The following is a 57671-nucleotide window of genomic DNA, read 5'->3' on the forward strand; positions in this document are numbered from 1 at the left end:
CTCAAATAAACTTCGAGTAATTTCTACCATTCAATCAATGATAATATATCGATCAATCAATCAGTAAAAATCCACACAAGTTGTTCTTCTATTCTCTTAATGATCTTCTCGATGATTCGTCATCATCAAGCTAGGTCGGCTATGTTACTCTAATCTAAATTAAAGTCAACAGGCAATTTCGATATTTTTAAAACTTATCAACCAACCCAAGAATCTAACAAATTTAGTCAAACCTTTGTTTATCAACAAGTTTTTATCTGCTTCACCGCCGATGAGTGGGCATTCTACAGCATTTCAGAATGGATGCAACCCTGTTTTTTATTATTTTCTTTTGCATGTTTCTTTTTTCTACAAAACTGATGTTTTCGGCGTTTTTATCATCTATTTATGTATAAAAAGCAGGCTCATGGCCTGCTTTTTATTATTTTTATTTGGATTTAGTCAATGAAAGTCACTCGTGCAATGGCTTTTTTACCCGATTGAATGATTAAAGTGACATTCTCTTTTACAGAGTAGCTCATATCAACCACATTCCAATCGACTTTAACGGCACCACGGCCAACTGCATCTTTCGCAGCCGCAGCATTCGGGTTTAAGCCAGCCACACGAAGAATAGTTGCAATGAACAATTCACCGCCAAACTCAGCACGGGAAATGGTCACTTCAGGTGTATCTTCTGGCACTTCGCCATCTGTGACACGGTTGCCTGCACTCTTGTGTGCATTTTCTGCCGCCTCCTCATCATGGAAACGCTCCACCAGCTCAAGTGCCAAAATACGCTTAATCTCCTGTGGATTGCGCCCTGCCGCCATTTCATCGAGCAGGCCTTGAATTTCGTCCAGCGACTTAAAGCTGAGTAAGTCAAAGTAACGTTCAATCAGGCTATCTGGCATTGACAGGATTTTTTGGTACATCGCGCCTGGGGTATCAAACACACCAATATAGTTGCCTAAAGACTTAGACATTTTATTGACACCATCCAAACCTTCAAGAATCGGTACGGTAATGCACACCTGTGATTCCTGACCGTAGCGGCCCTGTAAAGTACGTCCCATCAGCAGGTTAAAAGTCTGGTCTGTACCACCCAGCTCTACATCCGCCTCAAGCGCAATCGAATCATAGCCCTGAACCAATGGGTAGAGAAACTCATGGATCGCAATCGGTTGGTGGTTGCTATAGCGCTTGGTAAAGTCATCACGCTCCATCATACGTGAAACAGTTTGCTGGCTTGCCAATTGAATCAGGTCCGCAGCTGATTTCTGGTTGAACCATTCTGAGTTAAAGACAACCTTGGTTTTATTAGGATCAAGAATTTTAAATACCTGTTCCTGATAGGTTTTGGCATTGGCTTCAACCTGTTCACGCGATAACGGCGGGCGCGTTGCACTCTTACCTGTTGGGTCGCCGATCATTGCGGTGTAGTCACCAATCAGGAAATAAACCTCATGTCCCAGATCCTGGAACGTTTTGAGTTTATTAATCAGGACCGTATGTCCCAAATGTAGGTCAGGAGCCGTTGGGTCAAAACCTGCTTTCACACGGAGTGGACGATTCTCTTTCAGTTTTTTCAATAAATCTTCATCAGAGATAATCTCGTGCGTGCCTCGTTGAATGAGAGCAAGCTGTTCTTCGGCTGGCAAGAAATTTGACATCACAAAACCTAAACACATCAGTTATTCAATTTGTGCGATATACTAACATTTTTTCAGCGTGTTGCAGGGAGAAGTTGCGGTGAACGCAATCTATATTGGTGTAATGACAGGCACAAGCATGGATGGTGTGGATATTGTCGCAGCTTCATTTGGGCCGCTCACGTTACACGCCACGCTGACTGTGCCTTTTGAACCAGAGCTACGTGATGAGCTGATGGCACTGACCTTGCCTGATGACAATGAAATTGACCGCATGGGCAAGGCGGATGTGGCTCTGGCGCAAATGATTGGTCAGGGTATCAATGAACTGATTGAAAAGAATAATTTAGACCGCACTCAAATTAAGGCTATCGGTTCACATGGGCAAACCATTCGCCACCGCCCTGAACATGGCTTTACCCTGCAAATTGGCGATCCCAACATCATCACTGAGATCACGCAACTTCCTGTCGTTTCTGATTTCCGTCGTCGTGATATGGCGGCAGGTGGACAGGGTGCGCCTTTGGTTCCCGCATTTCATCAGGCACTGTTTCAGCATAACAGTATCCATCGGGTGATTTTGAATCTGGGTGGCATTGCCAATGTCAGTATGTTGCCTGCCAATAACCTAAACGGCGTCTATGGTTTTGATACAGGTCCAGCCAATATCCTGATGGATGCATGGTGTCATCGTCATACGGGGCATCCATACGATGAAAATGGTGACTGGGCGGCCTATGGCAATCCCATTCGTTCTTTATTGGATCGTTTACAGAATCATGAATTTTTTGCCAAAGAGCCACCGAAAAGCACAGGTCGTGAAGATTTTAACCTCGAATGGCTGGATGAGCAGCTCAGCGATTGGCGCAATGATCTGGAATATGACGAACTGGAAGATACACCTGAGAATGTGCAGGCCACACTGATGAAACTGACAACACGGGCCATTAAGAAAGCGATTTACCGCAGCAAGGAGCTGATGCCTACAGGTGAAATCTATGTCTGCGGTGGCGGAGCCTACAACTCTCATTTACTGGAACAGCTACGCTGGCGTTTACGCAAGCATAATTGGTCTGTACAAACCACTGATGCTTTAGGATTGGCACCAACCTGGGTGGAGGCAACCGCTTTTGCATGGTTGGCCATGCGCTTTGTTCAGCAGCTCAGTGGCAATTTACCCGCTGTTACAGGCGCGTCAGGTGATCGTATCCTGGGAACCATCACTGCTGTTTAAGGCTAAAGCAATAAAAAAGCTTCTCGAATTGAGAAGCTTTTTTATATTTATATTCTATTAAATCGAGAAAGATGAACCACAGCCACAGGTCGTGGTGGCATTCGGGTTTTGGACCACAAAACGAGAACCTTCCAATCCTTCAAGATAGTCAACCACTGAACCAACCAAGTATTGATAGCTCAGGGAATCAACCAACATTTTTACATCACCATTGCTGAATTCAGCATCATCTTCATTGACACTTTCAGCAAAATTAAAGCCATAGGAGAATCCAGAACACCCTCCACCTGTGACATAAACACGCAACATGAGATCGTTATTCCCCTCACTCTCGCGTAACTGGCGAACTTTTTTGGCAGCATTATCTGACAATTCAAGAGCTTGGGCGTTCATGACGATGTTCCTCAGACTTCAATATGTCTTTAAAAAAATAAAAGACCCGATATTTAGTATAGCATACTCAATATCGGGTCTGTATTTGAAGTTTAAAGTAAATCTATTCATTTAATGTATTGATTTATATTTATTTAAATTATTTTTAATATAAATATACCGTCAAATATACCGACATATAAAAAAAACCAAACGATCATTTTTTAATCACACGATAAATTGTCGCAATACCTACCCCGACAGCTTTGGCAATTTCGTCTTTCGTCATATCACCTTTACTCAATAATTGTTTGATACGCTCATGTTTTGCTGTATTCGCTTTCTTTCCAGTCGGTACATATCCAGAACGTGCCAAGCCTTGCTTGATTCGCTCCTTACGTTTGTCATTGTCCAGTTTTGCCATTGTTGCCAGTAGATCAATGAGCATGGCATTAATGACGTTTAGAATCTCTCCAGTCATTCCGCCATTTGTTGAATGCGTTGTTGGTAGATCAGCCACAACTAAACGTAAACCCTTAGCCTTAATTTGTTGTTTCAATACGTCAAAGTCATCTTGTGATAGTCGGCTCAATCTATCCACGCTCTCTACAAGCAAGATGTCATCCTTGTTGGCTTCATTGAGTAATCGGCTTAATTCTGGACGCTCTAACTTCGTACCTGAATAGTTTTCAATATAAGTACTATGTCGCTCTCCATAGCTCTGACTAAACTGGAGTAGATCAGCTAGTGCCCTTTCTGCATCTTGATCTTTGGTACTTGCTCTCACATAAATACGAATTGTCATATTATCAGTCCTTATCATATAGCTATCATTTAATAAGGCTTATGATAAATCTATCATTTAACTAAGTAAATAAGTTAAATGATAGAGTGAGAAATATAATTATCAATTTATCTTTTGGGTATAGTCTAATGATAGGGTTTCAATGAGTTGAACCGCCATCACTTGCCTATGCCCTAAACAATCATTGATCAAAGTTTTGCGCCGTTTGGGCTTTGGCAAAAGTAAGTTTTCTCTTTCGTTTTTTTGTACTCACCTGACCACCTGACCACCTGACCACCTGACCACCTGACCACCTGACCACCTGACCACCTGACCACCTGACCAAAAGGATAGGTGCGCCGTGCCACTGGTCAAGGGGATATGGGGTGTAAAGTCTGAACGCCCATACATGAAAGGACCGTCTCCCCATGAAATTTTTACGTGGTCATAAGTCCATATAGGGGTATACCCTTTTAATTCATATAGTTAAGTTAAACTTATGAGTTTTTAAAATCATTCATTTTTTAGGGGTTACGTGGTGTTACAGGGGTTACAGCTTTGTATTTAAAAGCTTTTTATAGTTTTATCTAAAATACACATAGGCTAAATAATAGTATTTAATATATTATATATTTATAAATTTTATTATATATCAATAAGTTATATTTATTCTATTCTTTATTACTACTCTATTTACTTACAGTATTCATTATATGTATTTTTTTAGGTGTTACAGGTGTTACAGGTGTTACAACATTGAATATAAATAAGTTTTAGCGTAACACTTTTAGATTTTTAGCGTGTTACAAGGGTTACTTATCAGGCTTTTGAATAGGAATAAATCGTTTTAGCCGATGCTGTAGCTAGGCTGGGGGGTGCAAAAATTATTCAGGATTGCCCTAAACGGACACCACCCACTACTCTCATTTATAAAAAAATTCCTGATTCTAGTAAAAGTAAATAAATAATGATCTGAATTTTAATAGTTTTTATCTTTTCAACCTATTTTAGAGTCTATATCTATGGATACAGTGCCAGTATGTGCAGATACGGCGGAAAAGATAACCCCTCCGCCTACGGCTTTAACACGGCGTTTTTATGGTTGTAGTTTGTCCAGATTGTAGTGGCTAAATGGCTGTATCGCTGAATGGTCATAGTTTGGAAATAGATAGAACTTGAAACGGCTATCATAATTAAACATACCTTGACCGATCATATTGTCTAAATAGCTTTGTGCCTGATATTGCTGAATACCAAGTTTGCCCATCAGGTCGCCCATGTAATCCTTTGGCGTAACTAAAGCATTTTGGATACTGCCATTAATCTTTCTTAAATTTTGCCGTTTGTGATCAAGGCGATCAAAGAACACTTGTACAAGTTGATGCTCAAAATCTCGAAATTGTGCTTGCCCTTGCTGGTCTTGTTCTGTGGACGGCGTTAAATATGCCAGTATCTGCGGTTTTAGCTGCTGTATCTGGGTAATCAATTGATCAGGAATATGGTAGGCATGGTCGAGTCTCAATTGCTGCCCATCAATCACCTCAATATTTGCTCCATATTGGTAAATGCTATCAATCAGGTCAGATATGGCACATTGCTGTAAATACTGGATGATTTCAGGTTTAAATTGGCGGATTTGTGTAATTAGGGCATCAGGGACATGATCAGCATGATTTAAGCGTAAACCTTGCCCCTCATTTAATTCAAATTTTGCCCCATATTGCTGTGCCGATTCATAAAGCTGCTGTGCAATGTTCATATTTAGGATAATCCATACAAAAACACGGCGGTTTTAGTCCCTGCCGTGTATTGGTTTTGATTAAATATCTACGGTTTTACCTGTGTTTGGTGGCTGTGCGTATGGGTTGGTAGCCTGTTCAATGTCATAGGTAAATACTGATTCATTAAAAACATACATCCTTACAGGCTTATTGGTCTCAATCCCTCGTACTGGTTTGGTACTTTTGCCCTTTTCATGGTCTAGCCACTTGTGTTTTACAAGGGTTTTAGCGACCTTTTTAGGGTCAAAATCACCACAAACAGACTCTTTAAACTGCTGGGAATGGACTAAGAACGCAACCAATTTACCTTGCTGGTTCAGTTGCCGATAACCGACACGGTACAAGGTTTTTGCTCGGATGGTTTGCTCGCTCTCAACACTTTCATTCATTTCAGAATATTCAGTCGGCGTGATTCGCCCTTGTCTCAAGGTATCAAAGCGTGCGTTGCCGTTTGCTTCAAAGAATGAGCGTACACGTTGCAATATTTGCCGATCTTCAAAGTCGCCGACCTGTTCAAAGTTGCTAATCCATAACTGGAATACAGCATAAGCTGCTTCAAACGCTCGCCCCTGTCGCCATCCTGTAATGCCTGCCTGTGTTGCTAATTCGCCTGCTACGGCGATAATGGCAAAGCTATTGGCTACACGCTGAATATGTCCCTCTGGGTAACTGCTACTTAGGTCATGCTGGTATTGCTTTAGCAGTTGTTTTGCCTGTTTGGTGACAGCATCTTTATGACTGGTTAAATATTCAAGCCATGCAATGCCAGCCACGCCATAATATTGATTTGCTCGTTCGGTAATCAATCGTGATTGCTTTGCTCCATCCTGTGCAAAGTCGATCTGATCAAATACACCGTATGGCGAATGATCTACATCAATATCCAGTAAACGGATTTCTTGCCCTAGCTTGGTTCGCTGCCCATGTTGTTCCATGATCTGCTTTAAGCTTTCCTCTCCAGTCGATAAAAACATGATCAGCCATTCATAGGTCGCTTTAGCGGTTAAGCTGCGACTCATTCGGGATTTGCCTACGCCGTTGGCTAATGAATAGGCAAGGTTGCCAAGTTCTTTCGGGTTGGAGATTTCGCCGATCTCATCCAGTCCTAAAAAGCCGTCATTGTGCATGTGTGCAGTATGATCTAGGGCGTTGCCTGTGGCTTTCCATGTCCGATAAAAACGGCGTGGTGAACCCCATACGCTATTGGCTACATACAAAGCGGTTGTTTTACCTTTAGATGAACCGCCTTTATAGTGAACCCCTGCCCCTTGTGTCTGCTCTAACAGGGTTAAAAGCTGCCCTGAAAATGCCGTACTAAGTGCAAAAACAAGCTTACTATGGCTCTGTGCCAGTTCAGATACTTCGGTTCTCCATTGCTCCAATGTGCCACTACACTGATAACGGCTGTCTATGCCACTCATGGACTGGTAAACAATCAATTCACCATCTTTGGGCTGTCCGATCACCTTGTTAGGCAATACAAACGCCTGCCCACTCCATCCCACACGATCAACACATAACGCCATTTTTTCGGCTGGGTAGCTCATCAGGTAGCATTGCAGTAAATCACGCCCACGTTTGTCAGGTACGATCTTCAAGCCATTGCTTGCCAATGTTTTACGCAATTCTGCCCCATCGGTTTGAAATAGTTCGGCTGGAACTGCCCATGTATGTAAATGGTTGGCATCATCTCGCCACTGGAGTAGGTTGCCCCATCCACCTGAATCTTTATCCCTTGTTTTGGCTAGGACTAAAATCGGGCTGGAAATGTATTTTTCGTGGTAATTGCCATTTTTATCCACGTCCACAAAAAACAAGCCTTTTTCAGTCACTTCAAAATGTCCGCGTTCCCACTCCATTGATTCAGCCAGTAAACCATTAGGCAAGGTTTTAGTTGGTTCAGGTGGCATGTAAGGGATGCGTTTAAGCTGCTGTAAATCGTCTAGGGTTGGATGCAATCCATTGGTTTGCTGGGCGTTGTGCCAGTCCACAATATCGCCTTTTTCGGGCAATTTAAGTGGGTCTAGGTCAACAAACTGCACCTTACAGCCAATTTGCTGCAATGCCTGTGCTAGTTCGTCACGGCATTTAAACCCAGCTTTGTCATTGTCCGCCCATATCACTACGGTTTTATCCGCTAATGGCTGTAGGTGGGTTGCTGCTACGTTGCCACTTCCGCCGCACGTGGATGCAATAACGCCTAATTGCTGGGCTAAATCTGCCTTTTGCTCGCCCTCAAATAACCATATTTCCGCATCTTTTGGGGCTTGGTCAATCTGTGCCAGTGCATACAACGGCTTTTTACCGTTGGCCACTGGATACAGGGCGTTAAAATCAGGCTCTTTGGTGATAAAACCACGTTGACCTTGTGAAAATATCCGTATCCATTTATCACCTGTATTGTGATTCTTGAGGCGTATTTTCCAGTAAATCGGCGTGTTTTGTTCATCGGCATAGGTGAATAGGTATTCATACTCAAAACCGTTCTGTGCTTCACGCTGTGCCATTTTAAGGGCATGTTGTTCCGCCTTTACCTGAATAGTGCTATGGTCTGTCATGCGTTGTTCTCCCATGCGCCCAAGTCTTTACACGCTTCAATGAATGGCTTGCCTGTAAGCAATTGATGAAAGGCGATCAAGTCACCGCCTTTGGCTTCACAAGACATACATTTAAAGCATCCTTTACGGCTGTGGATGCGTAAACTTGGGGTGCTATCATCATGGAATGGGCATAACATGACACGCCATTCGCCACGCCCTTTAGGGGCATAGCCTCTAGCGGTGAGGTATTCGACCACATCGGGGAGTAAGGCACGGTTTAAGCCGAACTTAGCCCCATCTGTACAATTGTTTTTATATTTCCCTAGCGTAGGGTGCGCTTTCTTCATAGAGCTATACCTCTACCATAAATAGATCAGGGTATAACTGGGAAAGTACGTCCAGCTCTGCTTCTAGGTCACTAAAGAAATTGACGGCCAAGCGTTTAATCACACTGGTTAAGTGATTAAGTAGCTGAAAGTCATGGGATGGATTATGGCGTTTTAGTTCATCCACCTGGTCACATGCCATCACTGCGATATTTTTTAAATCATTGGCATGATCTTGGTAAAATCCATAATCATCATAGACACAGCAAGCCGTTGTTTCTGCGTACTGTGGTTCGGTTTTATCAATGGTGTCTTGCCACTGTTCAAGATCATCCAGCCAATGCTGTAAAGCGTGATGGTTTGTTGAACATAGGCTTGCAAGGTATTTAGGCTTACCAATTAACTCAATACCTGCCATATCCTCCGCCTGCATCTGTACAAGCTGATTCAGGCTTATGATTTCTTTTAAGCGTTGGATGTAGTCGGTATTGCTGTTATACATCTCTGCCAATGCTTTGCTTGCTTGGTTTTGGCTGCTTTGGGTCATCGTCATGTTATACGCCCTCACGCTGTGCCATCGCTACGGCTTTCTGAATATCCAGACATTCCAGTGCTTCTACTGCTCTAACCAAAATATCTTGTACAGCTTCAACCTGTTTACCTGCAAAGCCATCTAGGTCGTTGCGATCAATGCCTTGTAGAATGGCAAAAGCCTGCGCTACAAGCTGTATAGAGACTTCCTTACAATCTTGTGGTGTTGCATCATCTGGAGATACGAAAAAAGCTGCTGTGTTGTTGCTACGGTGAGTCGTCACAGTTGCATGAATTGAATGTGTAGTTTGATTAGGCATGATCAGTGCCTCCTATGGTTTTGAGATTTTGAGATTCACCAATAAAAATATTGGTGAGAGGATTCACTCTCGGTCCATAAGTACCGCCCCACATATTCACCATTGCTGACTTATTTTGTGGTGTCATCCCCTCATAGAGGGATTGCAGCCTTGTTTGCGTAGCTGTAACGCTTGCGCCCTGTAAATGCAAAGATTGAGAGCCTTTGCAGAATTTAGGCACAATAAAACCTGAATGACGTTCAGGGGTGACGCTTATGGATTTTGAGAGAGTTACAGCATATAAAGCTTTGGCTTGCTTTGCAAGGCTTGAATGCAATAATGCACCCAAACCATAGCCAGCTTTTAAGAGGTTCATACTGGTAAACCTCCTGTATTGGTATTAGCTTTTACTACATCTTTTAGGCGTTTAACGGCTCTCAAGTGAAAGGCAATACTGTCTTGCCCCTGAATACGGTGTTTTCTTGCATCTGCACGTAGCGTATAGGTAATTAGGTTAAAGAAATATCCATCTACACCAATACAAGGGCTGTCATAACGTGGGGTTTTATCCATCGTATATCCCAGATGGATATAATCGTTGTAGTCCTGTGCAAACTCTGCATAACTGGAAAGCGTTTCTATAACATCCAATGGCAAGATAATGGCATTTTCCCAGTTATAACGCCCCTGACTATTGCGCCAATCTATTAAAACCTCTGCATCATAAACAGGAATACAATCAATGACCTGAATGGCTATCCTTTTTCCAGACGTAAATATAAATCCATCTTGGATATAGTTTAAATTAGGGTTAAATAAGGCATATTCTTTGTGTGCAAAGGCTGAATGAGATTCATGGGGTAAATCCTTATACGTCACCAGTAAACAAAATGGCGATTTATTGCCTATGTTTAAGATAGCCGTAGCTAGATAGTAATAACCTTTTGCTTTGAATTTATCACCTGTATTTACTGCACTGTATTTAATGGGTTTTGGAGTCTCATTTTTCATCATTCAGCCCTCCAATCCCTGTGATTGCATCCAGTTATTAATATCAGATAAACGCCAAACGGTAATATTTCCGCCTATGCGTATAGGTTGGGGAAAAGCCCCAGTTTTTACCCATTCCCATATTGTTTTCTCAGATACGCCAATCATGCCCTTGCTTGCTGGGCGTGCGCCAATCACTCGCACCTTGCCCTTGTTTGCACCTGTTTTATAGGTGTGTGTCTTTGGTTGGCGTTCGGGAATATTGGCAAGGTCTTTGATGCGTAAATAAGCATCTACGCCACTTGGGTTATATAAATTTGAGGTTGTCATATTTGCACCGTTTCACATTGGGATAAGGTGCATTATTTATTGATTTATAATTATTTTTATAATTTTACTGGTAAATAAATATTTATACTGTAGGTTCATCTTTCTACTAGTAAAAATTAAAGACTACTAGTAGGTTTCATTTCTAAAGATTCTTTTATCCATGCTCTGACTCTATTTAAAGTTAGTAAATTTTTTAAATCACTATTTTTTGAAAAGTATTCTCCGCCATAGTTTGTTAAAAAATGTAATGCAAAACCATCTCTAGATTTTCCTAAGTTGTGTTTTTTTCTATATTCGAGATCATGATATAAATTCAATGCTTTAAATTTTATAGGCTCTAATAAATCATTATCATTTTTGTGACGTATACTCACAATCCTTGATTTTTCATCCGAATGTATTAATTTATTTATCGTTTTACTTTCAATCCCTAATAAAGTTCCATAATTTCTATTAGCTTGACATAAATAATTTAGTCCAGTTTTCCAGTCACCACCATTTAAAGCATATTTTGAAAATGCCAAATTAGTTGCAATTTCAAAATATAAGCGTTCTATACTATTGTTTTTATTTGTGGAATTTTTCCTTAATAACTCTTTCATTAGTGGTTCACGATGTACTTTATCATTTTTAACTCTATTAAGAATCTTATGCACCCATTTAAACATAATCATTGAATCCTCAAAGGTGTAAAAATCCCTTTGATCAATATCTGCATAAAATGAGGCTAATCTTTTACCTAAACCAATCTTCATATTATCAAGGATTATTTTTAGGTTATCTATTGATAAATCTTCTGTGTTTTCCATTCCCAACCCAATCAAACATATAAAAATATCGTCAAGAATCTTTAGCTTACATCTAAGATACTTTTAACCAATAAAAACTGTCTTAAATCTGAGTTATTGGCTGTGAAAAATATCAACTTAATAACTTGGAATATCATTGACTGGTAAAATTAAAGTCAATGGGTAATCATTTGATGATTTAAAACCTAGTGACTTATAGAAATCTGCTGCCTTTTCATCTTTGGCATGAACCACAACAAAAGTAACGCCGATTAACTGGGATGTAATACTAATTTGTCTTAAAGCATGTGCTAACAACTTCTTACCTATGCCCTGCCCCTGTACATACTTACTTACAGCAAAACGTCCAATCACAATGCTTGGTATTGGGTAGCGTGGTAGTTTCTTTGTTAAATGGCTATCAACATATTCAAAGTCTATGGATTGACTGGATAAGCAATAAAAGCCAATTACAGCGTTTTCGCCATCCAGTGCTACATAGGTCTTACTTGTTCCAGTCTTATGATGCTGCAAAGCAAACTGTTTGATAAAACGATTTAAATCAGCCTGCCCACAGTCAAAAGTGGTCTTGTCATGGCTTTTCTGTAAAATCTCAATCTTCATCAAGCAAACTCATCAAGTCTTTCAAAGCTTGGTTCGCTGGGCGTGGATTTTCCAACATCTCTAGCAGCATGTCATGATCCGCACGGCTTAAACGCAAATTTTGATGATCCTGTATGAGTGCCTGTGCTTTTTCATAAGCGAACTGCACCATAAAGGCATTAACTGTTAAGCCAGTGATGCTTGCTGCCTGTTCAATGATGCTTTTCGCTTCGGGTGTGGTGCGTAAATTGATACGCTCGGATGCTGTGCTCATATTATTCACTTGTACACTATGATGATGTACAAAATTATAAGCAATTTTTAACTACAGTGCTATACATTGCAATAACTGATTACTTATTAGCTAAAAATGGAAAATAATAGCTACTTAATTTTTTTGTCATTTTGGTCAATTTAATATTTTAAAAGCCTAATAGGTAGCTTGTTTTAAGATTACGCTTAATTGGCTCGCCTATGCGTTTTTACCGTCTTTTTTATGATTAGGTGTTACGTTTGGCTCAAAAACACTTGTTTTTTATGTTGTTTTTGACCTATTAAATTATTAAAAATCAGCAATGTAACCCATGTAACACGTTAGATTTTCCAGCCAATTTGTTAAAATTCCTTATAATACAAGGCTGTAACCCCGTAACCCCTGTAACACTTAAAAAAAGGCTATATCTGAAAAATAATAAATTTAGTAATTTTAGGAAATAGGTGCAAAAATGGCTAATTGATTTTAATGTCATTTCAGCCAATTCATATAATCCAATTATGCCGATTCTCTGCGTGTAAATTGAATAATATTATCCATCTCATCATCTTGAGGTTTGAATCTGGATACATCCTGATCCAGTCTAAGCGCATCCAAGTAGTCCGCCCACACTTGCATCATCTTTTGGCGTTTCTTGAGAAATTTAGTGCGGTTATACGCCGTACCATTCGGGTCTTTAACCTTGTGAGCTAATTGATGCTCAATAATATCGCTTCGGGTGTCCAGTTCCTCATCAAGTAACGTTCTCGCCGTTGCCCTAAAACCGTGTGCCGTTTGCTTACCTCCAAAACCCATACGCTTTAGCGCCCCTCCCATTGTGCTAGGGGAAAGGCAATAAGCATTGTTTTTAGGACTAGGAAAAACATAAATTGAATTGGTGTTCATTTCCTGAATCTGTTTGAGGATTTCATAAGCCTGACTAGATAAAGGGACTATGTGCGGTTGCTTGGTCTTACTTGCTGTAAATGTCAAATAGCCCTTATCAAAGTCCACATGCTCCCATAACAATCCCCTAACCTCATTAGGGCGCTGAAAAATATAGATTGCAAACTTAATGGCTAGCTCAGTAATTTTATAGTTTCTGTGGTTGTCCTCTGTGTATGACCATATTTTTTTAAGTAGGAATGTTAGCTCTAGCTCGCCTGTTATGGCTGGATTATTGCCTTTCTGTGGTCTCGGTAATGATATGTTTTCTGCTGGGTTATATTGAATGAGCCGTTTTTTTAAAGGAATATTTAAAACCATCTTCATGACTTTCTTCGCCTGTATAGCAACAATAATTGCGCCCCTAGCTACAATTCTATCGGTTACATCTTTTTCTAGTTGCTCTGGAGTCATTAATGTTATTGGCATATCACCAATATAGGGCAATATATCAATATTCAACATTCTAATGTTTTCAGCATCCTTTCGCCCCTCTATTGCTCGCTTATCCAGCCAATCTTGGACATATCGGCTAAATACATTTTCTGCCTGTGCTTTTTTCTTCTCTTTATTGGCATTACGATCTTCGGCTGGATCAATTCCATTCATCAGCATCTTTTTAGCGTCATCACGTTTTATTCGTGCCTCTTCCAAACTAATGACGGGATATGTACCTAATGCAAGCGTATTTCTTTTTTGGGTGACTGGACGGCGGTAATCCATCCGCCAATGCTTTGAGCCATTCGCCGTAATCAATAAATATAAGCCACTACCATCAGCATATTTGTTACTGCCCTCAGTGTCATAGCTCAGATTTTTGACCGCTTTGGCAGTCAGTTTATTTGATAATCTTGTCATGTTGTGTTTGACGGTATATGAATTGATACCGTCAAATATACCGTCAAAAGTTAAGTGATAGCAATGCACTTGCATACAGGCAACCACATTGCAACCACAAAAAATATTTTTATCAATCAACAACTTAGTAACTGCATCACATGATATTACACTGCAAAGCTGCTAAGAAGTTTAAAGTGCGTTTAAAGACTTTTTACAAGATTATTTATAGTTTTCATCTTGTAGCGCACACTCAAAGTTCTTGGCATCCTCACGACAGCGGAATTGCCATAACAATTTCATCATACGCTTGTCATAAATACCTTTTGCAGTCAGGTTGATACGCGCTTCACGCATCAGCTTTTGGTAGCCAGGCTTGTCAGCCGCAGGAACTTCCATCCAGTATTTTTGTGGAATATCCGCTTTCATCTTGCCAAGTATGCCAAAAGCACGTGGTAACTGTCCCTTGACCCATTCTCTTGATTTTTGACCAAAACCAGCAGGGAATTTCTCAGGATGAATAATCAGGTTACCCGTCACCTGCAAGATTGGGTAATTGACAATTGCACCCTTAGTACCCAGACCTTTGTGAAGTTCTAAAGGCTTAAATGCTGCTGCTGGCGCACCAATGATATCAACCTGACCATTGTTGAATTTCGCACCAAAGTTGGTGATGTCAGAACTAACCGCCTGAGCACCCACCTGAGAAGCCATAATTTTTTGTGCTTCATCATAGTCCAGAACAGCGATTTTCTTACCTGCCGCTTTGGCGACAGTATTGATATTACGGTCATTAACCAGCAGATAAGCATCCCCAATCGGAATCACGCCCACAACCTCATATTTGCCATTCACCATGGCCTTGGCAAATGCTGGGCTTGCCAATCCCTGCATCACTTTTACCGCAAGTTTCAGGTCTGTGATCGCACCAATCGCGTCCAATGAGCCTGTAAACTGGTTAAACTGGCGACCACGCATGCCTGTGATACTAACCCCATCACATTTACCTGCCTTGAAATCTTCCGCTATCACCGCTTCATTGGTGCCTACTTTCAACTCAATGTCCGCACCCCAGGTTTTTGCGGCAAGCTGATAGTCTTTCATCAGTGCATAGACATCGCCACTTTTACCGACAATGTCAAATACACAAATGGTCTGTTTTGCCTGAGCGCCCGCAGATACCGCAGCAATACCTGTCGCCAGTAGGAGTGTTTTAAACCATTGCATCTTATTTTTTCCTTTGCATCCATGGTGATTGTTGTTACATAACGTTCAACACTAAAAAGTGCGTTATATCTTTCCAATATCTTCAAATGAACAATAGATTTGAAAATAGCCATCATTGCTTTTGATGGCTTTAATATATTCTTAAATCTTCTCTATTCCATTTGATTTCTTATGTCTCTGTATAATCATAATCTTAGCAGCTAAAGACAATGACTTAAATGACAATGCTTAAAAAAACAAAAAGCCTAGATAAATCTAGGCTTTAAGTGTTTACTTTAGCAATTACTGATTATTCACCAGGTAAAGCACATTCAAAGTTCGCCTTGTCTACTGAACAACGAGCTTTCTTCAATACAGACATCATGCCTGCATCGTAAATACCACGTTTAGTTAAGTCCATACGACCATCACGCAACAATTTTTGATATTTTAATTTGTCTTCAGCACTTAGGTTCATTTTGTATTTTGCTGGAATCTCAGCTTCGTAACGTTTGATCATTGCGAAAGATTTTGGAAGTTGCTTCACAAAATAATCACGAGATTTTTGACCAAAACCAGCTGGGAATTTTTCTGGGCGTAACACAAGATCCGCAGTTACTTGTAATACTGGGAAGTTGAACATCGCACCGTTAGCACCTAAACCTTTGCTCAACTCTAATGGCTTATATGCATAAGCAGGAGCGCCTACCATGTCTACCTGACCATTGTTGAATTTCGCAGCAAAGTTAGAAATATCAGAAAGTACAGCTTGTGCACCTACGCGTTGTACCATAATTTTTTGCGCGTCGTCATGACCCAATACCGCGAATTTTTTACCCGCTGCTTTTTCGATTGAGCTAATGCTCTTATCACGCACGAAAATATAAGCCGCACCTAATGGAGCAATACCACCAATTTCGTATTTATTACCACCAAGATTGGTGGTCATTTTTGCTGCATTACGTGCATCCAGTACATAGGTAATCGCACGTTGAGCCGTTTCATTACTTGGCGCACCGCCTAAAGAGTCAATAGAACCCGCAAACTTGTTGTACGGACGTGCACGCATTGCTGTCATTGCCACAGCATCACATTTACCCGCCTTAAAGTTGTTGTCCGCCACCTGCTCATCAGTAATTGCCTGAAGGTTAACGTCAGCACCCCAGCTTTTTGCAGCCAGTGCCCAGTCCTGCATCATTTTGTATGATTCACCTGACTTTCCTAATAAGTCGAATACACACACATTAACTGCCGCCTGAGTAGAGGCAGATACACCTAAGATTGAAGTTGCTGCAATAGCTAACGCAATTTTTTTCATATTTTCCATCCTTTCACAAACTTTATGTTTGTCTCCTTGTTCGAAGCAAATATTAATCATGTTTCTTGAAAAAAAATAGAGCTAGTACTCTATTTTTATGTCAATATTGTTTATTTTTTGATCTACCTTATCTTATTCACTCATTTTCATGGGTAAATTTGTTATAAGCCGCACAATTTTTTTGTAAATTGATAATTTTTACAGGTCTTATTCACCACTGAGTGAACACTCAAAATTGGTCCTCTCCACCGTACAGCGTGCACGCTTCAGCACGCTCATCATGCTGGCATCGTACACTCCCTGTCTGGTCAAATTCATGCGTCCATCACGCAGTAGTTTCTGATAGCGGATCTTGTCTTCATTGGACAGGGTGATTCTTCTGGCATCCATGCCAGCCTCTAGACGATGTACTGTTGCGAAGTTGCCTGGTAATTTGTTGATGAACCACTGACGTGACTGTGTACCAAAATTTGCAGGGAATTTTCCAGGCTTGATAATTAAGTCGCCCGTAATGTTAACCGCTGGAAAATTGAATAATGCCCCATTTGCCATACCCTTGCTAATTTCCAGAGGTTTATATGCATAGGCAGGTGCGGCAATCACATCGACCTGACCACTGTTAAACTTCTTCACAAAGTCTGAAATGTCGGATGGCACGGCAATCAGATCAATGCTTTCAACAATCGTCTTTTGTGCCTGGTCATAGTGGAGGTAGGCGAATTTTTTGCCTTTGGCCTTTTCAATGGTGTCAATATTTTTGTCCCGAACAAAAATATAGGCCAGTCCGACTTGAATAATCCCTGCAACCTCATGTTTCTCACCCCCAACTGACGCGGTAAGACGATGCTTGTTGCGATTATCCAACACAAAGCTAATGGCTTTTTGGGCAATGGCATTACTGGTAACCGCGCCCACAGCATCAATTGAACCCGCAAACTTGTTGTATTTACGGGCACGCATGGAGGTCATATAGACACCGTCACACTTCCCTGCATCGAAATCCTGTTCTGCTTTTTTCTCATCCTGATAAGGAATCAGCTCTATATCACCCTGCCAGTTTTTGGCGGCCAGCTTCCATTCCTCGATCAGTTTGTAAGACTCTCCAGCCCTACCCAACAAATCGAATACGCAAATTTCTTGTTTTGCCTGTACAGGAGTAGTCATGACAAATAGAGTCGCAGCACTCAATGCCAAAAGTCCTTTTTTCATTTTGTTTTCCCTTATTTGCTGTTTTTGCATATTTTTCCACTAGCGAAAGACGAATATAGTCAGATCTTGACTAAAAGCCTAGTCCTTTTATTTACATACATCGGGTTTTACTGATTTTTAATAGCACTCATCATATTTTACTCATTGATAAAATATCTATTTTCCCTATCAAATGATTTGTTCAAATCACCACACAATTCAATCTGGATTCAGATTTTTATTCACCTCCCAATGAACATTCAAAACGGGTTCTTTCCACTGAACAACGTGCCCGTTTCAAAACGCCCATCATCACTGGGTCATAAATACCATCTTTGGTAAAACGGATTCGTTGCTCCCTGAAAAGTTTTTCATAATTCTCAACCTCTTCCTTAGAAATCGAATATTTATATTTTGTTGGAATGGCATCCTCAAGCCGTTTAATAATGGCAAAACTTGTTGGAATTTGTTGTATAAACCATTCCCGTGAATTCAGAGAGAAACCTGCGGGAAAAGAATTTGGGCGAATAATCAACTCAATCGTAATATTCACAACAGGAACGTTGTCAAACATTGCCCCTGTTGTTCCCAATCCTTTCTCAATTTCCAGAGCTTTATAGGCATAGGCAGGCGATGCAATCACATCGGCCTGATTGGTATTAAATTTTTTAGCAAAATCAGAAACGTCTGATGGCAATCCAACCATTCCGATTGCTTTAAGAATTTTCCTTTGTGCATCATCATGTTTCAGATAAGCAAATTTCTTGCCTTTGGCTTTAGCAAGCGAGTTGATACTTTTATCATGTACAAAAATATAGGCCAGACCAAACTGGGAAATCCCTGCAACCTCAAAGGTATCTCCATCTATTGTTGTGATCAGACGGCGTTTATTACGCTTATCCAGCGCAAAATGGATCGCTTTTTTTGCCACCTGATTATTGATCACACCACCAATTGCATCTATTGAACCTGCAAACTTGTTGTATTTACGGGCGCGCATGGAGGTCATATATACTCCCTCACACTCACCAGCTTCAAAATCAATCTGTGCCGTGGCTTCATCTTTATAAGGCACCAATTGAATTTTGGCTTGCCAATTTTGTGCAGCCAGCGCCCATTCCTCCGCGACTTTATACACTTCTCCCGCTTTTCCCATCGGATCAAACACACAAATTTTTTGTTTGGCCTGAGTTTGACCCGCAACGCTGAACAATGTTGCGGCAGCTAAAGCGAATAATCCTTTATTCATTACATTCTCCCTATAGAATTATTTAATAATCAAATTTTTAAAATCTATTCACCACCCAGTGAACATTCAAAACTGGTCCGATCAACCGTATATGGTGGCGTCATAAATACCCTGTGAGGTCAAGCCAATACGTGCCTCACGCAAGATTTGCTGATTCTGGTAACTCAGCAAAGTGATGTCACTGCGCCATATTTTGGCAGCCAGAGCCCACTCCTCCATCGCCTTATAGGCCTCACCAGATTTTCCTAAAAAGTCAAAAACACAAATTATAGCGTCTGCGTTGGCCTGCATACTTGCCCCCAGCATCAGCATTGCCCCACGGCAAAAATCCCTTTCCTCATCCCTAATCCTGTCACTATACTTCTAATCTTGTTACTTACTTTTGCATTAAAACTCAATAATAATCTGATTTGCATCACAAAAATAGAGTAAAAACTCTATTTTTAATGATTGAATTGCTGGATTCAATCAAATTGATCTTTAGGGCAGATGGATTACGGTAGTTAGATTTCATAACAGAGTCGACAAGGTTTGAAGCCAGAATATAATTTATGAATGAATATTGAATGGCTACCAGATAAAAATTTGCTTTCATGCACGTTCACCTTAAAATGCAGCCAACTCTTTGTAATTTTGCATGCTCATGATCCAGTTTGACCAAGTTTCATTGCGCCGTGGTGGGCGAGTCCTCTTTCAGAAAGCATCAATGCAGCTCCATCCTGGCTGGAAAATTGGCCTTACAGGCGTGAATGGTGCGGGTAAATCGACTTTGTTTGCCGCATTTCTGGGTGGCTTGGTTGCAGATGAAGGGAATCTAACTCGTCCAGCAGTTTGGACTGTGGCACACATGGCTCAGGAAATTAAAGCCTTAGAAATGCCAGCGATTGACTTTGTTTTATCTGGTGACGAAGAATATTGGGACATTCAAGAAAAATTAGCACATCCAGATCAACTGAGTAATGATGATTTAGCCAAATTACATGGTCGATTTGATGAAATTCATGGTTATGCAGCACCTGCGAAAGCAGCCCAATTAATGGCAGGTTTAGGATTTCTTGATCATCAAATCCGTTTAAATGTGGCAAGCTTCTCTGGTGGTTGGCGGATGCGTTTAAATCTTGCACGCACCTTAATGAGCCGTTCAGACTTAATATTATTAGATGAGCCAACGAACCATTTAGACTTAGATGCTATTTTATGGCTGGAAGACTGGCTCAAAGCCTATGAAGGAACGCTGGTGCTGATTTCACATGACCGTGATTTTCTCGATGCCATTACGGATCATATTCTTCATATTGAAAATCAGGAATTGACGTTATATACAGGCAACTACTCCACCTTTGAAACGACACGTAGCGAACGCTTGGCACAACAGCAACAGGCTTTTGAGAAACAACAGGAAACACGCGCACATATTCAAAAATATATTGACCGCTTTAAAGCCCAAGCAACTAAGGCTCGCCAAGCGCAAAGCCGTATCAAACAGTTGGAACGCATGCAACAACTTGCACCTGCCCATGTCGATACGCCATTTACCTTTAGTTTTCGTGAACCCACGAAAATGAGTTCACCGCTGTTAAGTCTGGATATGGCGACAATTGGCTATGGCGATAAAATCATTGCGGAAAAAATCCGTCTGCAAATCACCCCAAGTTCTCGGATTGGTTTGTTGGGAATGAATGGTGCAGGTAAATCAACCCTGATCAAAACATTGGTGGGTGATTTACCGCTCTTGGCAGGCGAGCGCAAAGCCTCTGAACTCTTGAACATCGGTTATTTTGCCCAACATCAAATGGATGCACTGGATGCCAATGCCAGCCCAATGCTGCAATTGGCCCGCATTGCAGATAAACAAATCAGTGAAGCTTCCTTGCGCGCTTTTTTGGGTGGGTTTGGCTTTAGTGGTGAGCGTATGGACACTCCATGCGAGAGCTTTTCAGGTGGTGAACGTGCACGTCTGGCATTGGCCCTGATTGTATGGCAACGCCCAAATGTGTTGATTCTGGACGAACCCACCAACCACCTGGATCTGGATATGCGTCATGCCCTGAGTATGGCATTGCAGGATTTTGAGGGTGCTGTGGTGCTGGTCTCACATGAACGCCAACTGATTGCCAGCGTTTGTGATGACTTGCTGTTGGTTCATGCAGGAAAATGCACAGAGTTTGAGGGCGATTTACAGGATTATGCGAAATGGTTGCGTGAAGCGCGCCAACAGCTCATTAATTCACAGAATGCAGTACAGCAACAAACCGTAGCGTCTCAAAATACAGCAGCGAAAGTTGATAAAGAAGCTCAACGTAAAGAGGCTGCCCGTCGCCGTGAACTGACTCGCCCGATTCGTAAGAACATTGAAAAGGTTGAGGCACAGATTGACAAGGTTCAACCGCGTTTAGCTGAGATTGAACATGCTTTAGCGGATAGTGCCCTGTATGAATCGAATCGCAAAGATGAGTTGATCAAACTGATGAATGAGCAAAATGATTTAAAGGCAAAATTGGAACAATTCGAAGAACAGCTTTTAGAATTGATGATGGAGCTGGAAGAACTAGAAAGTTCATTCGAAACCTAAAAACTAAAAAAATATCAGCCTAACTGGCCAACATCGTCTGGTTAGGTTGGCGCTACTTAAACACCAATAAACATGCCATGCAACCACCAATAATTTCAGCTAAGCTGGAACTGGAATTTGCCCTTAAAATTGAGCTTTGGGTTCAGGCTCACTATATAGTCAAACTACTTTATTATTCATACAGGATTCGAAAAAAACTCGAAATAACTCATCGACTGAGTTGTATTAGTTTTATAATGATTTGACTATATACGTTTCTTCCATTCAACAATGGTATTTTTATTAATTTCAAATTGTGCAGCTACCGCTCGAATAGAATAACCTTCCTCAAGCTTAGCTAAAATTTTACGTCTAAAATGTTCTGAATAACTCATTGCACCATTGTATTGGTTTTATAATGATTTGACTATAAGCCACAAACCTCTCAATAATTTCCAATAAAACAAAAGAATCAAAGACGGGGCTAAAATGATTAGCCCCGCCTTTAAAATAAATTTGAAAAATGCCTAACTTACTTAAGCATCAATATCGGCATTCAACGCATTTTCCTCAATGAATGCACGACGTGGTTCCACGTCATCGCCCATGAGGCATGAGAACATACGGTCTGCCTCAATCGCATCATCAATGGTGACCTGCAACATATTGCGGTTTTCAGGGTCCATTGTAGTTTCCCAAAGCTGCTCGGCATTCATCTCACCCAGACCTTTATAACGCTGGATCATCATGCCACGGCGTGAGTCCTGCAAAATATGCTGCCATACCTGATGGAAACTGTTGACCTGAATACGGCGCTCACCTTTTTGCAGGTAAGCCCCCTCCTCAAGCAACTTGAACCAGCTCTTGGCATTTTTCAGCAAACGTGCATATTCAGCAGAATTGAGCAGACCTGCATCCAGCAAATAGGCATGTGGCAAGTTATGTACATATACCGTGACACGTGGCCAGTAGTGTGCCGATTTTTCACCTAGGGAGTTTTCACGTTCAAATGATTCCAAGGTAATTTCAGGGCGCAAACTTGGCTGTAGTTTTTCAATTGCCACACGCAATTGCTCAGCCCATGATTCGACATAGTCACGCTCATGGTTGTGGTCAGCCTTAAATGCCTCCAGCTCAAGCAGGGCATCCAGCAGGCTTGCAGGATAACGCTGGGTCAGGCGCTGCAAGCTCTTCTGTGACACCTGATAATCCGCAATCACACTCGCCAATGCCGCACCTGTAATTGCAGGTGCTTCCGCACTGATATGCAAGGCAAGCTCATCAATCGCGTTGGAGATCAAAAACTCTTCCAGTGCATCATTGTCCTTGATGTACTGTTCGTGCTTGCCTTTCTTCAATTTGTACAGTGGGGGCTGGGCAATATAGATATAACCACGCTCAACCAGCTCTGGCATTTGACGGAAAAAGAACGTCAGCAACAAGGTACGGATGTGTGAACCATCCACGTCCGCATCAGTCATGATGATGATTTTATGATAACGTAACTTATCTGGATTATATTCTTCACGCCCGATGCCACAGCCTAAAGCCGTAATTAGCGTCCCGACTTCCTGACTGGAAATCATCTTGTCAAAGCGGGCACGCTCAACGTTGAGGATTTTACCTTTCAACGGCAAAATCGCCTGCATCTTACGGTTACGACCCTGCTTGGCACTTCCACCCGCAGAGTCACCCTCGACCAGATACAGTTCAGACAAGGCTGGATCTTTTTCCTGACAGTCCGCCAATTTTCCTGGCAAACCCGCAATATCCAGCGCACTCTTACGGCGGGTCATTTCACGGGCCTTACGCGCCGCATCACGGGCACGCGCTGCATCAATGATCTTACCTGCAATCGATTTCGCTGCTTGTGGATTTTCCAGTAAATAAGCAGAAAACTCTTTGTTCATGGCCTGCTCCACCGCAGGTTTTACTTCACTCGACACCAGTTTTTCCTTGGTCTGTGAAGAGAATTTTGGATCTGGCACTTTCACTGAAATAATTGCAGTTAAGCCTTCACGCGCATCATCACCTGTAACAGCAACTTTTTCTTTCTTTAAAATATTTTCACTTTCAAGATACTGGTTCAAACCACGGGTTAACGCCGCACGAAAACCTGCAAGGTGTGTACCACCATCTTTTTGTGGAATGTTGTTGGTAAAGCAGCGTACATTTTCCTGATAGCTGTCATTCCACTGCAAGGCAACTTCGACGGTAATCCCGTTTTCAGCATCAGCCGTGAAATGAAAAATATCATTCAGATGGGTCTTGCCTTCGTTAATGTATTTAACGAATTCAGACAGGCCACCCTCATAATCGTAGACGTGTTCAAAGTTGATCCGTTCATCACGCAATACAATCCGTACACCTGCATTGAGGAATGAAAGCTCCCTTAAACGGCGTGCCAGAATATCAACATTGAAAATGGTCTGGCTAAAGGTCAACTCACTTGGCCAGAAACGTACAACTGTACCTGTACGCTCTGTTTCACCCACCACCTTTAATGGATATTGTGAATCACCATGCTGATATTCTTGCTCGTGAATTTGACCCGCACGATAAATCGTCAACTGTAGTTTTTTCGACAAGGCGTTGACAACCGACACTCCTACACCATGCAAACCACCCGACACCTTATAGCTATTATCATCAAACTTACCACCCGCATGCAGAATGGTCAAAATCACTTCTGCCGCAGACACGCCCTCTTCAGGGTGTATGTCGGTTGGAATACCACGTCCGTTATCCGACACGCTGACCGATTCATCCTCATGGATGGTCACCAGAATTTCGTCACAATGACCCGCCAGGGCTTCATCAATGGCATTATCCACCACCTCAAACACCATATGGTGCAGACCAGTACCATCATCGGTGTCACCGATATACATCCCAGGACGTTTACGAACCGCGTCTAATCCACGTAATACTTTAATACTAGAGGAATCATAAGCCTTTTCATTTGTTTGTTCTGTTTGAGAGACTGATTGAGACTCTGAACTCATGGTTACTCCCTAGTAATATTGATCTATTTAAAGATGAGAAAATAAAATTATGGTGCAGCAAGACTGACTTGACCGTGAACAACATGGAATAATTGAAAAGGAATCGACAAATCATGTAAGTGTTTTAATACCGACGCATGGTCCAGGGTGGTCATAAAAACCTGACTTCCCAGCTGACTCAGTCGCTCAATTAAACGCTGTTGTGCGGCTACATCCAACTCTGCTGTCAGATCATCCAATAATACCACAGTTTCCTTGTTGCTCGCATGCAGCATTGCAATTTGTGACAGTTTTAATGCCATGATTAACAACTTTTTTTGCCCACGGGACAATACATCCGCAGCATCACTGCGCAGGGCATCGCCACCCGTTTTTAAACGCAGGTCGGCACGGTGTGGACCATACTCAGTATAGCGCCGTTCCAGGTCTTTTTGATGCTGCTGCACCAGATCGTGTAGCAGTCCCTGCTCGGTATGAAAACCTGGATTGTATTCCAGCACAATCTCCAGATCAGGCAACAACTGCTTTAAATCTTCCTGAAAAAAATAGTTCCATTGCTCCACAATGCTGACCCGTTGTGAATTCAAAATTTCACCATAGTCACTCAGCATCTTGTTCCATGGTTCCAAATCAGCCAAGGTCAAGTTACGCCGTGACTTCAGCAGACTGTTCCGCTGCTTTAATGCACGTGAATAATATTGCCAGGCAAAATAGAACTCAGGTTCCACGTGGAACATCAACCAGTCCAGCAGTTGCCGCCTTGGTTTAGCTCCATGATCAATGATATCTGTACTTTGTGGGTCAATATGCTGCAAAGGCAGCAGTTTTGCCAACTGCCCCTGCGTGGCAATGGTATCACCATTGACCTTGATCAACTGCTCACCAGAAGCCAGCTTTTGCATACCAATCCGTTCACTGGCGGATTGGGCAAAAACAAGCGCATCGTCTGCATTGTACTGAATGTAATGTTTTGGTATATGGGTACGGAATGATCGGCCTGTCGCCAATAAATGAATGGCTTCCAGAACTGAAGTTTTTCCAGAACCATTTGCGCCGTAAAAAATATTAAACGGTTGCAACTCGCCGAGTGCAACCGCCTTTAAATTACGTACACGTTCGATATTTAAACGCGTGATTTGCATGTTTTAAAACTCAAACCATCAATCGCAATTAAACCCGCATCGGCATTACGACATAGGTTTGGTCTGGATGGGCTGGGTCTTGCACCAACACCGACTGATTGGCTTCGGTCATGCTCATCTTGACATCATCACCATCCAGCACACTCAGGACATCTAAAATATATTGTGCATTAAATGACATTTCCAGCGGCGCATCCTGATATTGAATGACCAGATCTTCACTGGCCTCATCCTGCTCAGGGTTATTGGCACGCAACTGCAAGGTATCCTGGCTAAAATTCAGGAAAACCCCACGCAGCTTCTCATTACTCAGAATCGCCACACGTTGCAGTGAATGTTTAAACACATCATGGGCAATTAGCACATGCTTATCACCACCACGCGGAATCACACGGCGATAATCTGGGAACTTGCCATCAATCAGCTTGGTGGTAAAACGAACAGTGATATCACCCTGCTCCTTATCACGGCTTGGCGTATTGATGGTGATATTTAACAGTTCACGGCCAATCAACAAGGTCAGTTGCTCATCCTCAATGCTGAGCAAGCGCTGTAATTCACCAACCGCCTTGCGTGGAACAATCGCCTGAATCGATGCAGATGCTGTCGATGTAGCCGACACTTCACACAATGCCAAACGGTGACCGTCTGTTGTGACTGTACGCAATTGATTTTGATCAATTTCCAACAATGTACCCGTCAGATAGAAACGAACGTCCTGAACCGCCATGGCGAAAGAGGTTTTTTCAAACAATCTTTTTAATTCACGCTGTGTGACCTGCACCTGTGTACCCTGACTGTTTTCAGTCGTCAGTAATGGATAATCCTCGGCAGGAAGCGTACCCAGAACAAAGCGGCTATTGCCTGATTTCAGGATACAACGCTGGTCTTCAGTAATTTGTAGGTCAATCAAGGCTGCTGTCGGGAGGGATTTACAAATTTCGACCAGTTTACGTGCTGGAACAGTCGTTTCGCCAGCCTGCAAACAGGCACCCTCAGCCAGCGTGGTGCTTGCCACCAGTTCAACTTCCAAATCAGAACCCGTAATGGTTAAAGCCTGTTGAGTGGTTTGAATTTTGACATTAGAAAGAATATTCAAGGTGTGACGACGCTCAACCGCCCCCACCACATGCGATAAAACATTGAGTAAACTTTCTTTAGCGATTTTCAAACGCACGATTTATTCCTCTTACAACAGAAGCCGATATGAATGTTAGCAGTGTACTATGCTGCACTTAAAAGCAGTTTGCAACTCTGAAAAATGAATTAACTTTGTAAAAGACGCAGCAGGTTTTTATAGTCTTCATTAAAAATTGGATCTTGCTCACGTAGGCTAGCCACTTTTTCACAGGCATGCATCACTGTACTGTGGTCACGCCCACCAAATGCCATGCCAATCTCTGGAAAACTGTCGCCTGTCAGTTCACGCGCCAACCCCATTGCCAACTGGCGTGGGCGTGCATAGATACGAGTACGTTTTGGCCCCACCAGTTCCTTGAGTGGAATACGGAAATATTCACTGACCACACGCTGAATGTTTTCCACACTGATGGTACGGGCACGAATTGCCAACACATCTTTCAAGGACTCACGCACCACATCCAGATCAATGGCTGTCCCCTTGAAACGGGAAATAGCCACCACCTTATTCAATGCCCCCTCAAGCTCACGCACATTGGCAACCACTTGCTGGGCAATAAACAGGGCACAGTTGCGGGGTAAATCGACACCACTGTTTTCAGCTTTCTTCAATAGAATTTCAATACGGGTTTCAATATCTGGTGGTTCAACCCCCACCGACAATCCCCATGAAAAACGAGAGACCAAACGCGGATCAAGCTCAGTTAATTCTTTTGGATAACGGTCAGATGTTAAAATAATTTGTTTAGATTCATCGAGTAAAGCATTAAAAGTATAGAAAAACTCGACCAAACTCGCCTCTTTACCTGCGAGTAAATGAATATCATCGACCAACAACAAATCTAAAGAACGACAATTTTTCTTAAATTCTTCGACCTTACCTTTTTGTAGTGAACTGACAAAATCCTGTACAAAACTTTCCGAGGTCATATACATCACACGCGCATTTGGCTTGGCCTGCAAAAGTGCATTACCCACCGCCTGCATCAAGTGAGTTTTCCCCAGACCTGTTGGACCATATAAAAATAAAGGGTTGTGCTGAGACGCACCAAGCTGGGTCAAAACCTTGCGGCAGGTTTCCGCAGCCATCTGGTTGGAACGGCCTTCCACAAACAGTGAAAAAGTAAATTGCGGGTTGAGCTGTCTTTTCTTTGGTGTTTTCGCTGTGTTTTGACTTGGCTGGACCAGATCAGGCTCTTTCTTGATACGTGTTGGAGTGGTCTGGGTATTTAAAGCGGCAGTCGTGGTTGCTGGCTGTTCACTGGAAGACAAAATCGTACCAGGGCGGGAATCAACCAGGATCTCAACCTGACGAATCCGCCCTTCAGACAACTGTTCCGCCAAAATTGAAATGAGTTCCAGATGATTATCTTGAATATAACGTGTCCAATAAGGGTTAGGTGCGTATAAACGCATGACTCCATCAACCTCTTCGGCAACCAAAGGACGAATCCACATCGCAAAGACGTTATCAGAGAGCTCTTGTCGCAAGCGAGTTAAGCAGTCTGTCCAGAGCATGTGCATCCCCTATCTATCCATTTTAAATTCAAAAATAAAAACCGTTACCCTCATCTTTCAAAGGGGTCGCCATTCTAACCAAGTTATCCACATCTGTCAGGACAATTTATGAGACTTTCGCTGAAAAAGACAGCATTTGTTTATAAATTTAAATTCAAAACCGCATGTGTATAACTTTTTGCACAAGCTGTGGATAATTTTAAGCTCAAAGTTATCCACAAACTATATTATTGATAAAAACATGCTTATCCACAGCATAAATTTATGTTTATTCAAAAAAAAACACCACTTTCCACAGAATAAATCCACACTAATAAGAATAAATTTAAATTTTAAAATTTGAATTTACTTATAAGGTTTACCTGTTTTGTGGATAACTGAGCATATCGAAATTTAAATTCAAAATCCAAGAATTAAATTTAAATTAGAAAGCGGGTTGTTGATAAACCTGTTTGTAAACTGGGAAAATAAACGAATGCTGATATAATTTAACCAGATAGCTTGTGTATATTTTTTGTTTTCAATAAAAGCATGTAACTGCATGCAGGTTTATTGCTTCAAAACAGAACAAACAAAATGTAAAGTTTTTGATTTTCCATTGACAGCGTAAACATTGCACAATAAAATCGCGGACCTTTATAGAAAGATCATTTTGGGAGTTTCGATATGAAACGTACTTTCCAACCATCTGAATTAAAGCGTAAACGCGTTCATGGTTTCCGCGCTCGTATGGCTACTAAAGCAGGTCGTCAAGTTTTAGCTCGTCGTCGTGCAAAAGGTCGTCATAGCTTAACCGTTTAATACTGTTAAGCTGACCAGACTTGGGTGATGGCACTTTACAGTTTCGGCACTGAATCCCGTATTCGCTGTGCTGCAGATTATAAAAGTGTGTTTGATGGTGCACTTTTTAAAGTGCACCAGCCCCATTTCCTTTTTTTAGCAAAATTAACCGAACAGCCAAATAGCCGTTTGGGTATTGTCGTTGCTAAAAAGAAAGTACGTCGTGCTCATGAACGAAATCGAATAAAACGTCTTGCTCGGGAGAGCTTTCGCTTACACAAAGTGCAATTTAATGCTGATATCGATATTGTGGTAATGCCTAAAGTTGGTATAGAAGCAATCGCAAATCAAGAATTACATCAACAATTAGAGTTTGCTTGGCAAAAATTACAACGCTTAGCAAAAAAGCATTCAAAAGCTGTTATAACATCTTCACAAAATTAGAGATCTCCAATGGTACAATTACTACATTGGTTGATAAGATGTTACCAGATTGCTATTAGTCCATTATTGGGTCCTCGTTGTCGCTATATTCCTACCTGCTCGCAATATGCGATTGAAGCATTGCAAACACACGGTGCGGTCAAAGGTGTCTGGTTATCGACTAAACGAATTTGCCGTTGTCATCCTTGGGGCGGCTCAGGCTACGATCCAGTACCACGCAAAGCACTTCGTTTTATTTCGTTTCATCAAATAGATTCTCAAATGCATCACGTTGCTGTACCCTTTCGTGATCGTTTATTCAAGCAAAATCTCTCTAACCATTTGGGATTATAGATATGCAACAATGGGCCAGATTTGCAATTCTTGGAGCCATGTTTGTTACCGCATATTTGCTTATTTTGGCTTGGCAAAAAGATTATGGTCATGCTGCACCAGCACCGCAACAACAAGCGGCTGCTGTGACTGCACATGAAGTATCTGCAGATTTGCCAAACGCTCAAAATGCAACAGCGGCTTCAGACTTGCCACAAGCAAATGTGACTGCATCACAAACCACAGAACATAATACATCTGTGAGTCAGCAACTGATTTCAGTACAAACTGATCTTTATCATCTGTGGATCAATCCAAAAGGTGGTGATATTGTCCGTATTGAATTGTTAAGCCATGATGAAAGCAAAGACAGCGATAAACCGTTTGTCATGCTGGAAAGCGATGCGAAACGTACCTACGTCGCTCAATCGGGGTTAATTGGTTTAAATGGACCAGATAGCAGCCGTGGCGGTCGTCCAATGTATGATGTTGAGAAAACAGCATACACCTTGGCAGATGCGAAAAGTGTAGCGTCGAAAGATGGTAAAACACATCAAGTATTGACTGTGCCGTTGGTATTTAAAACACCTGAAGGTGTGGAAGTGATTAAATCGTTCACTTTCACGCAAGGTGATTACCCAATTACTGTTAAACATCAAGTTGTTAACCGTAGCCAGCAAAACTGGCAAGGTCAAATGTTTGGTCAGCTGAAACGTGATAATTCTGATGATCCAGGGAAGTCTTCTCAAGGTATTTTCACACTAGGTACCTATCTAGGTGGAGCATGGGGTACACCTGAAGAGCCATATAATAAGTTAAAATTTGCCAATTTTAATGACGAAAAATTAAATGTTGAAGCCAAAGGCGGCTGGGTTGCCATGGTTCAGCATTATTTTGTGAGCGCATGGATTCCTGGGAATTTAAAACTCACTCAGGCCGATGGTCAGCCATATAATGCAAAATTAGAGTCACGTCAGTCTACGGACGGCATGAATATCATAGGCTTCACCTCTCCAGTGATCAATGTACCTGCAGGTACTTCAATGGAAGTGGATGCTAAACTGTATTCAGGTCCAAAAATCCAATCTGAACTCAAAGACTTGGCTGCTGGTTTAAACCAAACTGTTGATTACGGTTGGTTATGGCCAATTGCGAAATTATTGTTCTTGGGCTTGCAATTCTTCCATAACATTATTGGTAACTGGGGCTGGTCAATTATCTTATTGACGATCTTGGTGAAGTTGATTTTATGGCCACTTTCTTCAAAAAGTTATCGTTCGATGGCGAAAATGCGTGTGATTGCACCAGAAATGCAACGCATGAAAGAAGAATTTGGTGAAGACCGCATGCGTTTCTCACAAGAAATGATGGCGCTCTATAAGCGTGAACAGGTTAACCCTCTGTCTGGTTGCTTGCCATTGCTATTGCAAATGCCAATTTTCCTAGCCTTGTATTGGGTATTGATGGAATCGGTTGAACTGCGTCATGCACCGTGGTTAGGTTGGATTCAAGATTTATCTGCGATGGATCCATGGTTTATTCTGCCGTTGATCATGGGTGTCACCATGTATGTTCAGCAGATGCTTAACCCACAACCAACGGATCCAATGCAGGCAAAAGTATTCCGTATCATGCCAATCATGTTTACGGTATTCATGTTGTTCTTCCCTGCGGGCTTAGTGCTTTACTGGATCGTCAACAATAGTATTACCATTTTGCAACAATGGTTTATTAACAAAAGCGTCGAAAAAGACCGTCTCAACAAGGTTGAGCCGAGCGCTTAAGTCCGAACTTTTACTGAATAAATCCGCTTAAGATGGTAATCTTGGGCGGATTTTTCTTTGTCTGTATTTAGGGTTCCTGTTTTATAACCCTTGTGTTTTTTAGGTGAATTTAACATGCAACATCAAACCACAATTGCTGCGATAGCTACCCCATTAGGTCGTGGTGGTGTGGGCGTGATTCGACTTTCTGGACCAAAAGCTTATGCGATTGCAGAACAGTTGACCCATAAACAATTACCTGCTCCACGTATGGCAGGTTTCCGTCAGTTTTGTGATGCCGATGGCTCAGTGATGGATGAGGGGATTGTGTTGTGTTTTCCAAACCCTCATTCGTTTACGGGCGAAGATGTGGTGGAATTACAGGGGCATGGTGGCCCTGTTATCCAAAATGCTTTGCTGGCACGTTTGCTCGATCTCGGCGCGAGTGCTGCAAAAGCGGGTGAGTTTTCTATGCGTGCCTTTGAAAATGGCAAAATGGATTTAGTACAAGCAGAAGCAATTGCCGATTTGATTGATGCCACTTCACAGGCGGCAGCACGTTCTGCCGTTCGCTCTTTGCAAGGTGTATTCTCAACCAAAATTAATACAGTTTTAGAAAAACTCATTCACTTACGTTTGCATGTTGAAGCTGCGATTGATTTCCCTGAAGAAGAAATTGATTTCCTTGCTGATGGCAAGATTTTGGCTTTGTTGGATGAGGTACAGGACTCAGTTCAAGCCGTACAGCAGTCTGCTCGTCAAGGACAGCTATTACGTGAAGGTTTACAGGTGGTAATTGCGGGTAAACCAAATGCGGGTAAATCGAGCCTGTTAAACGCACTGGCGGGCCATGAACGTGCTATTGTGACGGATATTGCAGGCACCACCCGCGATGTGCTGCATGAAAAGATCAGTTTGAATGGTTTGCCGATCACCCTAACTGACACTGCTGGTTTACGTGAAACAGGCGATATTGTCGAGCAGGAAGGGATTCGTCGTGCGATCAAGGAAATTGAACAGGCGGATTTATTGCTGTTGGTGTATGACTTGAATCAAGGTGATGAGCCATTGCAATTAGCGCATGAATATTTTTCAGAGCATCTTGAGCCAAAACGTTTGCTATTGATTGGCAATAAATGCGATTTAACGGGGCAAGATGCCACATTACGTGATTATCAAGGCTTCCGTCATATCAGTGTCTCCGCAAAACAAGATATGGGGGTTCAGGCACTCATAGAGGCGATTACAGCGCATGCGGGCTTCCAGCCTGAAGAAGACACCTTTATCGCCCGAACACGTCATTTAGATGCAATGAAGCGTACTCAGCGCTATCTTGCAGAAGCACGTGAGCAGTTAGTTGTGTTTAATGCAGGTGAATTGGTCGCAGAATCATTGCGACTGGCTCAAAATGCGTTGGGCGAAATCACTGGTGATTTCAGTGCTGATGATTTACTCGGAAAGATTTTTGGTTCATTCTGTATTGGAAAGTAATTTGAACCTATTTTATTGGCTCTAGACTAGCAGATTACCCTTAATTTTACCTAATGAGATTCCTTGAAAATAGTTTTTATCAAAACGAATTTTAAGCATCATTGTGAATCTGGATATGACCCAATGAACGCTTGTGGTGGAATTATTCCAAAATTTAATGCGATGATCTACCTTATTCTGGTTTTATATTTATATGTCAACATGTTGTGATATTTATTGTTAGTTTATTACCAAACTGGAATGTGTATTAAGGAGTTTCTTTGAGAATTAACGGAAGTGTTTCACGTTGAACACAGATACAACTGGGTCTTTGAATATGAAAATCTATGATTTTAGAATGAATGTTCCACGTGGAACTTTTTGACACAGGTTAGATTTTGGTTGCTGCTCGGTAAGTTTAGCTGTTTGTGAAATGGAGCTGGATTACAATAACCAGCGTCACAGTGCGTGAGTGAATATCCATGTTAAAAAAAATTGCCATGTTTTCATTATTGAGCTGTTTTTCAGCCATCAGCTTGGCCAATGTGGAGACATTAAAAATCAATTTAAGCAGGTATTATCCCAATATTCAGGTCAGCAACATTCAGGCCACGGAAATGCTAGGTCTATACAGCGCCAGTCTGGATAACCAGATTATTTATCTGGATGAAAATGCGCAATATATGTTGGTTGGATCAATGGTGCGTTTAAAAGACCAGAAGAACCTGACCAAGGATTTAATGCTCCAGCAAAACTCGGTGGATTGGAAGCAGCTTCCATTCAAGGATGCCATCAAAACTGTTAAGGGGACAGGAAAAAGTCAGCTTTTCATATTTTCAGACCCAAATTGTCCTTACTGTAAAAGACTGGAGGTGGAGCTGGACAAGTTGAATGATGTAACTATTTACACCTTGATCTATCCATTAAAATCTCAATCCATTACAGTGTCTAAGCAAGTTTGGTGTGACCCGAATCAGGCCTATGCATGGAAAAACCTGCTGCAAAAAAATGTTCAGCCTAAAGAAAAAACCTGTGCCAACCCGATTGAGCGTAATCTGGCACTGGGACGTAAACTGGGCGTTGAGGGCACCCCTACCCTGATTTTTGAGACGGGTTTTAAAATGACGGGTGTACGGAGTGCCGAGGAAATTCAGTTGATCTGGAAAGAACTGGGCTTATAAATAAACAACTCCCAAACCATTACACCATGAATTGGGAGTATTCAAACGGTTTAGGCTTTTTTGCTGACCAGATTGTAAATAAACAGAACAATCACTGCACCAATCACAGAGGCAATAAATCCTGCCGCCGAATTTTCGCCGTATAGGCCCAGCAAACGGCCACCGTAGGTTGCCAGCAACGAACCTGCGATACCCAGCAGGGTGGTTACAATAAAGCCTGCCTTGTCATCTCCAGGGTGCAACGCACGGGCAATCAAACCCGCAAAGAAACCCACTACAATCGCCACAATTAGAGACCACATTGTCTTTTCTCCTTGTTTTAACAACGGTATTCATAATTATCCTGCTTGATTAGAGCAGCTTTTGTCTGTAGTGGATTGCCCACTTATGTCGTATTTTTGTGCAGTCTTTAGCAGTGTTTGATTAACAAGCTAGAATAAAAAAGGCGCTTTAAAGCGCCTTTATAATTGATCAAAGACCAATCTCACCAATAAATGGCAAGTGACGGTATTTCTGGTCAAAGTCGAGGCCATAACCCACAATAAAACGGTCCTCAACCTCAAAGCCTAAAAACTTCACTTCCAGGTCAATCTCACGGCGTGATGGCTTGCTTACCAGCGTACACAGTTCAATTGAGTTTGGATTACGGGTTTTAAGCATCTCAACCACTTTGCTCAAGGTATTGCCCGAATCAATAATATCCTCAACTACCAGCACATCTTTACCATGAATCTCACCATCCAAGTCTTTCAGAATTTTGACATCACGGGTTGAAACAGTGCCACCGCCATAGCTTGAAATGGTCATAAAATCGAGTTCATGCGGTTTTTCAATGGCACGGCACAAATCTGCCATAAAAATGACTGAACCACGCAGTAAACCAATCAATACCAGTTCCTTGTCACTTTGAGCATAGTGTGCATTGATTTTTTCACCGAGTTGTTTCACTTTGGCTTGAATCTCTTCACTGGAAATCATAATGCGCATTGCAATGGTCATTGGCAGATTCCTAAAACGTAAAAAATGGGAAATAAAAAAGGTGTTGACCTGCAACACCTCGAAATCTTGAGCGAATATGCGAATTTTAAAACAAAATCACCGTTCATGCACCTTTTGATGGTGCAAAAAATGTATCCTTTTTCGGCTGATGACTGTCACGTCTCAGTAGTGCAGCACAGCAGCTTACCAATAAAATCCACCCAATTTTTCGTTTATTCAAAACTTTAGCTTTGGCTATAGGCTTTTTGTCCATAGATATAGGTTGCCTCAATATTTCGGTCATCGCCCATGGTAAACAAGGCAAATAGACTATCTTCAAGTGATTTAGCACGCGACTGACGTAATTGCTGCAATGCGGTTGGCTTGAGATTTAACACCACAAAATCAGCTTCTTTACCGACATTAAAATTACCCAGTTTGTCATCGAGATCTAAGGCTTTTGCACCACCTAAGGTCGCATGATACAGCGATTCGTAAGCTGATAATTTGTCACCCTGAAGCTGTTGAACTTTGTAAGCTTCATTCACAGTTTGTAATAGACTGAAAGAGGTTCCTGCTCCAACGTCAGTTCCCAAGCCGACTTTAACCTGTTGCTGCCATGTCTTTTTCAATGGGAATAAACCACTGCCTAAGAACAGATTTGAGGTTGGGCAGAACGCAATTGCAGAGTCAGTCTCATGCATACATTGCCATTCAGCATCTTCCAGATGCACACAATGTGCAAACACCGAACGGTTTCCTGTTAAACCATAATGATGATAAACATCTAAATAACCCTTTTGTGCTGGGAATAAATCTTTAACCCATGCAATTTCATCTTTATTTTCGCTTAGATGAGTATGTACGTAAACATCAGGATATTCAGCTTTGAGTTGCCCAGCTCTTTCAAGTTGTTCAGGTGTAGAGGTTGGAGCAAAACGTGGTGTAATCGCGTATAAGGCACGACCCTGACCATGCCATTTTCCAATCAATGCCTTGGAATCTTCATAGGCACTCTCGGCTGTGTCACACAGTGCTTCTGGTGCATGACGATCCATCATCACCTTGCCCGCAATTAAGCGCATCTGCTGCTGTGCTGCGGCTTCAAACAAGGCATCCACCGATTCAGGATGAACTGTACAGAATACTAAGGCTGTGGTTGTGCCATTTTTGAGCAGTTCATTTACAAATAACTTTGCAATCTGTTGTGCATAGGCTTTCTCCTTGAACTGGATTTCGGTGGGAAAAGTGTAGGTATTGAGCCAGCTTAATAACTGTTCGCCATATGCCCCAACCATTTCTGTTTGTGGGAAATGGATATGCGTGTCGATCATGCCTGGAATGATCAATTGCTCTGGATAATGCTGAATTTCAACGTTTGCAGGAAGATGGTCTTGAGCGTCGTTCCACGTGCCAAACCAGAGAATTTGACCTTGTTCAGCGATTAGTACGCCATCTTCGATATAACGAACCTGATCAATAATATCTTGTGCCTGGGAAACAGTTTTTTGGATATCCAGGAAGCGACCACGAACGACCGTGATGGGAGTAGTCAAAGTCATAACAACCTACAATGTTTTTCGTCGATTGTACCCGATTTTATTCAGCTTACTGGATTATTCGCCTAATTTAGACTATTAAAACGTATGTAAATGTGAGTAATGGATTGAATCAATTCACTTTATTTTTGGGCGGAAATGGGTAAATTGTCAGCAATAATTATACCCTTTGAGAAAAATACATATGTATTACTGGAATACCAAGGCTTTCCCAGATCCATTCCCACGGGTAAAGCTTAAACAGGTTATGAATCGGGCGATTGTTCAGGTCAACAAAACCCTGCCCATCCCAGCCAATATTCTCCATCGACAGTTCACAGACCTGTAGTTGCGCCTGATAAGCGGTATCCATCAGGTATTCCAGATTGCCCCAATCTTTTGGTGCTCAAGCTGCCAGTCGGTACGCGGTGCGAGGATTTTTCTTTTCATACAAAATTTCAGTTTTCCTGATCAGCCACCAAACGAAGAACCACCACGGCCAAAACCACCACGAACAGGTGAGGAGGCAGAGTAACTTTTTGCCGTGGTTGAGATCATGGGCTGCCCGACACTAAGGTTGCTGCGCGGACATAGGGTATTGCCGCGAAAGGATACTTCCCGATTGCCCTGATAATACTGTGGGCCGAGGTAACGTCCAGAACCAAAACTGCCGTATTATGTTTCTGATTAGGAAAGATAAAAGCTTTAAGCCGCCATATGATATTGATCTGTTTTTTTATGGACAGTCTATTTTTATGATTTAACTGTTCAGGCACCCGAATTGATCAAATGCCTGAATTCAAATGATTAAGATTGCAACTGCTTTTTATTATGACGTAATGATAGATAAGCGGTGATACTGAGCACCAGCACAATAAAGCCCAATGAAATCCAGATTGGCATGTGGAACACATCCAGCAATAACATTTTCGCACCAATAAACAATAAGATGATGCCCAGTCCATATGGTAGGTAATGCAGTTTGGTTGCGGCACCAGCCAGCAGGAAGAACATGGCACGTAGGCCTAGAATTGCCATCAGGTTTGCAGTCAGGACAATGAACGGATCACTGGTGACGGCAAAGATTGCAGGGATGGAATCCACTGCAAAGATCACATCGGAACCTTCAACCAAAATCAGAACTAAAAATAATGGTGTCGCCCACAACAAACCATCACGGCGAACAAAGAATTTTTCACCCTCAAGCTGTGGGGTAATCCGCATATGTTTACGTAACCATTTTAAAGTTTTGATATCTTCGATATTGGTTTCTTCGTCTTGTCCTTTTAGGAATTTGAAACCTGTATAGACCAAGAACGCACCGAAGATGTAAAGAACCCATGAAAACTCTTGAACGAACCATGCACCGATAAAAATAAAGATGGTTCTTAATACGATTGCACCTAATACGCCATAGAGTAAGATTTTACGTTGCAGTGCAGGTGGAATGGCAAATGCGGCGAAGATCATCAGCCAAACGAAGACGTTGTCAATCGCCAGTGATTTTTCCAGTAGATAACCTGCGAAGTATTCCATGGTTTTTTGATTCGCAAGGGTGAGCCCTACTGTTTGCTGTAGATAGAGCCACAAGCCCCCACCAAATAGCGTTGCTACAGTGACCCAAGCAATACTCCAGTAAGCGGCTTGCTTGATTGGAACATCTTGATTTTGTTTTTGTTTAAAGCCTAAAAAATCGACCAAAAGCATGACTGTGACAAGGCCGAAGAATACGACATACAGCCATAGATTACCAATAGTTTCCATCACAACTCCCTATCTAGCAGCTGGACATAAAAAAACCCTGACCAGTTGCCAGATGAATTAAATAAAACATCTGTTTCAACATGATCAAGGTCTTGCCTACACCACGATAGATTGTGATGCTCAGAGTCCGACTTTTTGCAAAGTGTAATGACGAAGCTCTGACACCTAAGTATTTAAACTACACTACCTAGGTTTGGAGGAGGCTACTCCCCTTGTCAAATTCTGTATGGATGGTGACATCCAAAGATGTGTATAGAATTACATATTTTTAAACAATGTGCAAATCTTTATCAAATAAGTCAGGATTAAAAATCTTTAAAATCTCAGTCCGTAAAAATTGGTGTCGTGGGTTGTGTTTGACATGTTCATGCCAGTACATGCCCATCCTGATTTTGGGCAGTTCAATCGGTAAGGCATGGATATGTAAATCCGTTGAATAATGTAGATGTTTGAGGATACTTTGTGGAATAGTCAGGATGGCATTTGGATATTGCGCCAGTACCTGCAAGGCGGTTGCATAGTGCTGGCAACGCAGGAAAATTTGACGGGACAATTGTTGGCGGTTGAGATAAATATCTTCAAGCAATAAGCCTGTGCGCCTTGATGATACACCGATATGTGGTGCGGAGAGATAGTGTGTTAAATCCATCTGCATTTGCTGTGTACACACCACAAAATAATCGTCAATTAAGTTTTCAAACTGTAAATTGGCTTGATACGGCTGCACCAGATCAATCACAAAATCAATTTGTTGTGCTGCAAGATCAGCCAGCATATTTTTTCGATCAAGTTTGGAACTCAAAAACTGAATATTGAGATTGAGTTGCGCGAAATGATGAACCAATTGTGGAAAAATGATCGGTTCAATTTCATCATGAATTGCGATTTTCAAGCTTTGCAGCATGCTTGGTACAAAGTCTTGCTGTGGAATCGCAATATTCTGAATCGTGAGCAGCGCATTTTGAATCGGCTGATAAATTTGCTCGGCAAAAGGTGTGGGAAGCATTTTTTGCCCACTGCGCACAAATAATTCATCTTTAAGTTGCTGACGCAAACGTTGTAAAGCATGACTGACCGCAGATTGACTAATACAAAGAAGTTGAGCGGCCTTAGAAATACTTTTTTGTTCAAAAATCGCAATAAAAAGAGGATACAGATTGATATCAATACGATGAAAATGTCCCACTTCGAGTGGGTTGGTATTATGAATCTGATTCATAGTTTTGCATAAAATAAAATCATTTCATTCATAATAAATTTTCGCTTATGGTGATGTAAAGCAGCGAATCAAGCTTCGCCAAATTTTTACTTTAAGGGAAATGATGATGTTTGCATTATCTGAACGTGCGCAGGATTTTATTACACGAACGCAAGCTTTTATTCAACAAGAAATAGAACCCATTGAAAAAGCATTTTGGGATGAAGTGCATCAACTCAATGTCGATGGTGACTGGACTAAATGGCAGTGGCCAGCTCAACTCGAACAACTCAAAACCAAGGCTAAAGCAGCAGGCTTATGGAATATGTTCTTGCCTGATACTGAACTGGGTGCAGGTTTATCGGTACAGGAATATGCACATATTGCTGAATTGACGGGACGAAGTTTACTGGCTCCGACAGTATTTAACTGTAATGCCCCTGATAGTGGCAATATGGAAGTGTTATGGCGCTATGGTAGCGATGAGCAAAAACGACAATGGCTACAACCCCTGCTTGCTGGTGAAATCCGTTCAGTGTTCTGTATGACTGAACCTGCGGTCGCGTCGAGCGATGCGACTAATATGCAAGCCACTGCTGTGGTGGATGGTGATGAAATTGTTCTGAATGGGCGTAAATGGTGGTCGTCTGGTTTGGGTGATCCGAATGCCAAAGTGATTATTTTTATGGCTTATACGCCAGACCCCAACAAAGATCGTCATCATCAACACTCAATGGTATTGGTACCGATCGACACGCAAGGCGTGAGCATTGAACGAATGCTACCCGTGTTTGGTGACTATGATGCACCGCATGGACATGGACAGGTCAGCTTTGACAATGTACGTGTACCTGTCGGTAACTTTATTGGTGGTGCAGGACAAGGTTTTGAAATTGCGCAAGGGCGTTTAGGGCCTGGTCGTATTCATCACTGTATGCGTTGTATAGGTGCAGCGGAAAAAGCCTTAGAACTCATGATTGATCGTGGCATGTCACGCAAGGCATTTGGTAAAGAAATTCTTAAACTTGGCGGCAATTTAGAACGTGTCGCGGAAGCCCGTGTGCAGATCGATCAAGCTCGCTTATTAACCCTGTATGCAGCTTATAAGATGGATACCTTAGGCAATATGGCAGCACTGACCGAAATTTCTGCCATTAAAGTGGTTGCGCCAACAGTCCTACAAAATGTGGTGGATATGGCGATCCAGATTCACGGCGGAGAAGGTGTATCACGCGATACTCCGCTGACAGCATTTTTCAATCAAGCACGTAGTTTACGTTTAGCTGATGGACCTGATGAAGTACATAAGGGCATGATTGCTAAATTAGAATTGAAAAAACGTGGCTATGGTCGTTAATAAGGATAAAAAAATGACAATGATTGATATCGGCGGTCAGGTTCGTCACGGTGAAGAATTGGATATTTCCGCTGTTGAAAAGTGGTTAAAGGATCAAGGTGTTCAACTGCAAGGTCAAGCACAAGTCACTCAATACTCAGGTGGCGCTTCGAATTGGACCTATCGTTTGCAATACGACAATCAAGATTTAATCCTACGACGTCCACCGAAAGGCACTAAAGCCAAATCAGCGCATGATATGGCGCGTGAATACAATGTGCAGAAGCATCTTGCACCGTTCTACCCAGTCCTACCTGAAATGGTTGCATTGTGTCAGGAAGAGAACGTAATAGGTTGTGATTTCTATGTGATGAAGCGGATTGAAGGCATCATTCCGCGAGCTAATTTACCCAAAGAATTACAATTGGATCAGTCACAAGTTCAACAGTTGTGTTTGAATGTGCTGGATAAGCTGATTGAGTTGCATCAAGTGCCGTATCAGGGTACTGAGCTGGAAAAACTGGGCAAGGGCGATGGTTACTGCCGCCGTCAGGTGGAGGGTTGGGATGCGCGTTATCAAAAAGCCTTAACACCGAATGTTCCCGATTTTTCTTTTGTGCGCCAGTGGTTGCTGGAACATATTCCTGCCGATTCTAAAACTTGTGTGATTCATAATGACTGGCGTTTTGATAATGTCATTTTAGATCCACAACAACCGACTCAGGTGATTGGTGTACTGGATTGGGAAATGGCGACACTGGGCGATCCGTTGATGGATTTAGGCAGTGCCCTCGCCTACTGGATTCAAGAGGATGATGATGCTTTGATGAAATCCAGCCGCCGTCAGCCGACCAACTTAAAAGGCATGCTGACACGCCAGCAGGTGGTGGATTACTATCTCGATAAAACAGGCCTACAACCAGAAAATTGGGCTTTCTATGAGGTGTTTGGCCTGTTCCGTTTGGCGGTGATTGCACAGCAGATTTATTATCGTTATTACCACCAGCAAACCGATAATCCTGCCTTTAAGGATTTCTGGATTTTGATTCATGCCTTGCATATTCGGGCGTTAAAACTGATTGCAGCAAACAATGCTGAAGCACAGCAATTGATTCCTGAATATGGCGCAAAACTACAGGATATTTTAAAACGATGAGCACAATTTATCTGGTGCGACATGGGCAAGCCTCATTTGGTGCGGCAAGTTATGATCAGCTTTCGGCCAAAGGTGAACAGCAGGCACAGGTGGTGGGTGATTTTTTTAAGCAAACCCTGAAACATCCCCCACTGGTGGTTGCAGGTTCAATGCAGCGTCATCAGCAAACAGCGCAATTGGCCTTGTCAAAAAGTTTCCATGATGTACCGATTCAAACCCAATCATCATGGAATGAGTTTGATCACCAGCATGTGTTTTCCCAATACGAACCACGGTTTAATCAACCTGAATTGCTGAAACAGGATGTTGAACTGGTTGCCAATCCTCGTGCCTATCTGGGCAAAATTTTTGATGGTGCGATTGACCGCTGGATTGGAGCGCAATATGACCATGAATATCATGAGACTTGGTTAGGCTTTCAGACCCGTGTAGAAACTGCTTTGCAAACCCTGTGTGAGCATCTTGATGCGACACAACAGCGTCAAGCCGTGGTATTTAGTTCAGGCGGCGTGATTTCTGTGGCGGTTGGCAAGGTTTTGGGTTTGCATGCCAAACAGATTTTTGCGCTAAATTGGTCCATCACCAATGCCAGTATCACCACGCTGCGTTGGGTGGATGGGCGTTTGCAGTTACTCAGTTTTAATGAGCATCACTACTTAAAGGCACATGATGCTGAACTTTTAACATGGATTTAAAAAAACAATAGGTGGCAGACATGGCAAAGACGATTTTAATTACAGGTGCAAGTTCAGGTTTGGGTGCAGGTATGGCACGTGAATTTGCAGCCAAAGGCTATAACCTTGCGTTGTGTGCGCGGCGGCTGGAACGGCTGGAAACACTCAAACAGGAGCTACAAAGCCAGCATTCGGTGCAGGTCGGTATCAAGGTACTGGATGTGACTCATTATGATGATGTGTTTACGGTGTTTAAAGCCTTTCAGCAAGAATTTGGGACGATTGACCGTATTATTGTCAATGCGGGTGTGGGTGATGGCCGCCGTATTGGTAAGGGCAATTTTGAGGTGAACCGAGCAACAGCGGAAACCAATTTTATTTCGGCATTGGCGCAGTGTGAGGCGGCTGTTGAAATCTTTAGGGCGCAGAATAAAGGGCATTTGGTGGTGATTTCTTCGATGAGCGCACTACGTGGCCTACCAAAGCATTTATCGACCTATGCGGCCAGTAAGGCAGCGGTTGCACACTTGGCAGAGGGCATTCGTGCGGAGCTGTTGAATACGCCAATCAAGGTATCCACGATTTTTCCAGGCTATATTCGTACGGAAATGAATGAGGGTGCGAAAAAGCTACCATTTGAGGTGGATGAGAAAACGGGTTGCAAGGCTTTGGTGAAAGCGATTGAGAAAGCCCCTGTAAAAGCGTATGTACCACAGTGGCCGTGGTTGCCAATGGGGATAGCCATGAAGATTTTGCCTTTAAAACTGGTGAATAAATTGAGTTAAAGATTACTGTGGAGTCTTGCCGAGTTCTCATCTTATTTCAGGATAAACTTTCAGTTCGACCTACTTTTGTTTCGGCAAAAGTAGGCAAAACCATTGTCATCCACAAAACCTGACCACTTCTTTCAATAAATGAATTAATTGCAAAAACGGTATCTTTTTTATACCCCGCAGATTGTGGATGACATTTCCGAGTAGCATGTTTTTTGTCGAACTTAGGTTAAATTAATTTTTTGCTGATATTTACTATAGTGACGGCGGCATGGATGCCGCCTGTTTGGCAGGGGTCACATGGATGTACCCTCTGCTAAACAAAGGATTTTTGCTTACTTTTCATCCCTGAAAAGTGAGATATGCCTATACAAAAGGTATAGGTTTTTTCCTAATAAATGAGGCCGTGCAATACCTGTATTTACTAAGACAAAGCCGTAATCAATTTTTGGTGTAAACCACCAAAACCACCATTGGACATGATCACAACAGCATCGCCCTCGCCTGCTTCATTCACCACACGGGCAATGATCTCATCCAGCGAACGGCTGACTTCGGCCTTGTTTGGCGAAGCCGAAATCACAGGTTGTAAATCCCAGTCCAAGCCCTCTGGTTGATACCAGATCACTTCATCGGCTAAACGGGCAGAATGCGCCAACCCATCTTTGTGGCTGCCCATACGCATGGTGTTGGAGCGTGGCTCAATGATCGCCCAAAGTTTACGCTCGCCTAAACGCTTACGTGCGCCGTCCAGTGTGGTTTCAATCGCCGTTGGGTGATGGGCAAAGTCATCATAGACTTCGATGCCACGAACCGTTCCTAACAGCTCCATACGGCGTTTTACCCCACCGAAGTTGGATAGGGCTTTACAAGCCTGTTCAATCGTTACACCCACATGCTGAGCTGCGGCAATGGTGGCCAAGGCATTGGCAACACTATGCTGCCCCGTCATATTCCATTTCACTTCGCCAATTACTTTGCCGTGTTCAAGCACGTTAAAATGGCTGCCATCGGCACTGATCAATTCAGCAGATAAAGCGGCTTGGTCATTTGCTTCAAGACTGGTACGAATGACAGGTGTCCAGCAGCCTTGTGCTAATACTTCATCAATATTGCTTTCAGTAATCGGGGCAATAATACGACCCTCACTTGGAATGGTACGCACTAAATGGTGAAACTGTTTTTGAATTGCGGAAAGGTCATCAAAGATGTCAGCGTGGTCAAATTCAAGGTTGTTTAAAATCGCCGTTTTAGGGTGGTAATGCACAAACTTGGAACGCTTATCGAAGAAAGCAGAGTCGTACTCATCTGCTTCAACACAGAAGTATTTGCCACCACCTAAACGTGCGCTTTCGCTAAAACCCAATGGTACGCCACCGATCAAAAAACCAGGATTTAAACCTGCCTGATCCAGCACCCAAGCCAGCATGGTCGTGGTTGTGGTTTTACCATGTGTCCCCGCGACACCTAAGACATGTTTACCTTGTAGCACATGATCAGCTAAGAATTGTGGGCCAGAAATATAAGGTAAACCTTCATTGAGCATATACTCGATGGCATCAATACCACGTTTCATGGCATTGCCGACGATTACAAGATCGGGATGTGGTTGCAAATGGCTACGATCATAACCTTGCATCAGTTCAATCCCTGCATTTTCCAGTTGAGTTGACATGGGTGGATAAACATTGGCATCTGAACCTGTGACTTTGTGTCCCAAATCTCGTGCCAATAGAGCTAAAGAGCCCATAAATGTGCCACAAATACCCAAAATATGCAGATGCATCGTGCTTCTCTCTTCTATCCAATCACGCAATCAACGTGTGTCATGCAATTAAAAGTTTGCCTCAAAAGATAGCAAGGCTGCTATGGAAAAGATAGTCAAAATTCGTTGTTGTTCTTTACTTATAATGACGTTGAGGAATGATAAAATTCCAGTATTTTTAAAATATTATTTTACAAAGGACATTATGTTGAGCTTCCCTCTGCTGGCGTTATGCCTATTGATCATTTCCAACTGTTTTATGACTTTGGCATGGTATGGGCATCTTAAAATTTTACACGATGCCCCGCTTTGGCAAGCGATCCTGTTTAGTTGGTGTATTGCCCTGCTGGAATACAGTTTTATGATTCCTGCAACCAAACTGTTAAGTCAGCATGGCTGGAGTCTGGGGGAAATGAAAATTACACAGGAAGTGGTCACGCTGATTGTATTTGTGCCCTTTATGATTTTCCTGTTTAAGCAGCCTTTTAAACTGGATTATGTCTGGGCGATGTTTTGTTTGATGGGCTGTGTCTATTTTGTGTTTCGTAACCAAAGCTAATTTTTCGGATACTGCCCAGATGTTCTTTATTTGGGGATGCCTGAAAAAACCGCTATAATATTTGCCAGTTTATTCCTTTGTGCTTGGCGTGAGTCGAGACATTTTCCTATTTTTATCATGTTTTGGAAAAGCCAATGAATGCGGTCGCAACAGATAGCCAACCTTTAGTCGGAATTATCATGGGTTCTCAATCAGATTGGGCAACCCTTGAACATACCGCTAACATGCTCAAACAATTGGGTGTTCCTTTTGAAGCTGAGGTGGTTTCTGCGCACCGTACCCCAGATCGTTTATTTGAATATGCTGAAACAGCACGCGATCGTGGTATTCAGGTAATTATTGCAGGTGCTGGTGGCGCTGCACATTTGCCTGGGATGTGTGCTGCTAAAACTGATTTGCCTGTGCTTGGCGTGCCTGTTAAATCTTCAATTTTAAATGGCGTGGATTCATTGCTTTCGATTGTACAAATGCCCGCGGGTATTGCGGTAGGTACTTTGGCTATTGGTCAGGCTGGTGCAACCAATGCGGCAATTCTTGCAGCGCAAATTCTAGGTTTAACCCGCCCAGATATTGCTAAAAATGTAGCTGATTTCCGCACCGTTCAAACGGAAAAAGTATCGAACAATAACATTCCTGGTCAAGTATAACGGGGCCAATCATGAATAAAACCATCGGTATTTTTGGTGGTGGACAGCTTGGCCGCATGATGGCGCAAGCAGCTTTACCACTCAATATTCAATGTAGCTTTTTCGAAGCCGAAACAGACTGCCCAGCAGCTATTTTAGGTCCTGTATTTTCAAGTAAAAATCCAGAAGCATTACAAGATTTCATCGCAAGTGCCGATGTATTCAGCCTTGAATTTGAAAATACGCCTGTTGCTGATGTAGATGTTTTGACCCAAACTAAGACACTGCACCCTCCTCGCCTTGCCTTGGCGACGGCACAAAATCGCTTGGCAGAAAAAAGTTTGTTTGACGAACTTGGTATTCCAGTTGCGCCGTATCGTGCTGTGGATAGCTTGGACAGCTTAAAACAAGCGGTGACGGAATTAGGCTTACCTATCGTATTAAAAACCGTAACAGGCGGCTACGATGGTAAAGGTCAGTTTGTATTACGTTCAGAGGATCAAATTGATACGGCTTGGGCTGAATTAGGGCCTGCAAAAAGCTTGATTGCAGAAAGCTTTGTGAAATTCAGTCGTGAAGTGTCGATTATTGCGGTACGTGGTCAAGATGGTGATGTCAAAACTTGGGCACTCGCCGAAAACCATCATCACAATGGTATTCTCTCTCACTCGATTGTTCCTGCACCAAATAGCACAGATTTACAACCAGTTGCACAAGACTATATTACCCGGTTGTTGAATCATCTTAATTATGTGGGTGTGCTGACGCTTGAATTATTCGTGACTGAACAAGGGCTTTATGCCAATGAAATGGCATGTCGTGTGCATAACTCGGGTCACTGGTCGATTGAGGGCGCAATTTGCTCACAGTTTGAAAATCATATTCGTGCAGTAGCAGGCTTGCCGCTGGGAGCAACCGATGTTGTGCGTCCAACAGTGATGATCAATATCATTGGTCAACACCCTAAATCAGAAGATGTTTTAGCACTCAAAGGCGCGCATTTACATCTTTATAATAAGTCTGAGCGTGCTGGTCGTAAGCTTGGTCATATTACTTTGATGCCAAACAATAGTGATGAATTGACCGTGTTATGCCGCCAATTAGCTCAGATTTTACCTGTGCCATTGGCATTAACAACGGATATGAACCTCTAAACTTATCCACAATAGATAAAAAAGCGATCTTCGGGTCGCTTTTTTATTGGCTGATGTTTAAATTTAAAGTTTTAAATTCAAAACCTGAAATGGATGCAAAATATTAAGCTTGTGGATAACTTGGTTTTGCAATTTTGAATTTAAAACGACGTAAATGGATCATTTGCAGTTTAAATTCAAAATATGTGTCAGTTTTTAAATTTAAAATCATGATGGTGCTTTTATTTTAAGTTAAATGATTAGTCTGGATTGTGGATAAATTTATTTTGTGTTTTTGAATTTAAAGTACAGGGTGAAATTTGAATTCAAAATATAGGAATTATTTTTAAATTCAAAAATGATTGCAGGTTTTAAATTTAAAACACAATAAATGAATTCAAAGTTACGATTGCAAACGGAACATGGTGCAGTTGCATGTTAAGGTGAATAAGAAATTTAAATTTAAAAACTCTGGTTAAGACATGAAACATCATTTTTGTTTATTTATAGGCACTGCCTTATTTGCTTTCTTTAATCAAGCACACGCAGAACTCATTATTAATGGTGCAAAGGTGGCAAGCAACACCGCTACAACGGTGGCACCGGTAACAGGCAGCTATACGTCAACTTCCAGTTTTCAGGGCTGTCTGGCAAATTTACGCTCCCAAGCAATTGCTTCAGGTGTTTCTGGCTCAACCTATGATCGCTATACGCAAAATTTGGCAGCAGACTATTCAGTCATTGATAAATTAAATTATCAGCCTGAGTTTTCGACCCCGATCTGGGATTATCTGTCTGGGCTTGTGGATAACGAGCGTGTGCAGGCTGGGCAGCAGAAATTGGCCCAGCATCGTGTGGTGCTGAACCGTGTGGAACAGGTTTATGGTGTTCCTGCTGAAACGGTGGTGGCCGTGTGGGGTGTGGAAAGTAATTATGGTGACATCTCAGGTAAATATCCTTTATTACAGGCTTTGGGGACACTGAGCTGTGAGGGTCGCCGCCAAAGTTATTTCCGTGGCGAGTTCTTCGCCACCATGCGGATTTTACAACGCGGTGATTTAAATCAGGATCAACTCTATGGTTCCTGGGCAGGTGCTTTTGGTCATACTCAATTCATGCCATCCACCTATGAGCGTCTGGCGGTGGACTTTGATGGGGATGGCCGCCGTGATTTGGTTTCAAGCACCACAGATGCTCTGGCTTCAACTGCCAATTTCCTAAAACGGGCAGGGTGGCAAACTGGCATGCCGTGGGGCTTTGAAGTCAAAATTCCACAAGGTGTGTCAATTGCAGGCGAAAGCCGTCGTAATAAAAGGTCACTGAATAGCTGGATTGCGCAGGGCGTAACCCGTACGGATGGTACGGCATTGATTCAGGGCAATTTGTCAGGCAGTACGCCCGCAGGACTGATTACACCTGCGGGTGCTAATGGTCCAGCATTTTTGGTGTTTAAAAACTTTGATGCAATTTATAGCTATAATGCAGCCGAAAGCTATGGATTGGCAATTGCGCATCTATCCGACCGTTTAAGGGGTGAAACACCGTTTTTAACTGCCTGGCCAACAGATGATGCTGGTACCTCACGTGCAGAACGTCGTGAAATCCAGCAGTTCCTGATTCAGCGGGGCTATGACATTGGGGCCATAGATGGTTTGATTGGTGATAAAAGCCGTCAGGCCATTCAGAAAGAACAAAGCCGTTTAGGCTTAAACCCGACAGGTCGGGCAGGGCAGCAGATTTTACGGGCGTTCCGTCAGGAACAAGCTAAACAAATGATGCAATAATAATGTGTTCATCAAAAAAGGTCTGCAAAATGCAGACCTTTTTTACTTATGGCGCATCGTCCAGTTTAACCGCTTCCAGAATATCAAAAATCACCGCGGTCACATCCTGACTTAAATCACGGTCATTAAAAATTTCATAGGCCGTGATGGTCACATCAGTGTCACTTGGCAACTGTTTTTGTTCTTCCTCAATCAAGTGTTCAATCGGTAAAAGGGTCTGTTTCACTTCCAGATGCAGGATTTCGTCATAAGTAACGTTTTCGTCCTCAAGCTCGATTTCCTGCTCATTGAAATAAGGTATTAAAATAGAGTGGAGATAAGGACTAATATCCTGAATATCCAGGATTTCAACATCACGAGTCTGTTCAATCGTACTGATGTGGTCATTCACTTCAATGAGGATATGATAATAACTCATGCTGATCTCCATTAAGACTAAGATGATGTTTTGACACCACAATAACATGAATAAATCAAAAGAATCGACTGATTGTTACGATCTTTTTAAAAACATCAGCTTATAGATTTCTCATATCCTTATAACAGAGACTTAACGAGAAAAGCTGAGTAGTTCCAGATCGACATCTGCGAGTTGGAAGTTCTTCGCATCTTGTTGCTTGATACGTGGATACATGAGGGATTTTGGATCGTGGGTGTGTTTTACTTGCAGCTGTAATCGACTTATATTCACGCAAGATTGTGGGTTACAGTATGTCAAATCGCATGACTGCAGATTTGGTGTGTACAGCGTTACAACATGCGATTACGACACGACAACCGCCTAAAGGCTTGATTATGCACACGGACAGAGGCTCAGAGTAGTGCTCGACGCAATATCAGGATTTACTCAATAGATATAGGATTGAGTGCAGTATGAGCCATAAGGGGCTTTGTTACGATAATACGGTAATGGCACGATTCTTTTTAAACCTGAAAATGGAACGTGTTTGGTGGCAGGACTATGCCAACCATGATGAAGCGATTACAGACATGATGCACTATATTGCGAGGTTTTATAATCAGGTGCGATTACATTCCACACTCAATTATTTGTCCCCCAATTTATTTGAACAAAAAATGAGTGATTTTGAATATGCCTGTGTCTGATTTTACTTGACCATTACAATTTCCATCTTTAATAGAGTCGGACTATGCGGTAATTATCTTGCCAGCAGTAGGTCGCGGTCTGCTTGGGTTAAACGAAAGTGGGCAATATCCTGATCTTTCATGACTGGATGCATCAGTGCATGGGGATCATCAGTATGTTGCAGACCCAGCGCGTGGCCCAGTTCATGTGCCAGTGTCAGGCGTAGGTCATCCTCCGATTCAAATTCATAGATCAGGATTTGTTTGCCATTAAATAGACCTTTATGAAATAAATGGGGCTGAAAACGCTGTTTATATTGCTTAACAGAGGCATTTAATTGCTGGTCAAGCGCATTCAGTTCATCAATTTGCTGGTTGAGTTGACTGATTTTTTGGTTGTATTGACCAATTTCCTGCTGTAGTTGCTCGACATTCTGTTGTAGATGCTGTTGCCGTTGCTGGAAGTATTCTGCATTGACAGAAGAGGAGGGACTGCGTTGGGCAATCTGTCGTTCCTGATTATAGTATTGAATCTGTTGGTCAAGTTGTAGCTGTTTTTGATCCAATATCTGTTTATTTTGCAGGACTTCCTGTTCGATCTGGTCAAGCTGCTTCTTTTTATTTAGCCATTGCTGTTGATTGGTTTCGAGTCGGCTTAAATGTTCCCGACGTTGTTCACTTTCATATTGCCGTTCATCATAGATTAAATGAATCGTGAGCTGTGCATTCGGGTCATAAACAAAGTAATCCTTTCCAGTGCCATCTTTCCAGACCTGTGTGGCTTGCTGGCTAATCGCCCTGACCTGTTCAACACTGAGTTTAAAACGTGGATCAACTTCGGCAATACGATAACGTAGCCGTGTATCAAGAGGGTGGGTGATACGATCTGTGAGCGAATTAAACTTGAGTTGAGGATGTTGGCGGGTTTGATAACCCGACCACAATAGAAAAAATGCCAACCCCAACATTAAAAAAACACGAGTCATTCTATTTTATGTTCTTCTGGTTAATATGATGCAAAACAGTGCAAGACATCTCTGTCTAAACGCTCAGTCGGTCAACTATAACAAAATTGCAAGAACACTGAAAAATATATAATCATTCTTCTGATTCTGTTTTAATGAATTGATAAAACATGGATGAATAGAAAAAGACCAAGGAATAAGGATGCTGAAATATTTACTTAAAGCTCCCGAGGCAGGATGGGCTGCTGCATCGCCCGCTCAGGCAACAGTTGAAAATTTAAAAATCAGGTATTTGGGGACAGCGGGATTTATCCTGTCTGACCAGCATCGCACGGTGGTGCTCGATCCCTTTATTAGCCGTCCAAGCCTGTGGCAGACCTTTACCCAACCTTTATTGAGTGATCCAGCATTGGTAAGGCAATATATTCCCCAGGCGGATGAGGTGCTGATTGGCCATGCGCATTACGATCATATTCTGGATGCACCAGAGGTGTGTAAACAAACGGGTGCGCGCTTAATTGGTTCACAGGCCAGCTTAATGTATGGACGCTCAGCAGGGCTGTTTGAACAGCAGATGCTTGAAACAAAAGGGCGGGAAACCATTGACTGTGGAAAATGGCAAGTTGTGGGTTTGCCATCCATTCATGGCAAAGCCTTGTTTGGTCGCGTGCCTTTACCAGGGGATATGACCATACCTCCGCCTTATCCGCCGAAATTTCATCATTTACGGCATGGTCAGGTCTTCAACTGGTGGATTCATACGGGCAAGCTCAGTGTGGTGCATATTGATTCAGCTGATTTTATTGAACAAGAATTACAGGGGAGGCAAGCAGATATTGTTTGTCTATGTGCGATTGGACGCAAATATCGCCCGAACTATGTCAAAGATGTCGTGCGCTTGCTGAAACCTAAATATATTATTCCATGTCATTGGGATACGATGCTCACGCCTATTGATCAACCACCAAAATTATTACCTGGTGTAAATATTCCCGAATTTTTAGAAGAAATAAAAGCTTCTGGAGTCGAACCATTATTTATGCCGATTTTGGGTGAGTTGTATTTTGATCAAAATAAATAAAATAGAAAGTATAAAAACCGCGCTTTCGCGCGGTCTTTTGTTAAAGAGACAAATTATTTTTTGTCATCTTTCACCTCTGTGAACTCAGCATCTACAACGCCATCGTCAGCTTTTTGTTGTTGACCCGCATCACCACCTTGGAATGCATTTGGATCAAAACTTTCTGCGCCGCCAGCACCTTGTGCTTGTTCATAAGCACGTTGAGTGATTGGCATCAAGATGTTTTGTAAAGCTTCAGTTTTCGCTTTGATGTCTTCAACATCATTTTCTTTCGTTGCTGCTTCAAGCTCAGAAACCGCAGTAGCGATTGCAGTTTTTTCATCTTCAGTCACTTTGTCACCTAGATCTTTAACTGCTTTGTTCGAGCTAGAGACTAAAGCATCTGCTTCGTTACGCGCTTTCGCTAACTCTTCAAATTTACGGTCTTCTTCAGCATTCGCTTCAGCATCTTTAATCATTGCTTCGATTTCAGCATCAGACAAACCTGAGTTCGCTTTAATCTGGATTGATTGCTCTTTACCAGTACTCTTATCTTTAGCTGATACTTTCAAGATACCATCAGCGTTGATGTCGAACGATACTTCAATTTGCGGTACGCCACGTGGAGCAGGTGGGATATCGCCTAATTGGAAGTTACCCAACAATTTGTTTTGTTGAGCCATTTTACGTTCACCTTGGTAAACCGAAATATCTACTGCAGGCTGGTTGTCAGCAGCAGTAGAGAACACTTGTGATTTCTTCGCAGGAATCGTCGTGTTCTTCTCAATGATTGGTGTTAATACACCGCCCATTGTTTCGATACCTAAAGTTAATGGTGTTACGTCTAATAAAAGAACGTCAGTTTTGTCGCCAGACAATACTGCACCTTGAATTGCAGCACCAATTGCAACAGCTTCATCTGGGTTCACGTCTTTACGTGGCTCTTTACCAAAGAATTCTTGTACTTTTTGTTGTACAAGTGGCATACGAGACTGACCACCAACCAAGATCACGTCAGAGATGTCAGAAGTCGAAAGACCAGCATCTTTAAGCGCAATACGGCAAGGCTCAATCGTACGAGCTACTAAGTCAGCAACTAAACCTTCAAGTTTTGCACGCGTTACATTGATCACCAAGTGTTTAGGACCAGTTGCATCAGCGGTGATATATGGAAGGTTGATTTCAGTTGCATTTGATGAAGAAAGCTCGATTTTTGCTTTTTCAGCAGCTTCTTTCAAACGTTGTAACGCAAGTGGATCATTTTTCAAGTTCACACTTTGTTCTTTCTTGAACTCTTCAACCAAGAATTCAATCAACGCGTTATCAAAGTCTTCACCACCAAGGAACGTATCACCATTAGTTGATAACACTTCGATTTGTTGGTCGCCATCAAGGTCTGCGATTTCAATGATTGATACGTCGAATGTACCACCACCTAAGTCGTAAACCGCGATTTTACGGTCACCTTCTTTTTTGTCCATACCGAACGCAAGAGCCGCAGCAGTTGGTTCGTTAATGATACGTTTAACATCAAGACCTGCAATTTTACCTGCATCTTTAGTCGCCTGACGTTGAGCATCGTTAAAGTAAGCAGGAACGGTAATTACCGCTTCAGTAACGGTTTCACCTAAATAGTCTTCTGCAGTTTTCTTCATCTTTTTCAAGATTTCAGCAGAGATCTGTTGAGGTGCTAATTTTTTACCGTTTACTTCAACCCAGGCATCGCCATTGTCTGCTTTGATGATTTTGTAAGGTACAAGACCGATATCTTTTTGTACCGCTTGGTCTTCATAACGACGACCGATTAAACGCTTAATCGCGAATAATGTATTTTTCGGGTTGGTTACAGCCTGACGCTTAGCACTTTGACCCACTAAGATCTCGCCATCTTTATAAGCGATGATCGATGGAGTTGTACGTGCGCCTTCAGCGTTTTCGATTACTTTTACTTTATCGCCTTCAAGTACAGCAACACATGAGTTGGTAGTACCTAAGTCAATACCAATAATTTTCGCCATTTGGTGTGTTCCTCTAAAATTTTGTTGCAATGTTTTGCTTGTTATTTGATATGAGAGTCAATTGGTTTTTTTCAAGCATTTTTATGAAAAAAAATCAAAAAACTTTCAAAATTCTACATTTTTGAGCAAATAAATACTTTGCTCTGTGGATTATTGACCCACCATCACCATCGCTGGGCGGAGTAAACGTCCATTCAGGGTATACCCTTTCTGCAACACTGTACCAATCTCATTGGCCTTGGCATTTGGATCGATACCTACCGCTTGGTGTAAGTCGGCATTGAAGCCATTTTGGGTATTCGCCTCAACCACGCCAAATTTTTCCAGTGTGGTCAAAAGCGATTTCAGGGTCAGTTTAACGCCTTCGAGCACAGGTGTCTGTTCTTCACCAGCCGCCTCAATCGCACGTTCAAGGTTGTCGACAGAATCCAACAACTGTTTTGCAAACTTTTCCAGCACCGTATCTTTGTGCTTTTCCGATTCACGCTGGATACGCTCCACACTTTTTTGTGCTTCATACACAGCATTTGCGGTACGCACCTTTTCAAGTTTCAGGCTTTCTTCAAGCTTGCTAATCTGAGCCTGTAAATCTTCAACGCTAAGCTCGTTTGCCTGCTCTACACTTTCAGCTTGATTTTGTTCAGTTTGTTGCTCATTTTGAATGTCTTGAGCTTGCTCATTGTGCTCATTAGCCATTGATGATCTCCGTTTAAAAAAGTTCTCAAACATGTACAGTCCTTTTGGCATAAGTGCTCATCGGGTTAAACCTGAACTGCCACATATTGGTCATTCATAGATACGGATGAGGTATGGGCAACACGACAAAATTCAAGCGTTCAGGTTCATTTAAATCTTTTAATTATGCTGATTTAAGTAAAAATTCAGGTTTTCAATCAAGAAAGCAATAAATTCTTGTGTGATTTTCGGTAAATGTTGCCTTGATGCATAGACTAACCACAAGGTTAGGTCAGGTGCAGAAAAATCTGTAAATAACTTTTGCAAACGTTGCTGTGCAATATCCTGACGCACCAATAGCGTTGGTAACATGGTAATGCCTTCCTGCTTTGAGACACATTTGACTGCTTTGAGACACATTTGATACAGCGCAATCACATCATTACTTTTAAACGTAACATTTTATGGATAATTTTGTGGTTGCTGATCTGTATCACACAGGGTCCAGTACTGGTTATGGGTATGATGGGCAAGGCAGACAAAGACCTGAATGGATTTTAAGGTATCCGTGTTTATTATGATTGTTGTAAGATGTGCAACATTTTATCTTAATCCAGGGTGTTTATTCAGCAATAATTGCAATTTAAAGTGTTTCCTATTAGAGGAGACAAACAAATCAATACTAAGCCTTGATAGGCAAAACCGCAATGATGTTGCCCTACAGACAAAAAGTTTGTATTCGATGTTATTGAGGGAAAATATATGAAGCAAATCACTTTTATTGACATAAAAAGCAGGTATAGATAAGCAAAATGGTTAATGACTTTTTCAGATATGACCTTTAGTTTACAAGATATTTTTTAAATGCTTGATCTTGATCTATGACTTTATTCAGGCATATAGTCAAAGAGGACAAGAACAATGGACAGAGCGGAACAGGGGAAAAACGTGTCAGCATTACCTCAGAAAATTCAAACACTTTTAGATAAAAGACAAGGTCCTGCTGCACGAGCACTTGATAAGCTGCCCAAGATTGTACAAGAGTCGATAGCCAAGATTTTAGGATACCCTTACCAATATCCAGACCTGGACGCATTTACCAAATGTATTGTGGCCGCTCAGATCAAGCAGGGACGTATAGGCTTTATTGGTGATGATCCGATTGAATCAAGACGACAGTTCGATGCACAAATGCTTGCGATCCTAAATAAACCAACCTCTATTGAATCTGTTGAAGATATCCGCCTACCTTTACAAAGCGGAACCGTATTTGCGAGACACTACCATCCCGCACCCAATAGAAAACTCCCAATGATTGTCTACTATCATGGAGGTGGGTTTGTGGTGGGTGGCTTGGATACCCATGATGAAGTCTGTCGCCTTATTGCCAAGTATGCAAAAGTACAAGTGCTCAGTATTGACTATCCCCTTGCCCCTGAGGCATCACCACAACAATTGATTCAATCCTGTGAGGACGCCTTGGCGTGGGCTTACCAGAACCGCCGTCAACTTAAAATTTATAAAAACCGTATTGCTGTGGCGGGCGACAGCGCAGGAGGTAATATCAGTACCGTGGTTGCACAGCACGCTGCTGGAAAATCCTATGCACCACAGGCACAATTACTCATCTATCCTACGGTTGACTTCAAAAGTCGTCACCCATCTTTCTATGCCTATGGTCAGGGCTTGGTCCTTACCAGTAAGGATGTCGATTACGTGACCGAATACTATGCAACCCAGCACAATGTTGCTTTGGATAATCCCCTTGTTTCTCCCACCTATGGCAATCTTAAAAAACTGGCGCCTGCCTATGTCCTTACTGCTGGACATGACTTGCTGCATGATGAAGGTGAGATTTATAGCCACAAACTCAGACAGAATGGCGTCAAGGTCCAGTATGTGGACTACCCAGACCAGAGTCATGGCTTTATCAACATCACGCCAATTTCCAGCAAGGCAAAACGCAACACCATCGAGATTGCGAAAAACTTCAGAAAGTTTTGGGATAAGCATAGTTAATTCATGTATGAACCCATGTTCCACGTGGAACATGGGTGTTTTATTGTAGACAA

At 42.2% G+C, this 57671-nt stretch carries 56 protein-coding genes and 4 pseudogenes; 20 read left to right on the forward strand and 40 right to left on the reverse strand.

Translation table 11 applies throughout. The features are described from left to right. Positions 1–437: 437 nt before the first annotated feature. Positions 438–1670 (reverse strand): tyrosine--tRNA ligase, encoded by a 1233-nt coding sequence (tyrS, locus tag F973_RS04135; protein ID WP_155756454.1) that lies wholly within the window; start codon positions 1668–1670, stop codon positions 438–440. Positions 1671–1731: 61 nt separating this feature from the next. On the opposite strand from tyrS, the gene F973_RS04140 reads away from it, so the two are divergent. Further along, complete coding sequence (locus F973_RS04140; protein ID WP_004760232.1) at positions 1732–2865, forward strand: anhydro-N-acetylmuramic acid kinase; 1134 nt, start codon at positions 1732–1734, stop codon at positions 2863–2865. A gap of 57 nt (positions 2866–2922) precedes the next feature. On the opposite strand, the gene erpA is transcribed toward F973_RS04140, so the two are convergent. From erpA to F973_RS04240, 20 genes are all read right to left on the reverse strand, one after another. Continuing rightward, positions 2923–3258 (reverse strand): iron-sulfur cluster insertion protein ErpA, encoded by a 336-nt coding sequence (gene erpA, locus F973_RS04145; protein ID WP_004675453.1) that lies wholly within the window; start codon positions 3256–3258, stop codon positions 2923–2925. 196 nt (positions 3259–3454) lie between these two features. After that, positions 3455–4042, reverse strand: coding sequence for a recombinase family protein (locus F973_RS04150; RefSeq protein WP_004760233.1), 588 nt, complete (start codon positions 4040–4042; stop codon positions 3455–3457). Positions 4043–4291: 249 nt separating this feature from the next. Further along, positions 4292–4432, reverse strand: coding sequence for a hypothetical protein (locus F973_RS15015; RefSeq protein WP_155756455.1), 141 nt, complete (start codon positions 4430–4432; stop codon positions 4292–4294). A gap of 685 nt (positions 4433–5117) precedes the next feature. Further along, on the reverse strand, positions 5118–5780 hold the full coding sequence (locus F973_RS04160; RefSeq protein ID WP_004760234.1) for a hypothetical protein: 663 nt from the start codon (positions 5778–5780) through the stop codon (positions 5118–5120). A 60-nt stretch (positions 5781–5840) separates the two neighbouring features. Next, positions 5841–8360, reverse strand: a complete 2520-nt coding sequence (locus F973_RS04165; RefSeq protein ID WP_004760236.1) for a DUF927 domain-containing protein — start codon at positions 8358–8360, stop codon at positions 5841–5843. Beyond that, entirely contained in the window at positions 8357–8689 is a 333-nt protein-coding gene (locus tag F973_RS04170) for a CHC2 zinc finger domain-containing protein (RefSeq protein WP_004760238.1), read from the reverse strand. Before F973_RS04170 ends, F973_RS04165 begins: the two co-directional genes overlap by 4 nt. Positions 8690–8693: 4 nt before the next feature. Next, positions 8694–9221, reverse strand: a complete 528-nt coding sequence (locus F973_RS04175; RefSeq protein WP_004760240.1) for a hypothetical protein — start codon at positions 9219–9221, stop codon at positions 8694–8696. A gap of 1 nt (position 9222) precedes the next feature. Beyond that, positions 9223–9519: a hypothetical protein gene (locus F973_RS04180; protein ID WP_004760242.1), complete on the reverse strand. Its 297-nt coding sequence runs from the start codon at positions 9517–9519 to the stop codon at positions 9223–9225. After that, positions 9512–9874, reverse strand: coding sequence for a hypothetical protein (locus tag F973_RS04185; RefSeq protein WP_004760243.1), 363 nt, complete (start codon positions 9872–9874; stop codon positions 9512–9514). Before F973_RS04185 ends, F973_RS04180 begins: the two co-directional genes overlap by 8 nt. After that, entirely contained in the window at positions 9871–10512 is a 642-nt protein-coding gene (locus F973_RS04190) for a hypothetical protein (protein WP_004760245.1), read from the reverse strand. Before F973_RS04190 ends, F973_RS04185 begins: the two co-directional genes overlap by 4 nt. Beyond that, positions 10513–10818 (reverse strand): helix-turn-helix transcriptional regulator, encoded by a 306-nt coding sequence (locus F973_RS04195; protein ID WP_004760246.1) that lies wholly within the window; start codon positions 10816–10818, stop codon positions 10513–10515. It lies immediately after the preceding gene. Positions 10819–10934: 116 nt separating this feature from the next. Next, entirely contained in the window at positions 10935–11627 is a 693-nt protein-coding gene (locus F973_RS04200; RefSeq protein ID WP_004760247.1) for a hypothetical protein, read from the reverse strand. Between the two features lie 117 nt (positions 11628–11744). Then, complete coding sequence (locus tag F973_RS04205) at positions 11745–12230, reverse strand: GNAT family N-acetyltransferase (RefSeq protein ID WP_004760248.1); 486 nt, start codon at positions 12228–12230, stop codon at positions 11745–11747. Further along, complete coding sequence (locus F973_RS04210) at positions 12220–12483, reverse strand: type II toxin-antitoxin system TacA family antitoxin (protein ID WP_004760249.1); 264 nt, start codon at positions 12481–12483, stop codon at positions 12220–12222. Before F973_RS04210 ends, F973_RS04205 begins: the two co-directional genes overlap by 11 nt. A 498-nt stretch (positions 12484–12981) precedes the next feature. Further along, positions 12982–14265: a tyrosine-type recombinase/integrase gene (locus F973_RS04215; protein ID WP_034432425.1), complete on the reverse strand. Its 1284-nt coding sequence runs from the start codon at positions 14263–14265 to the stop codon at positions 12982–12984. 201 nt (positions 14266–14466) lie between these two features. Further along, complete coding sequence (locus tag F973_RS04220; protein WP_004675452.1) at positions 14467–15471, reverse strand: putative solute-binding protein; 1005 nt, start codon at positions 15469–15471, stop codon at positions 14467–14469. A gap of 289 nt (positions 15472–15760) precedes the next feature. After that, complete coding sequence (locus F973_RS04225; protein ID WP_004760252.1) at positions 15761–16768, reverse strand: putative solute-binding protein; 1008 nt, start codon at positions 16766–16768, stop codon at positions 15761–15763. 207 nt (positions 16769–16975) lie between these two features. Next, entirely contained in the window at positions 16976–17977 is a 1002-nt protein-coding gene (locus F973_RS04230) for a putative solute-binding protein (RefSeq protein ID WP_010589445.1), read from the reverse strand. 217 nt (positions 17978–18194) lie between these two features. Then, positions 18195–19205, reverse strand: coding sequence for a putative solute-binding protein (locus F973_RS04235; protein ID WP_004760254.1), 1011 nt, complete (start codon positions 19203–19205; stop codon positions 18195–18197). An 81-nt stretch (positions 19206–19286) separates the two neighbouring features. After that, entirely contained in the window at positions 19287–19511 is a 225-nt protein-coding gene (locus F973_RS04240) for a hypothetical protein (RefSeq protein ID WP_004760255.1), read from the reverse strand. Positions 19512–19848: 337 nt separating this feature from the next. Between F973_RS04240 and F973_RS04250 the strand changes: the two genes are divergently transcribed. Beyond that, positions 19849–21777 carry an ATP-binding cassette domain-containing protein gene (locus tag F973_RS04250; RefSeq protein ID WP_004760259.1) on the forward strand — a complete coding sequence of 643 codons (1929 nt, stop codon included), beginning with the start codon at positions 19849–19851 and terminating at the stop codon, positions 21775–21777. A gap of 248 nt (positions 21778–22025) precedes the next feature. On the opposite strand, the pseudogene F973_RS04255 reads toward F973_RS04250, so the two are convergent. The 5 genes and pseudogenes from F973_RS04255 to dnaA all read right to left on the reverse strand — a co-directional run. Then, a pseudogene (locus F973_RS04255) lies at positions 22026–22151 on the reverse strand (transposase); the annotation flags it as partial. Positions 22152–22292: 141 nt separating this feature from the next. Next, complete coding sequence (gene gyrB / locus F973_RS04260; RefSeq protein WP_004760260.1) at positions 22293–24761, reverse strand: DNA topoisomerase (ATP-hydrolyzing) subunit B; 2469 nt, start codon at positions 24759–24761, stop codon at positions 22293–22295. A gap of 47 nt (positions 24762–24808) precedes the next feature. Further along, positions 24809–25903 carry a DNA replication/repair protein RecF gene (gene recF / locus F973_RS04265; protein ID WP_004760261.1) on the reverse strand — a complete coding sequence of 365 codons (1095 nt, stop codon included), beginning with the start codon at positions 25901–25903 and terminating at the stop codon, positions 24809–24811. 28 nt (positions 25904–25931) lie between these two features. Next, positions 25932–27080: a DNA polymerase III subunit beta gene (dnaN, locus tag F973_RS04270; protein ID WP_004683890.1), complete on the reverse strand. Its 1149-nt coding sequence runs from the start codon at positions 27078–27080 to the stop codon at positions 25932–25934. A gap of 89 nt (positions 27081–27169) precedes the next feature. After that, entirely contained in the window at positions 27170–28561 is a 1392-nt protein-coding gene (dnaA, locus tag F973_RS04275; RefSeq protein ID WP_004675436.1) for a chromosomal replication initiator protein DnaA, read from the reverse strand. Between the two features lie 666 nt (positions 28562–29227). Here dnaA and rpmH point away from each other — a divergent pair. From rpmH to F973_RS04305, 6 genes are all read left to right on the forward strand, one after another. Next, positions 29228–29362, forward strand: coding sequence for a 50S ribosomal protein L34 (gene rpmH, locus F973_RS04280; protein WP_000831329.1), 135 nt, complete (start codon positions 29228–29230; stop codon positions 29360–29362). A 27-nt stretch (positions 29363–29389) separates the two neighbouring features. Continuing rightward, a complete protein-coding gene (gene rnpA, locus F973_RS04285; RefSeq protein WP_004760263.1) occupies positions 29390–29785 on the forward strand; it encodes a ribonuclease P protein component in 396 nt (131 codons plus the stop codon). A 9-nt stretch (positions 29786–29794) separates the two neighbouring features. Next, the gene (yidD, locus tag F973_RS04290) at positions 29795–30118 is read left to right on the forward strand and encodes a membrane protein insertion efficiency factor YidD (protein ID WP_004675433.1); all 324 of its coding nucleotides are present in this window, start codon (positions 29795–29797) and stop codon (positions 30116–30118) included. Between the two features lie 2 nt (positions 30119–30120). Next, the gene (gene yidC / locus F973_RS04295) at positions 30121–31881 is read left to right on the forward strand and encodes a membrane protein insertase YidC (protein ID WP_004683887.1); all 1761 of its coding nucleotides are present in this window, start codon (positions 30121–30123) and stop codon (positions 31879–31881) included. Between the two features lie 114 nt (positions 31882–31995). After that, positions 31996–33351: a tRNA uridine-5-carboxymethylaminomethyl(34) synthesis GTPase MnmE gene (gene mnmE / locus F973_RS04300; RefSeq protein ID WP_004683886.1), complete on the forward strand. Its 1356-nt coding sequence runs from the start codon at positions 31996–31998 to the stop codon at positions 33349–33351. A 461-nt stretch (positions 33352–33812) separates the two neighbouring features. Next, positions 33813–34511 (forward strand): DsbC family protein, encoded by a 699-nt coding sequence (locus F973_RS04305; RefSeq protein WP_004760265.1) that lies wholly within the window; start codon positions 33813–33815, stop codon positions 34509–34511. Between the two features lie 50 nt (positions 34512–34561). Here the strand turns inward: F973_RS04305 and F973_RS04310 are convergent, their stop codons facing one another. From F973_RS04310 to F973_RS04345, 7 genes and pseudogenes are all read right to left on the reverse strand, one after another. Next, positions 34562–34813, reverse strand: coding sequence for a GlsB/YeaQ/YmgE family stress response membrane protein (locus F973_RS04310; RefSeq protein WP_004683884.1), 252 nt, complete (start codon positions 34811–34813; stop codon positions 34562–34564). A gap of 169 nt (positions 34814–34982) precedes the next feature. Continuing rightward, positions 34983–35510 (reverse strand): hypoxanthine phosphoribosyltransferase, encoded by a 528-nt coding sequence (gene hpt, locus F973_RS04315; protein ID WP_004760268.1) that lies wholly within the window; start codon positions 35508–35510, stop codon positions 34983–34985. Between the two features lie 224 nt (positions 35511–35734). Beyond that, positions 35735–37051, reverse strand: a complete 1317-nt coding sequence (gene guaD / locus F973_RS04325) for a guanine deaminase (protein ID WP_004760269.1) — start codon at positions 37049–37051, stop codon at positions 35735–35737. Positions 37052–37232: 181 nt separating this feature from the next. Beyond that, positions 37233–37427, reverse strand: a pseudogene (locus F973_RS04330) (glutathionylspermidine synthase family protein); the annotation flags it as partial. Between the two features lie 71 nt (positions 37428–37498). Then, a pseudogene (locus F973_RS04335) lies at positions 37499–37696 on the reverse strand (hypothetical protein); the annotation flags it as partial. A gap of 138 nt (positions 37697–37834) precedes the next feature. Continuing rightward, positions 37835–38791: a TerC family protein gene (locus F973_RS04340; protein ID WP_004760272.1), complete on the reverse strand. Its 957-nt coding sequence runs from the start codon at positions 38789–38791 to the stop codon at positions 37835–37837. A 268-nt stretch (positions 38792–39059) separates the two neighbouring features. Next, positions 39060–40010: a LysR family transcriptional regulator gene (locus F973_RS04345; protein ID WP_004760273.1), complete on the reverse strand. Its 951-nt coding sequence runs from the start codon at positions 40008–40010 to the stop codon at positions 39060–39062. Between the two features lie 106 nt (positions 40011–40116). On the opposite strand from F973_RS04345, the gene F973_RS04350 reads away from it, so the two are divergent. From F973_RS04350 to F973_RS04365, 4 genes are read left to right on the forward strand one after another with little or no spacing between them, the layout of a single operon-like run. After that, on the forward strand, positions 40117–41346 hold the full coding sequence (locus F973_RS04350; protein WP_004760274.1) for an acyl-CoA dehydrogenase family protein: 1230 nt from the start codon (positions 40117–40119) through the stop codon (positions 41344–41346). Between the two features lie 13 nt (positions 41347–41359). Next, positions 41360–42481 carry a phosphotransferase family protein gene (locus F973_RS04355; protein WP_004760275.1) on the forward strand — a complete coding sequence of 374 codons (1122 nt, stop codon included), beginning with the start codon at positions 41360–41362 and terminating at the stop codon, positions 42479–42481. Then, positions 42478–43176, forward strand: a complete 699-nt coding sequence (locus F973_RS04360; protein WP_004760277.1) for a histidine phosphatase family protein — start codon at positions 42478–42480, stop codon at positions 43174–43176. Before F973_RS04355 ends, F973_RS04360 begins: the two co-directional genes overlap by 4 nt. Positions 43177–43196: 20 nt before the next feature. After that, the gene (locus F973_RS04365) at positions 43197–43940 is read left to right on the forward strand and encodes an SDR family oxidoreductase (protein ID WP_004675409.1); all 744 of its coding nucleotides are present in this window, start codon (positions 43197–43199) and stop codon (positions 43938–43940) included. A 412-nt stretch (positions 43941–44352) separates the two neighbouring features. Here the strand turns inward: F973_RS04365 and mpl are convergent, their stop codons facing one another. Further along, positions 44353–45714, reverse strand: coding sequence for a UDP-N-acetylmuramate:L-alanyl-gamma-D-glutamyl-meso-diaminopimelate ligase (mpl, locus tag F973_RS04370; protein ID WP_004760280.1), 1362 nt, complete (start codon positions 45712–45714; stop codon positions 44353–44355). Between the two features lie 184 nt (positions 45715–45898). Here mpl and F973_RS04375 point away from each other — a divergent pair, with 184 nt between their 5' ends. The 4 genes from F973_RS04375 (at position 45899) to F973_RS04390 (ending at position 49795) form a co-directional block, all read left to right on the forward strand. Beyond that, a complete protein-coding gene (locus F973_RS04375; protein WP_004760281.1) occupies positions 45899–46252 on the forward strand; it encodes a DMT family protein in 354 nt (117 codons plus the stop codon). A 134-nt stretch (positions 46253–46386) separates the two neighbouring features. Beyond that, positions 46387–46899 carry a 5-(carboxyamino)imidazole ribonucleotide mutase gene (gene purE / locus F973_RS04380; RefSeq protein WP_004760283.1) on the forward strand — a complete coding sequence of 171 codons (513 nt, stop codon included), beginning with the start codon at positions 46387–46389 and terminating at the stop codon, positions 46897–46899. 11 nt (positions 46900–46910) lie between these two features. Further along, positions 46911–48032 (forward strand): 5-(carboxyamino)imidazole ribonucleotide synthase, encoded by a 1122-nt coding sequence (locus F973_RS04385; RefSeq protein WP_004760284.1) that lies wholly within the window; start codon positions 46911–46913, stop codon positions 48030–48032. A 461-nt stretch (positions 48033–48493) separates the two neighbouring features. Continuing rightward, positions 48494–49795, forward strand: coding sequence for a lytic murein transglycosylase (locus tag F973_RS04390; RefSeq protein ID WP_004760287.1), 1302 nt, complete (start codon positions 48494–48496; stop codon positions 49793–49795). Positions 49796–49841: 46 nt separating this feature from the next. Here F973_RS04390 and F973_RS04395 read toward each other — a convergent pair whose 3' ends face one another. Both F973_RS04395 and F973_RS14485 read right to left on the reverse strand, forming a co-directional pair. Then, complete coding sequence (locus F973_RS04395; protein WP_171062315.1) at positions 49842–50225, reverse strand: hypothetical protein; 384 nt, start codon at positions 50223–50225, stop codon at positions 49842–49844. A gap of 120 nt (positions 50226–50345) precedes the next feature. Continuing rightward, positions 50346–50486 carry a hypothetical protein gene (locus F973_RS14485; protein WP_155756456.1) on the reverse strand — a complete coding sequence of 47 codons (141 nt, stop codon included), beginning with the start codon at positions 50484–50486 and terminating at the stop codon, positions 50346–50348. 20 nt (positions 50487–50506) lie between these two features. On the opposite strand from F973_RS14485, the gene F973_RS15560 reads away from it, so the two are divergent. Next, positions 50507–50617 (forward strand): hypothetical protein, encoded by a 111-nt coding sequence (locus F973_RS15560; protein ID WP_265596394.1) that lies wholly within the window; start codon positions 50507–50509, stop codon positions 50615–50617. Positions 50618–50656: 39 nt separating this feature from the next. Next, the gene (locus F973_RS14170) at positions 50657–50902 is read left to right on the forward strand and encodes an integrase core domain-containing protein (protein WP_265596395.1); all 246 of its coding nucleotides are present in this window, start codon (positions 50657–50659) and stop codon (positions 50900–50902) included. Positions 50903–50955: 53 nt separating this feature from the next. Here the strand turns inward: F973_RS14170 and F973_RS04405 are convergent, their stop codons facing one another. Then, entirely contained in the window at positions 50956–51867 is a 912-nt protein-coding gene (locus tag F973_RS04405) for a matrixin family metalloprotease (RefSeq protein ID WP_004760291.1), read from the reverse strand. A 181-nt stretch (positions 51868–52048) separates the two neighbouring features. Here F973_RS04405 and F973_RS04410 point away from each other — a divergent pair, with 181 nt between their 5' ends. Then, positions 52049–52927, forward strand: coding sequence for an MBL fold metallo-hydrolase (locus F973_RS04410; protein WP_004675399.1), 879 nt, complete (start codon positions 52049–52051; stop codon positions 52925–52927). A 53-nt stretch (positions 52928–52980) separates the two neighbouring features. Here F973_RS04410 and dnaK read toward each other — a convergent pair whose 3' ends face one another. From dnaK to F973_RS04425, 3 genes and pseudogenes are all read right to left on the reverse strand, one after another. Beyond that, positions 52981–54924 (reverse strand): molecular chaperone DnaK, encoded by a 1944-nt coding sequence (gene dnaK / locus F973_RS04415; protein WP_004760293.1) that lies wholly within the window; start codon positions 54922–54924, stop codon positions 52981–52983. A gap of 150 nt (positions 54925–55074) precedes the next feature. Further along, positions 55075–55620, reverse strand: a complete 546-nt coding sequence (gene grpE, locus F973_RS04420) for a nucleotide exchange factor GrpE (RefSeq protein WP_004760295.1) — start codon at positions 55618–55620, stop codon at positions 55075–55077. A gap of 159 nt (positions 55621–55779) precedes the next feature. Continuing rightward, positions 55780–56136, reverse strand: a pseudogene (locus F973_RS04425) (LysR substrate-binding domain-containing protein); the annotation flags it as partial. 411 nt (positions 56137–56547) lie between these two features. On the opposite strand from F973_RS04425, the gene F973_RS04430 reads away from it, so the two are divergent. After that, positions 56548–57618 (forward strand): alpha/beta hydrolase, encoded by a 1071-nt coding sequence (locus tag F973_RS04430; protein ID WP_212749541.1) that lies wholly within the window; start codon positions 56548–56550, stop codon positions 57616–57618. The last annotated feature ends 53 nt before the right edge of the window (positions 57619–57671 follow it).

The sequence above is a fragment of the Acinetobacter sp. CIP 102129 genome (assembly GCF_000368305.1).
Classification (GTDB): domain Bacteria; phylum Pseudomonadota; class Gammaproteobacteria; order Pseudomonadales; family Moraxellaceae; genus Acinetobacter; species Acinetobacter parvus.

Excerpts from the sequence above, each read along its gene's own strand:
- tyrS (WP_155756454.1), bottom strand. The coding sequence starts at position 1,670 with ATGTGTTTAGGTTTTGTGATGTCAAATTTCTTGCCAGCCGAAGAACAG.
- erpA (WP_004675453.1), bottom strand. The coding sequence starts at position 3,258 with ATGAACGCCCAAGCTCTTGAATTGTCAGATAATGCTGCCAAAAAAGTT.
- F973_RS04150 (WP_004760233.1), bottom strand. The coding sequence starts at position 4,042 with ATGACAATTCGTATTTATGTGAGAGCAAGTACCAAAGATCAAGATGCA.
- F973_RS15015 (WP_155756455.1), bottom strand. The coding sequence starts at position 4,432 with ATGTATGGGCGTTCAGACTTTACACCCCATATCCCCTTGACCAGTGGC.
- F973_RS04160 (WP_004760234.1), bottom strand. The coding sequence starts at position 5,780 with ATGAACATTGCACAGCAGCTTTATGAATCGGCACAGCAATATGGGGCA.
- F973_RS04165 (WP_004760236.1), bottom strand. The coding sequence starts at position 8,360 with ATGACAGACCATAGCACTATTCAGGTAAAGGCGGAACAACATGCCCTT.
- F973_RS04170 (WP_004760238.1), bottom strand. The coding sequence starts at position 8,689 with ATGAAGAAAGCGCACCCTACGCTAGGGAAATATAAAAACAATTGTACA.
- F973_RS04175 (WP_004760240.1), bottom strand. The coding sequence starts at position 9,221 with ATGACGATGACCCAAAGCAGCCAAAACCAAGCAAGCAAAGCATTGGCA.
- F973_RS04180 (WP_004760242.1), bottom strand. The coding sequence starts at position 9,519 with ATGCCTAATCAAACTACACATTCAATTCATGCAACTGTGACGACTCAC.
- F973_RS04185 (WP_004760243.1), bottom strand. The coding sequence starts at position 9,874 with ATGAACCTCTTAAAAGCTGGCTATGGTTTGGGTGCATTATTGCATTCA.
- F973_RS04190 (WP_004760245.1), bottom strand. The coding sequence starts at position 10,512 with ATGATGAAAAATGAGACTCCAAAACCCATTAAATACAGTGCAGTAAAT.
- F973_RS04195 (WP_004760246.1), bottom strand. The coding sequence starts at position 10,818 with ATGACAACCTCAAATTTATATAACCCAAGTGGCGTAGATGCTTATTTA.
- F973_RS04200 (WP_004760247.1), bottom strand. The coding sequence starts at position 11,627 with ATGGAAAACACAGAAGATTTATCAATAGATAACCTAAAAATAATCCTT.
- F973_RS04205 (WP_004760248.1), bottom strand. The coding sequence starts at position 12,230 with ATGAAGATTGAGATTTTACAGAAAAGCCATGACAAGACCACTTTTGAC.
- F973_RS04210 (WP_004760249.1), bottom strand. The coding sequence starts at position 12,483 with ATGAGCACAGCATCCGAGCGTATCAATTTACGCACCACACCCGAAGCG.
- F973_RS04215 (WP_034432425.1), bottom strand. The coding sequence starts at position 14,265 with ATGACAAGATTATCAAATAAACTGACTGCCAAAGCGGTCAAAAATCTG.
- F973_RS04220 (WP_004675452.1), bottom strand. The coding sequence starts at position 15,471 with ATGCAATGGTTTAAAACACTCCTACTGGCGACAGGTATTGCTGCGGTA.
- F973_RS04225 (WP_004760252.1), bottom strand. The coding sequence starts at position 16,768 with ATGAAAAAAATTGCGTTAGCTATTGCAGCAACTTCAATCTTAGGTGTA.
- F973_RS04230 (WP_010589445.1), bottom strand. The coding sequence starts at position 17,977 with ATGAAAAAAGGACTTTTGGCATTGAGTGCTGCGACTCTATTTGTCATG.
- F973_RS04235 (WP_004760254.1), bottom strand. The coding sequence starts at position 19,205 with ATGAATAAAGGATTATTCGCTTTAGCTGCCGCAACATTGTTCAGCGTT.
- F973_RS04240 (WP_004760255.1), bottom strand. The coding sequence starts at position 19,511 with ATGCTGGGGGCAAGTATGCAGGCCAACGCAGACGCTATAATTTGTGTT.
- F973_RS04250 (WP_004760259.1), top strand. The coding sequence starts at position 19,849 with ATGATCCAGTTTGACCAAGTTTCATTGCGCCGTGGTGGGCGAGTCCTC.
- gyrB (WP_004760260.1), bottom strand. The coding sequence starts at position 24,761 with ATGAGTTCAGAGTCTCAATCAGTCTCTCAAACAGAACAAACAAATGAA.
- recF (WP_004760261.1), bottom strand. The coding sequence starts at position 25,903 with ATGCAAATCACGCGTTTAAATATCGAACGTGTACGTAATTTAAAGGCG.
- dnaA (WP_004675436.1), bottom strand. The coding sequence starts at position 28,561 with ATGCTCTGGACAGACTGCTTAACTCGCTTGCGACAAGAGCTCTCTGAT.
- rpmH (WP_000831329.1), top strand. The coding sequence starts at position 29,228 with ATGAAACGTACTTTCCAACCATCTGAATTAAAGCGTAAACGCGTTCAT.
- rnpA (WP_004760263.1), top strand. The coding sequence starts at position 29,390 with ATGGCACTTTACAGTTTCGGCACTGAATCCCGTATTCGCTGTGCTGCA.
- yidD (WP_004675433.1), top strand. The coding sequence starts at position 29,795 with ATGGTACAATTACTACATTGGTTGATAAGATGTTACCAGATTGCTATT.
- yidC (WP_004683887.1), top strand. The coding sequence starts at position 30,121 with ATGCAACAATGGGCCAGATTTGCAATTCTTGGAGCCATGTTTGTTACC.
- mnmE (WP_004683886.1), top strand. The coding sequence starts at position 31,996 with ATGCAACATCAAACCACAATTGCTGCGATAGCTACCCCATTAGGTCGT.
- F973_RS04305 (WP_004760265.1), top strand. The coding sequence starts at position 33,813 with ATGTTAAAAAAAATTGCCATGTTTTCATTATTGAGCTGTTTTTCAGCC.
- F973_RS04310 (WP_004683884.1), bottom strand. The coding sequence starts at position 34,813 with ATGTGGTCTCTAATTGTGGCGATTGTAGTGGGTTTCTTTGCGGGTTTG.
- hpt (WP_004760268.1), bottom strand. The coding sequence starts at position 35,510 with ATGACCATTGCAATGCGCATTATGATTTCCAGTGAAGAGATTCAAGCC.
- guaD (WP_004760269.1), bottom strand. The coding sequence starts at position 37,051 with ATGACTTTGACTACTCCCATCACGGTCGTTCGTGGTCGCTTCCTGGAT.
- F973_RS04340 (WP_004760272.1), bottom strand. The coding sequence starts at position 38,791 with ATGGAAACTATTGGTAATCTATGGCTGTATGTCGTATTCTTCGGCCTT.
- F973_RS04345 (WP_004760273.1), bottom strand. The coding sequence starts at position 40,010 with ATGAATCAGATTCATAATACCAACCCACTCGAAGTGGGACATTTTCAT.
- F973_RS04350 (WP_004760274.1), top strand. The coding sequence starts at position 40,117 with ATGTTTGCATTATCTGAACGTGCGCAGGATTTTATTACACGAACGCAA.
- F973_RS04355 (WP_004760275.1), top strand. The coding sequence starts at position 41,360 with ATGACAATGATTGATATCGGCGGTCAGGTTCGTCACGGTGAAGAATTG.
- F973_RS04360 (WP_004760277.1), top strand. The coding sequence starts at position 42,478 with ATGAGCACAATTTATCTGGTGCGACATGGGCAAGCCTCATTTGGTGCG.
- F973_RS04365 (WP_004675409.1), top strand. The coding sequence starts at position 43,197 with ATGGCAAAGACGATTTTAATTACAGGTGCAAGTTCAGGTTTGGGTGCA.
- mpl (WP_004760280.1), bottom strand. The coding sequence starts at position 45,714 with ATGCATCTGCATATTTTGGGTATTTGTGGCACATTTATGGGCTCTTTA.
- F973_RS04375 (WP_004760281.1), top strand. The coding sequence starts at position 45,899 with ATGTTGAGCTTCCCTCTGCTGGCGTTATGCCTATTGATCATTTCCAAC.
- purE (WP_004760283.1), top strand. The coding sequence starts at position 46,387 with ATGAATGCGGTCGCAACAGATAGCCAACCTTTAGTCGGAATTATCATG.
- F973_RS04385 (WP_004760284.1), top strand. The coding sequence starts at position 46,911 with ATGAATAAAACCATCGGTATTTTTGGTGGTGGACAGCTTGGCCGCATG.
- F973_RS04390 (WP_004760287.1), top strand. The coding sequence starts at position 48,494 with ATGAAACATCATTTTTGTTTATTTATAGGCACTGCCTTATTTGCTTTC.
- F973_RS04395 (WP_171062315.1), bottom strand. The coding sequence starts at position 50,225 with ATGGAGATCAGCATGAGTTATTATCATATCCTCATTGAAGTGAATGAC.
- F973_RS15560 (WP_265596394.1), top strand. The coding sequence starts at position 50,507 with ATGTCAAATCGCATGACTGCAGATTTGGTGTGTACAGCGTTACAACAT.
- F973_RS04405 (WP_004760291.1), bottom strand. The coding sequence starts at position 51,867 with ATGACTCGTGTTTTTTTAATGTTGGGGTTGGCATTTTTTCTATTGTGG.
- F973_RS04410 (WP_004675399.1), top strand. The coding sequence starts at position 52,049 with ATGCTGAAATATTTACTTAAAGCTCCCGAGGCAGGATGGGCTGCTGCA.
- dnaK (WP_004760293.1), bottom strand. The coding sequence starts at position 54,924 with ATGGCGAAAATTATTGGTATTGACTTAGGTACTACCAACTCATGTGTT.
- grpE (WP_004760295.1), bottom strand. The coding sequence starts at position 55,620 with ATGGCTAATGAGCACAATGAGCAAGCTCAAGACATTCAAAATGAGCAA.